46 protein-coding genes are annotated in these 44153 nt (G+C 32.7%); 16 read left to right on the top strand and 30 right to left on the bottom strand.

The window, feature by feature from the left end:
* The 3 genes from ACTCAF_RS06120 to corA all read left to right on the top strand — a co-directional run.
* Window positions 1–852: helicase-related protein (locus tag ACTCAF_RS06120; RefSeq protein ID WP_463062411.1), on the top strand; the 852-nt coding region annotated here is incomplete at its 5' end.
* Complete coding sequence (locus ACTCAF_RS06115) at window positions 852–1991, top strand: THUMP domain-containing class I SAM-dependent RNA methyltransferase (RefSeq protein ID WP_463062410.1); 1140 nt, start codon at window positions 852–854, stop codon at window positions 1989–1991. The genes ACTCAF_RS06120 and ACTCAF_RS06115, both read left to right, overlap by 1 nt.
* Before the next feature lie 70 nt (window positions 1992–2061).
* The gene (gene corA / locus ACTCAF_RS06110) at window positions 2062–3012 is read left to right on the top strand and encodes a magnesium/cobalt transporter CorA (protein ID WP_463062409.1); all 951 of its coding nucleotides are present in this window, start codon (window positions 2062–2064) and stop codon (window positions 3010–3012) included.
* A 24-nt stretch (window positions 3013–3036) separates the two neighbouring features.
* On the opposite strand, the gene hflC is transcribed toward corA, so the two are convergent.
* Together hflC and hflK are read right to left on the bottom strand one after the other, a co-directional pair.
* Window positions 3037–3903 carry a protease modulator HflC gene (gene hflC, locus ACTCAF_RS06105; protein WP_463062408.1) on the bottom strand — a complete coding sequence of 289 codons (867 nt, stop codon included), beginning with the start codon at window positions 3901–3903 and terminating at the stop codon, window positions 3037–3039.
* Entirely contained in the window at window positions 3900–4877 is a 978-nt protein-coding gene (gene hflK / locus ACTCAF_RS06100) for an FtsH protease activity modulator HflK (protein ID WP_463062407.1), read from the bottom strand. The genes hflC and hflK overlap by 4 nt, the downstream gene beginning before the upstream one ends.
* A 161-nt stretch (window positions 4878–5038) precedes the next feature.
* Here hflK and fusA point away from each other — a divergent pair, with 161 nt between their 5' ends.
* Genes fusA through ACTCAF_RS06080 form a run of 4 tightly spaced genes read left to right on the top strand, consistent with a single transcriptional unit; the run spans window position 5039 to window position 8670 of the window.
* Window positions 5039–7120, top strand: coding sequence for an elongation factor G (gene fusA / locus ACTCAF_RS06095; RefSeq protein ID WP_463062406.1), 2082 nt, complete (start codon window positions 5039–5041; stop codon window positions 7118–7120).
* Between the two features lie 35 nt (window positions 7121–7155).
* A complete protein-coding gene (locus ACTCAF_RS06090; RefSeq protein WP_463062405.1) occupies window positions 7156–8025 on the top strand; it encodes a hypothetical protein in 870 nt (289 codons plus the stop codon).
* 56 nt (window positions 8026–8081) lie between these two features.
* Complete coding sequence (locus ACTCAF_RS06085) at window positions 8082–8357, top strand: integration host factor subunit alpha (RefSeq protein WP_463062404.1); 276 nt, start codon at window positions 8082–8084, stop codon at window positions 8355–8357.
* Complete coding sequence (locus tag ACTCAF_RS06080) at window positions 8350–8670, top strand: MerR family transcriptional regulator (RefSeq protein WP_463062403.1); 321 nt, start codon at window positions 8350–8352, stop codon at window positions 8668–8670. Before ACTCAF_RS06085 ends, ACTCAF_RS06080 begins: the two co-directional genes overlap by 8 nt.
* Here the strand turns inward: ACTCAF_RS06080 and ACTCAF_RS06075 are convergent.
* The 27 genes from ACTCAF_RS06075 to hfq form a co-directional block, all read right to left on the bottom strand.
* Window positions 8659–9942: a two-component system sensor histidine kinase NtrB gene (locus ACTCAF_RS06075; protein WP_463062402.1), complete on the bottom strand. Its 1284-nt coding sequence runs from the start codon at window positions 9940–9942 to the stop codon at window positions 8659–8661. The two genes, ACTCAF_RS06080 and ACTCAF_RS06075, sit on opposite strands and share 12 nt — an antisense overlap.
* Window positions 9943–10182: 240 nt before the next feature.
* Window positions 10183–11391, bottom strand: a complete 1209-nt coding sequence (locus ACTCAF_RS06070; protein WP_463062401.1) for a type II secretion system F family protein — start codon at window positions 11389–11391, stop codon at window positions 10183–10185.
* Window positions 11391–12479, bottom strand: a complete 1089-nt coding sequence (locus tag ACTCAF_RS06065) for a type IV pilus twitching motility protein PilT (RefSeq protein WP_463062400.1) — start codon at window positions 12477–12479, stop codon at window positions 11391–11393. The genes ACTCAF_RS06070 and ACTCAF_RS06065 overlap by 1 nt, the downstream gene beginning before the upstream one ends.
* A 12-nt stretch (window positions 12480–12491) precedes the next feature.
* The gene (pilB, locus tag ACTCAF_RS06060; RefSeq protein WP_463062399.1) at window positions 12492–14186 is read right to left on the bottom strand and encodes a type IV-A pilus assembly ATPase PilB; all 1695 of its coding nucleotides are present in this window, start codon (window positions 14184–14186) and stop codon (window positions 12492–12494) included.
* On the bottom strand, window positions 14183–15007 hold the full coding sequence (gene aroE / locus ACTCAF_RS06055) for a shikimate dehydrogenase (protein WP_463062398.1): 825 nt from the start codon (window positions 15005–15007) through the stop codon (window positions 14183–14185). Before aroE ends, pilB begins: the two co-directional genes overlap by 4 nt.
* A gap of 2 nt (window positions 15008–15009) precedes the next feature.
* On the bottom strand, window positions 15010–15666 hold the full coding sequence (locus ACTCAF_RS06050; RefSeq protein ID WP_463062397.1) for a DUF502 domain-containing protein: 657 nt from the start codon (window positions 15664–15666) through the stop codon (window positions 15010–15012).
* Window positions 15667–15671: 5 nt separating this feature from the next.
* The gene (gene upp, locus ACTCAF_RS06045) at window positions 15672–16310 is read right to left on the bottom strand and encodes a uracil phosphoribosyltransferase (RefSeq protein ID WP_463062396.1); all 639 of its coding nucleotides are present in this window, start codon (window positions 16308–16310) and stop codon (window positions 15672–15674) included.
* Window positions 16307–17542, bottom strand: coding sequence for a uracil-xanthine permease family protein (locus tag ACTCAF_RS06040; RefSeq protein WP_463062395.1), 1236 nt, complete (start codon window positions 17540–17542; stop codon window positions 16307–16309). The genes upp and ACTCAF_RS06040 overlap by 4 nt, the downstream gene beginning before the upstream one ends.
* A 21-nt stretch (window positions 17543–17563) precedes the next feature.
* On the bottom strand, window positions 17564–18481 hold the full coding sequence (locus ACTCAF_RS06035) for a 3'-5' exoribonuclease YhaM family protein (protein ID WP_463062394.1): 918 nt from the start codon (window positions 18479–18481) through the stop codon (window positions 17564–17566).
* Window positions 18482–18490: 9 nt separating this feature from the next.
* The gene (locus ACTCAF_RS06030; protein ID WP_463062393.1) at window positions 18491–18742 is read right to left on the bottom strand and encodes a DUF4911 domain-containing protein; all 252 of its coding nucleotides are present in this window, start codon (window positions 18740–18742) and stop codon (window positions 18491–18493) included.
* Complete coding sequence (locus ACTCAF_RS06025) at window positions 18742–19128, bottom strand: hypothetical protein (protein WP_463062392.1); 387 nt, start codon at window positions 19126–19128, stop codon at window positions 18742–18744. Before ACTCAF_RS06025 ends, ACTCAF_RS06030 begins: the two co-directional genes overlap by 1 nt.
* Window positions 19125–19550, bottom strand: a complete 426-nt coding sequence (locus ACTCAF_RS06020) for a transcription antitermination factor NusB (protein ID WP_463062391.1) — start codon at window positions 19548–19550, stop codon at window positions 19125–19127. The genes ACTCAF_RS06025 and ACTCAF_RS06020 overlap by 4 nt, the downstream gene beginning before the upstream one ends.
* A 3-nt stretch (window positions 19551–19553) precedes the next feature.
* Window positions 19554–20027 carry a 6,7-dimethyl-8-ribityllumazine synthase gene (ribH, locus tag ACTCAF_RS06015; RefSeq protein ID WP_463062390.1) on the bottom strand — a complete coding sequence of 158 codons (474 nt, stop codon included), beginning with the start codon at window positions 20025–20027 and terminating at the stop codon, window positions 19554–19556.
* An 11-nt stretch (window positions 20028–20038) separates the two neighbouring features.
* On the bottom strand, window positions 20039–21253 hold the full coding sequence (locus ACTCAF_RS06010) for a bifunctional 3,4-dihydroxy-2-butanone-4-phosphate synthase/GTP cyclohydrolase II (RefSeq protein WP_463062389.1): 1215 nt from the start codon (window positions 21251–21253) through the stop codon (window positions 20039–20041).
* A gap of 78 nt (window positions 21254–21331) precedes the next feature.
* On the bottom strand, window positions 21332–21967 hold the full coding sequence (locus ACTCAF_RS06005; RefSeq protein WP_463062388.1) for a riboflavin synthase: 636 nt from the start codon (window positions 21965–21967) through the stop codon (window positions 21332–21334).
* On the bottom strand, window positions 21949–23100 hold the full coding sequence (gene ribD / locus ACTCAF_RS06000) for a bifunctional diaminohydroxyphosphoribosylaminopyrimidine deaminase/5-amino-6-(5-phosphoribosylamino)uracil reductase RibD (protein ID WP_463062387.1): 1152 nt from the start codon (window positions 23098–23100) through the stop codon (window positions 21949–21951). Before ribD ends, ACTCAF_RS06005 begins: the two co-directional genes overlap by 19 nt.
* Window positions 23093–23683, bottom strand: coding sequence for a glycerol-3-phosphate 1-O-acyltransferase PlsY (plsY, locus tag ACTCAF_RS05995; protein ID WP_463062386.1), 591 nt, complete (start codon window positions 23681–23683; stop codon window positions 23093–23095). The genes ribD and plsY overlap by 8 nt, the downstream gene beginning before the upstream one ends.
* Window positions 23676–24761, bottom strand: a complete 1086-nt coding sequence (locus tag ACTCAF_RS05990) for a DUF362 domain-containing protein (RefSeq protein ID WP_463062385.1) — start codon at window positions 24759–24761, stop codon at window positions 23676–23678. The genes plsY and ACTCAF_RS05990 overlap by 8 nt, the downstream gene beginning before the upstream one ends.
* Window positions 24758–25309, bottom strand: coding sequence for a CDP-diacylglycerol--glycerol-3-phosphate 3-phosphatidyltransferase (gene pgsA / locus ACTCAF_RS05985; RefSeq protein WP_463062384.1), 552 nt, complete (start codon window positions 25307–25309; stop codon window positions 24758–24760). The genes ACTCAF_RS05990 and pgsA overlap by 4 nt, the downstream gene beginning before the upstream one ends.
* Window positions 25299–26648, bottom strand: a complete 1350-nt coding sequence (locus ACTCAF_RS05980; RefSeq protein WP_463062383.1) for a sigma-54-dependent transcriptional regulator — start codon at window positions 26646–26648, stop codon at window positions 25299–25301. The genes pgsA and ACTCAF_RS05980 overlap by 11 nt, the downstream gene beginning before the upstream one ends.
* Complete coding sequence (gene greA / locus ACTCAF_RS05975) at window positions 26641–27117, bottom strand: transcription elongation factor GreA (protein ID WP_463062382.1); 477 nt, start codon at window positions 27115–27117, stop codon at window positions 26641–26643. The genes ACTCAF_RS05980 and greA overlap by 8 nt, the downstream gene beginning before the upstream one ends.
* A gap of 18 nt (window positions 27118–27135) precedes the next feature.
* Entirely contained in the window at window positions 27136–28473 is a 1338-nt protein-coding gene (gene xseA / locus ACTCAF_RS05970) for an exodeoxyribonuclease VII large subunit (protein WP_463062381.1), read from the bottom strand.
* Window positions 28433–28735 carry an FtsB family cell division protein gene (locus ACTCAF_RS05965; protein ID WP_463062380.1) on the bottom strand — a complete coding sequence of 101 codons (303 nt, stop codon included), beginning with the start codon at window positions 28733–28735 and terminating at the stop codon, window positions 28433–28435. The genes xseA and ACTCAF_RS05965 overlap by 41 nt, the downstream gene beginning before the upstream one ends.
* Entirely contained in the window at window positions 28732–29901 is a 1170-nt protein-coding gene (locus ACTCAF_RS05960) for a hypothetical protein (RefSeq protein ID WP_463062379.1), read from the bottom strand. Before ACTCAF_RS05960 ends, ACTCAF_RS05965 begins: the two co-directional genes overlap by 4 nt.
* A complete protein-coding gene (locus ACTCAF_RS05955) occupies window positions 29891–31102 on the bottom strand; it encodes a GGDEF domain-containing protein (protein WP_463062378.1) in 1212 nt (403 codons plus the stop codon). Before ACTCAF_RS05955 ends, ACTCAF_RS05960 begins: the two co-directional genes overlap by 11 nt.
* A complete protein-coding gene (locus tag ACTCAF_RS05950; RefSeq protein ID WP_463062377.1) occupies window positions 31095–31625 on the bottom strand; it encodes a DUF4416 family protein in 531 nt (176 codons plus the stop codon). Before ACTCAF_RS05950 ends, ACTCAF_RS05955 begins: the two co-directional genes overlap by 8 nt.
* A gap of 4 nt (window positions 31626–31629) precedes the next feature.
* On the bottom strand, window positions 31630–31854 hold the full coding sequence (gene hfq / locus ACTCAF_RS05945) for an RNA chaperone Hfq (protein WP_242819792.1): 225 nt from the start codon (window positions 31852–31854) through the stop codon (window positions 31630–31632).
* Between the two features lie 231 nt (window positions 31855–32085).
* Between hfq and ACTCAF_RS05940 the strand changes: the two genes are divergently transcribed.
* Both ACTCAF_RS05940 and ACTCAF_RS05935 read left to right on the top strand, forming a co-directional pair.
* Window positions 32086–32559 (top strand): hypothetical protein, encoded by a 474-nt coding sequence (locus ACTCAF_RS05940; protein ID WP_463062376.1) that lies wholly within the window; start codon window positions 32086–32088, stop codon window positions 32557–32559.
* Window positions 32556–33827 (top strand): hypothetical protein, encoded by a 1272-nt coding sequence (locus ACTCAF_RS05935; RefSeq protein WP_463062375.1) that lies wholly within the window; start codon window positions 32556–32558, stop codon window positions 33825–33827. The genes ACTCAF_RS05940 and ACTCAF_RS05935 overlap by 4 nt, the downstream gene beginning before the upstream one ends.
* Before the next feature lie 87 nt (window positions 33828–33914).
* On the opposite strand, the gene ACTCAF_RS05930 is transcribed toward ACTCAF_RS05935, so the two are convergent.
* Entirely contained in the window at window positions 33915–34079 is a 165-nt protein-coding gene (locus ACTCAF_RS05930) for a hypothetical protein (RefSeq protein ID WP_463062374.1), read from the bottom strand.
* A 7-nt stretch (window positions 34080–34086) separates the two neighbouring features.
* On the opposite strand from ACTCAF_RS05930, the gene ACTCAF_RS05925 reads away from it, so the two are divergent.
* The 7 genes from ACTCAF_RS05925 to ACTCAF_RS05895 are packed head-to-tail and all read left to right on the top strand — an operon-like array spanning window position 34087 to window position 44094.
* Window positions 34087–34806: a tetratricopeptide repeat protein gene (locus ACTCAF_RS05925; protein WP_463062373.1), complete on the top strand. Its 720-nt coding sequence runs from the start codon at window positions 34087–34089 to the stop codon at window positions 34804–34806.
* Window positions 34799–36289, top strand: a complete 1491-nt coding sequence (gene pelF, locus ACTCAF_RS05920) for a GT4 family glycosyltransferase PelF (protein ID WP_463062372.1) — start codon at window positions 34799–34801, stop codon at window positions 36287–36289. The genes ACTCAF_RS05925 and pelF overlap by 8 nt, the downstream gene beginning before the upstream one ends.
* Window positions 36277–37647, top strand: a complete 1371-nt coding sequence (gene pelG / locus ACTCAF_RS05915) for an exopolysaccharide Pel transporter PelG (RefSeq protein WP_463062371.1) — start codon at window positions 36277–36279, stop codon at window positions 37645–37647. The genes pelF and pelG overlap by 13 nt, the downstream gene beginning before the upstream one ends.
* The gene (locus ACTCAF_RS05910) at window positions 37625–40324 is read left to right on the top strand and encodes an endo alpha-1,4 polygalactosaminidase (RefSeq protein WP_463062370.1); all 2700 of its coding nucleotides are present in this window, start codon (window positions 37625–37627) and stop codon (window positions 40322–40324) included. The genes pelG and ACTCAF_RS05910 overlap by 23 nt, the downstream gene beginning before the upstream one ends.
* 1 nt (window position 40325) lies before the next feature.
* Complete coding sequence (locus ACTCAF_RS05905; protein ID WP_463062369.1) at window positions 40326–41264, top strand: tetratricopeptide repeat protein; 939 nt, start codon at window positions 40326–40328, stop codon at window positions 41262–41264.
* Window positions 41261–42847, top strand: coding sequence for a tetratricopeptide repeat protein (locus ACTCAF_RS05900; RefSeq protein WP_463062368.1), 1587 nt, complete (start codon window positions 41261–41263; stop codon window positions 42845–42847). Before ACTCAF_RS05905 ends, ACTCAF_RS05900 begins: the two co-directional genes overlap by 4 nt.
* Complete coding sequence (locus ACTCAF_RS05895) at window positions 42847–44094, top strand: hypothetical protein (protein WP_463062367.1); 1248 nt, start codon at window positions 42847–42849, stop codon at window positions 44092–44094. The genes ACTCAF_RS05900 and ACTCAF_RS05895 overlap by 1 nt, the downstream gene beginning before the upstream one ends.
* Window positions 44095–44153 lie beyond the last annotated feature (59 nt).

Raw genomic sequence — 44153 nt, 5'->3', positions numbered from 1 at the left:
GTCTTTTGCAGAACAAAAATTGATGTGGATAATGTGACCAACAAGCTTCTTGATAGAGGATACAGCGCTGATGCACTTCATGGTGATATTTCACAATACCAGAGGGAAAGAATTTTAAAAAAATTCAAGGAAAAAAAGATTAATATACTTGTTGCAACCGATGTTGCTGCAAGAGGAATAGATATTTCCGATTTAACTCATGTAATAAATTACTCCCTTCCTCAAGACCCTGAATCTTATGTACACAGAATAGGTAGAACAGGAAGAGCAGGTAAAGAGGGGACTGCAATTACATTTGTGACACCTGAAGAGTACAGAAGACTTGTTTATATCATGAGAATTGCTAAAGCAAAAATAAAAAAGGGTGATTTGCCAAAAATTTCAGATATCATTGAAACTAAAAAATCAAAAATAATAGAGGAGATAAAAAGCACTGCTGAAAACCTTGATTATTATGGAAACAAACATATTGACGATGTTGCAAGTGAACTATTGGACAGCATTTCCCCTGAAAAGATAATCAAAGCCCTTTTATCAATAAACTATAATGACGAATTTGATGAATCCACATACTCTGAAATCGCAGATGTCAAATCTATAAACAAAAAAGGGAAAGCAAGGCTATTTGTTTCACTTGGTAAAGAAAATGACTTTTCGCCAAAGACACTTGTAGATTTTATTTATGAAAAGACAGGAGTTGAACAAAATAAGTTAAGAGAGGTAAAGGTCTTTGACAAATTCTCTTTCGTAACTGCGCCTTACGAGGAAGCAGAAGTAATTCTTTCATACTTTAAAAAGCATAAAAAAGGTAAAAGGCCAATTGTGGAAATCGCAAAGGAGAAAAGAAGTTAATGTACCAATACCTAAAAACAGGGAAATATTTTGCTGTAGTACTCGACAATCTTGAAAAAATAGCTGCTGAAGAACTTGAAGAGCTTGGTGCGTTTGAACTAAATACAAAATACAGAGGAGTTTCTTTTAGTGCATCAAAAGAAACTCTATATAAAATTGTCTATTCAGCAAAAATACCTACAAGAATCTTAGCACCCTTGATTACTTTTGATTGCCACAGCACCAAATATCTTTACAAAACTGCAAGGCAAATAAAGTGGGAAGACTTTTTGAGTCTGGAAAAAACATTTGCAATATTTGCCTCTACATCCAACAGCTTGATTACACACTCTCAATATGCATCATTATGCCTCAAAGATGCAATAGCAGACTACTTTAGAGATAAATATGCAAAAAGACCAGATGTTCAACCCAAGACTCCTGATATATGGTTTAATCTCTATATCAATAACAATAAGGCCACAATCAGCCTTGAACTGACCGGAGGCTCCCTTCACAGAAGAGGCTACCGTAAACAAAGCAAAGAAGCTCCAATGATGGAGAATCTTGCTGCAGCCATCGTCCGCATTTCAGGCTGGGATGGGGATACAAAACTGTATGACCCTTTTTGCGGCTCAGGCACTATTCTTGCTGAAGCATTGCTTAAATATTGCAATATACCTTCTTGTTATAACAGAGAAAATTTGGGTTTATACTATATGCCTGATTTTGATAAAAGCCTTTTTGAAAAAACTAAAAATAACCTAATAAAAGGGATAAAACAACTCCCAAAAGGGCTTATTCATGGCAGTGACATTGATAAAGAAGCGATAAGCATTGCCAGAAACAACTTAAAGCTTATTCCCGGTGGAAATAATGTATCGCTCAACATCAGTGATTTTGCAAAGATTAACAGTATCGACGATTCAACAATTATCACAAACCCACCTTACGGTAAGAGGCTTGGTGAAAAAAGTGAAATTCAAAAGCTAATAAAAAATTTTGGAGATTTTTTAAAAAACAGGTGCAAAGGCAGCAAGGCATACGTATATTTTGGAAATAGAGAGTTGATAAAAAGTGTTGGTCTAAAAACATCCATGAAATTTCCATTAAAAAATGGTGGTCTTGATGGAAGACTAACATACTATTCAATATATTAATTTTAATAATTTTAATTGAAATTTATACAAAAAAAGAATAGTTTTAATAAACTTTAAAGGGAGGTAAAATATGATTAAAATTTACTCCAGAGATAAAAATGGCGTGATAAAAACATGTCAGGATATCAATACCTCTCTTCCAGATTTTGGAGAACTGCTCTGGATTGATATGATTAACCCGCTCCCTGAAGAGTTTAAGATAATTGCTTCAAGATATAATGTTGATTTCCCCACAAAACAGGAAACAGAAGAGATTGAAGTTTCTTCACGCTATTGGGAAACTTCCAAGGATATCACCGTAAACACCTACTTCTTCACAATAGTCGACAATACACCCCACAATGAAACTGTTTCATTTATTTTACAGGATAATTTTCTTGTCACAATAAGATACAGAGAACTTCGTACATTTGAAGAATGTATAAAAAAGATTATTTCCCTTCCAAATCTATTTAATTCAGGTTTTCATATATTTAGCAACATCCTTGAAATGAGGATAGATATGGACGCAGATATACTTGAGAATATTGCAAAAGGGATATCAAATTTAAGAAAAAACCTTTTGAATGAAGATATGGACAGTGAAGACTTGCTGGAGTCAATATCGATAAATGAAGACCACAACACAAGGTTGAGGGAAAGTTTAATCGATAAACAAAGACTCCTTTCTGCAATTTTAAAATCTCCAAAACTGCCTATGAGTCTTCAAAACAATTTTAAAATAATGATTAAGGACGTTAATTCTCTGATTGATTATACGAGATTTAATTTTGACAGACTTGACTACATTCAGAATATATTCCTTGGTCAACTGGGAATTGAGCAAAACAATATCATTAAAATATTTACCATTGTCAATGTAATATTCCTTCCACCTACACTTGTGGCAAGCATTTATGGGATGAACTTTAAGTTTTTTCCGGAGCTTAACTGGCCTTTTGGATACCCTTTGTCCCTGGTAATTATGCTGATATCTTCGATACTTCCCATTGTTATATTTAAGAAAAAAGGATGGATGTAAAACAAGCCCTCAAAAGAGGGCTTGTTATTGAATATCACCTTTATTGAGCAATCTCAAAAGCTTTGAATTAGTTGAAAGGAAATATTTGCTATTGTCAGTAAATACTTCTGAATAAACTTCCAGCGTCTTTATAAATTCATAGAAATTTGGGTCTTGTTTAAAGGCATCTGCATATATTTTCACAACTTTGGCATCAGTTTCCCCTTTTATCTCCTGAACTTTTTTATAGGCTTCGGCCAGAATGATTTTCTTCTCTTTTTCAGTTTTTGCTTTTATCTTCTGAGCTTCTTCAAGCCCTTCCGAGCGGTACTGTTTGGCAATTCTTATCCTTTCGGCGCGCATCCTTTCATATACCGCCCTTTCATTCTCAGGTGGCAGGTCAGCCCTTTTAATCCTTATATCCTGTATATAAATTCCATATACTTTTGCTTTTTCCCGTGCGGCTTTCGTGACATTTGCCATTATCTCATTTCGTGTCACACTCACCACTTCTGTCAAAGTATGCTGCCCCAATTCTATTCTCATTTCGGAATAAATAATATCGTCTATTCGAGACATTGCTCCATAAACATCTCTGACACTGAGATAAAATTTTAATGGGTCATCTATTTTCCACCTGCAGTAATTATCAAGCACAAGATTTTTCTTATCTTTTGTCAATATTTCCGAAACAGGTGCATCATACTCGAGAAGCATCTTGCTCAAATATGAAACACTGTAAATAAAAGGGATTTTAAAATATAGTCCAGGCTCCTTAATTACCCTTACTACTTTACCAAGATACGTGACAATGGCCTGCTCATTTACCTTTACAACAAAAAATGCCCCGGTAAAAGGTGCTGCAACTAACAAAACTACTACTATAATTATTCCTGCCAATAATTTTTTCATTTTTCTCCCCCCTTCCCTCTGATTTCCTCAAGACCCATAAAAGGATTTACATTTTCTATATTCTCATCAAATATGAATATCTGATTGTCTCTCAAAACCTCCGCCATTTTTTCAAGATATAGTCGCTTTTTAGTGATTTCAGGAGCTTTTTTATAGCTTTCATATATATTTAAAAATCTCACTGTTTCGCCTTTAGCCCTTTCTATTTTTTCAACCTCGTATGCTTCTGCATCAAGAATCATTGCTGCAGCTTCAGCTCTTGCTTTTGGTATTATCTCATTTCGGTATGCCTCTGCCTCATTAATAAACCTGTTTTTGTCCTCCTTTGCACTTGCAACATCCTTAAAAGCAGCAACTACAGCCTTTGGTGGCTCAACATCCTGCAATTGGACAGCAACAATATCAATACCGGAATTATAAAAATTGAGTATCTCCTGAAGTATATCCTGTGTTTCAATTTGAATCCTGTTTTTTTCTGTTGTCAGAATATCGTCAATTTTCTCCTTACCTGCTACTTCCCTTATTGCTGATTCTGCTGCATCTTTAATAGTTTTTTCTACATTTAAAACATTGTATAGATATTTCACTATATCCCCTATTTTATATTGCACAATTAAATCAATACTGACAATATTTTCATCTCCTGTAAGCATAAGCGCTTCTTTAGGTACTGACGTTATTTGTCCATTCTTGGAAGTTCTAAATCCAATTTCAATTCGATGTATCTTGGTAACTTCTGCCTTGTCAATCCTTTCAACAGGAAAAGGAATATGAAAATGAGGACCTGCGCCTACAACTTTGACAATTTTACCAAACCTTACAACTACAGCTTGCTCATTGGCTTTAACAATATAAAACCCGCTCAATAGCCATACAACAAGCACAATAATCAAAATAACAATACCGGAAATATTGAATTTTAATTTTGGCAATTTTATATTGAGCTTTTGGTCGCCCCAAGGGTTATTTTCCATCTTATCCTCCTAATTTATATATTTGTTAAATATTAAACCATAAGCTTATTTATTTAAAATATTATACAGGTTAAAGAAAAAAAATAAACATTTTTCTACAAATTATTGAAAATGATAATTTAATTTGTTAGAATTATTTAAATCAATGATGGAGGGCGTCTATGAATGTAAGTGATATTAACAAAATACGAAATGTTGCATTTATTTCACATGGTGGTGCGGGTAAAACAAGCCTTATTGAAGCAATACTTTACAATGCAAAAGTAACCAAAAAAATTGGCAGTGTTGACAATGGATCAAGTGTTATGGATTTTGATCCAGTGGAAATTGAAAGAAAAATATCAATAAACAGCAAAGTGTGTTCAATTGAATGGGAAAAGAATTTAATCAATATAGTTGATACTCCCGGATATTCAAATTTTTTACATGAAACAAAAGCTGCTCTTTCTGCCGTTGGTGGAGCAGTAGTAATAGCAAGTGCAATTACCGGTGTAAAAGCTGAAACAGAAAGGGTGTGGAAATTTGCCGACCAGTATGATCTTGCAAAACTCATATTTGTAAACAAAATGGACAAAGAGAGAGCGGACTTTTTCAGATCTCTTTCTGATATTGAAAAATCTTTTGGTATAAACCCCGTACCTCTTTTCCTGCCTATTGGTGCGGAAGATACTTTTAAAGGGATTATTGATCTTGTTAAAATGAAAGCATATATATACCCGGACGAGCCAACCGCTGAATATAAAATCGAAGAAATCCCATCAGACTTACTTCCCGAGGCAGAAGAATATAGAAATAAACTTATTGAAGCAATCAGCGAAACAGATGATGCATTGATTGAGAAATTTCTTGATGGAGAAGAGTTTACTGAAGAAGAAATCTTCAAAGGGATAAGGGAAGGGACTATATCAAAAAGATTCATTCCTGTAATTTGCGGTTCAGCCACAAAAAATATAGGTTCAAAACTTCTGTTAGAGGCTGTAATAAATTATCTTCCATCCCCTCTTCAAAGAGAAAGAAGGGAGGCAATCGATAAAAAAACCGGTGAGACAATATTTATCGATCCCCAGGACAAGACACTGGTAGGATTTGTTTTTAAAACATTTATAGACCCATTTGCCGGAAAGTTATCGCTCATAAGACTTTATTCTGGTGAACTCAAAAATGACAGCGAAATTTACAATGTAAATAAAGATGAAACTGAAAAAATAAACCAATTATACCTATTGCAAGGAAAAAATTTTGTAAAAACTGATAAATTGATAGCTGGTCAAATAGGCATGGTAAATAAATTAAAATATACAGAATCCTTTGATACTTTCACGGACAATAAGAAAAATCAAATAGAAATTACGCCTGTTGAATTACCTGAGCCTGTTCTTGCTTTTTCGCTTGTGCCAAAATCTAAAGACGATGAAGACAAAGTAAGTAGCGGATTGCACAGATTAATGGAAGAAGATCCGGGGATAAGAGTTAATAGGGATGAGCAGACCGGTGAGCTACTCTTAAATGGTATGGGACAAATGCACATTGAAGTCATTGTTGAAAAGTTAAAGAAAAAATTTAATGTAGAAGTTGATCTTAAGACACCAAAAGTACCATACAAAGAAACAATTAAAGGTAAAGCCAGCGGACAGGGAAAATATAAAAAGCAATCTGGCGGTAGAGGGCAATACGGAGACGTATGGATTACTATCGAGCCTCTTTCAAGAGGACAAGGATTTGAATTTGTAGATCAAATTGTGGGTGGTGCCATACCAAAACAGTACATACCTGCTGTAGAAAAAGGGATTAGAGAGGCTGCACAGGAAGGTGTTATAGCAGGTTATCCTATGGTAGATTTTAAAGTTACTCTTTATGACGGTTCATACCACTCTGTTGATTCTTCTGAGATGGCATTCAAAATCGCCGCATCCATGGCTTACAAAAAAGTGGCTATGGAAGCAAAGCCAGTGCTTCTTGAACCTATTATGAATATAGACATTTTTGTTCCAGAAGATGCAGTCGGAGCTGTCATAGGTGATTTAAACTCAAGAAGAGGTAGAATCCTTAATGTAGAACCACAAATCAATGGGCAACATGTTTCAGCACAGGTTCCTATGGCTGAGATATTAAAATATGCGCCAGATTTAAGGAGCATGACAGGCGGTAGAGGTATGTTTACAATGGAATTTAGCCATTACGAAGAATTGCCAAGCCACCTTTCTGAAAAGGTAATTCAGGCTAGTAAAAAGAGTGAAGATTAATTTAAAGGGGTGATTTCACCCCTTTTTAGATTAAAATGATTGAAATAAATCTTCTAAAATATCTTGATAAAAGCTTTTCGGAAATTTATGAAATTGAGCACTCAGTACAGGAGCAACCTCAAAAAAAGAAAAAGATTAGTTTTTTAAAACTCTACATAGTCACAGGTAGTGTCTTGCTTTTGCTTGCCATTATAGTGACTTTTTATCTTATAATCCATGAAAAACCATCACAAGAAGCAAACAATATTTCAATCCAAAAATTACCAATGTCAGATAATTACTCCAATACTATAAACAAAAAAGAAGAATACAAAATCATAGGGACCATAAATGTTTCAGATAATGAAAAATCAAATAACTTAGCATCAAAAAATAATGATAATAGCAAAACAGATACTAAAAAGATTGAGAAACTTAACGATACAAAGAATAAGGATATTGTTGCCACAGAAAAAACAGAGCCAATTTTACCCCAAAAAACCGACAGCAGTAACAATCAAAAAATCAAAAATATTTCCAGTTCAATATACGTAATACTGATAGACAACATTTCAGATAATGAGCTCAGGATATTAAAAAGCAGCATCAAGGATAAAAAAATCAGTATCATAAACAGTCTGAAAAAGAATGAAAAAATATGGGAATTATATATCCCTGCTTCAGGAACAAAAACATTTATCGGGCAACATGAGGTTAAAAAAATAGAAGAGTTTAGAACAAAAGATGATGCAATAAAATATGCAAAAAAACTAAATGAAAAGGTATTTATCAAGAGTAAAGAAAATATAATCAGATACCATACAGTGCAAATTTCTGATTTCCAAAACATAAATGAGGCTAAAAAATATACCGAAAAAATAACATTAAAGGGTAAAGTATTAAAAATACTAAAAAAAAGTAATTAAAATGTTGACTATAAAAAAAAATTGCTTTAAAACTTACGATAATACGGGGGTGCAATATGACAAAAGCTGAAATAGTAGAAAAAATTTACGAAGGTTTAGGTATTACCAAAAAAGATATCGCTGATGTTGTTGACAGAGTCTTTGAAATAATGAGAGAAGAAATTTTATCTAAAAATAACGTTAAAATTTCCGGCTTTGGCAACTTTGATGTGAAAGTCAGGGGAAGAAGAATTGGAAGAAACCCCAAGACAGGTGAAGAAAAGGTTATTGAACCAAGAACTGTTGTAGTCTTCAGACCAAGCCAACTTTTTAAAGAAGAGGTAAATGCATAATAACAAGATATATTATAAAATTAGTGAAGTTTGCTCTATAACCGATTTAAAGCCTTCTGTTTTGAGGTTTTGGGAAAAAGAGTTTAAGGAAATCAGACCTTTTAAAACAACTTCAAAGAGAAGGCTTTACACTCAGAAAAATATTGAAACTATCAATAAGATCAAAGATCTTTTGTATAACAAGCGCATGACTATAGAAGGTGCAAAAAAGGCTTTAAAAGACAGCAGTATAGCAACCGAGACTCAATCAAAAATAAACATTAACCAGATTAAAGAAGAATTAAGCAATATTTTAAAAATTTTAAGAAATTAGAGGAAATTTAAATTCTATTGCAAAACCACCTAAAGTTTCAGTATTATCAAATACATCGGCTTTTATTCCATATTTGTCACAGATTATTTTAATAACATATAGGCCAAGCCCGCTGCCAGTTTTTTTGGTAGTAAAGAAAGGTTTAAAAACCATGTTTTTAATTTCCTTGTTCATTCCGGGACCATCATCTTTATAATGCATTACCACATTATCACCTGTCTTCGTTATTGTGATAAAAATATTCACATTATTTTTTATTTGAAAGCTGTTTAAAACAAGATTCCAAACAACTTGTTTAATCTCACCTGCAGAGATATTTACCCTGAAATCATCTCCGGCTAATTCTATCACAATATTAATATCTTCAAATAGTTCATAATATTTGAGTTCATTGACAAAATTCTTTACAATGATATCCAGTGAAATGACCTCGTTTGTAAGCCTTTTGTCTTTAACAACCAGAAGAAGGTTATTTAATGTATTATCAAGCCTGCTGATTTCACGCTCGACTATGTTAAACAATTTTAAATTTTCAATTTTATTTTTTTTAAGAATTTGTAAACTCCCTTTAATCGCTCCCAAAGGATTTTTTATTTCATGAGCGATAATCGTTGAAAACTGTCCTAATATTGCAAGCTTCTCCTGTTCATGAAGCTGTGAGCGCAAATTTTCTTTTTCTGTAACATCCTGAAAGATAAATAATTCTCCCGAAAGCAAATTATCATAGTAAAAGGGTTGCAATTTATAGCCGATGAATTTGTTATTGTACTTTACAATTTCATCATCAGATTTAACATCCAGGATATCCGTCAATTTCTTTCCAACTATTGTTCCATTTACACTCAAAATTTTGTTTCCTGCATTATTGCAAGAAATAATGATGCCATTTTTGCTCAACAAAATTATTCCTATATCTATATTATCAAGAATGCTTTTATATAGATTTTCAATATATTTTAACTTTTCTTCAATATCCGCCTTTTCTTTATTTTTAATTGAATATACTTTATGCAAATACGATGTTAAGAGCATTATTATAACAAAGGACAATCCGTACTGAAAACCCCTTGCAACATATTCATTAACAATATTACTTTTTGTATGCAAATAAACACTTGCAGTAAAATAACTTATAATAATTATAAAACCTAAAATTGAAAATAAGCCGGCTTTTATACCTTCAAAAAAACACATGTAAATTATAATAATTGAATAAAATACAATATATGGGCTATCAAAAAAACCTGTACTTTTAACAAAATACGAAACCATCAACAGATCAAATAACCCTTGAACATAAAATAAAATAGTCTGACTGATAAAGTTTTGACCAATAAAAATAATTAATGAAAATATAGTTATAATAATAAAAAAATCCAATGAAAAAGGTGATGAAGCACCTGAATTAAAACCCGATATCAAATTAACCAAAACTATTGTAAAAAAAAGAAACAACCTTATGAGCAATATAAGGTTGTTAGTTTTGTTATTAATCATTCAAAAACTCAATTATTACTGTATTACATCACCTAGTTTAAATATAGGCAGATACATTGCAATAATAATAAAACCTACTGAGCCACCAACAATCAACATCAGCATAGGCTCTATCATCTTTGTAAGCCCTTCAACAGCTCTATCAACTTCATCATCATAAAAATCTGCTATTTTGGAAAGCATCTGGTCAAGTGCTCCGGTTTCCTCTCCAACAGATATCATTTGTGTAACCATAGGTGGGAAAACACCTGCTTTTTCAAGAGGATATACAATATTTTTACCCTGCTCGATATCGGCTTTGCTCTTGATAAGATGTTTTTCAATATATTTGTTGCCGCTTGTTTTAGCAACAATATCAAGTGCATCAAGTATCGGGACACCGCTATTTAAAAGAGTCCCAAATGTTCTTGAAAATTTTGCCACAGAAACTTTTTTCAACAAATCTCCAATTTTGGGAATTTTCAACATCATTCTGTCAATTACAAATTTACCTTTTTCTGTCCTTTTATACAATGTACTTACTGTTATCGAAGTAATCACTATTACACCTAATATAACTCCACCTCCATACCAGCTACCCAGAAACTCACTCAAATTTATCGTAAATTGGGTAAGAGCAGGAAGTGAGCCACCAAACCCTTCATACATCTCCTTGAATTTAGGAATAATAAAAACAAGAAGCCCCCAAACAACTGCAACAGCTACAATAAGAACAATAGAAGGATACATCATAGCTGCTTTGACTTTCCTTTTTAAAGATATCGCTTTCTCCATATAAATGGCTAATCTGTCAAGCACATTATCAAGCAAACCGCCTGCTTCACCTGCAGCAACCATATTAATATACAAATCTCCAAAAATAAGTTTGTACTTTTGCAAAGCCTTGTTGAATTGTGCCCCCTGCTCTATCTGATTTTTTATATCAGTAAACATTTTTCTCATTTTCTTCTTCGATGCCTGAGAAGCAAGTATGTCAAGAGATTTAACAAGTGAAAGACCTGCACTAATCATCGTGGCAAGCTGCCTTGTTGCAATTACGATATCTTCATCGGTAATTTTTTCGCCAAAGGAAAGTTCAAGATTTTTCCAGTCATATTTTAATTCTTCTACGTTTATTCTTCTGTTTTTAAGAGAGCTGAGAGCTTCATTTTTGTTATCAGCCACAATAACGCCATCAACAAAATTACCTTTGTCATCTTTCCCTCTATAAATAAACTTGGCCATCAAATCCTCCTGCCTCTGTTTACTCCTGCCCTATCTATCATCTGCCTTACCTCATCAGGATAAACTGCCTTGTTAACAGCATCATCATAAGAAATAAGCCCTTTTGAATATAAATTGAATAATGACTGACTCATTGTTATCATGCCGTGCTCACTTTGACCTGATTGCATCATTGAATAAATCTGGTGTAATTTATCCTCTCTTATAAGGTTTCTTATAGCAGAATTTGGAATCATTACTTCACAGGCGACAACCCTACCCTGATTATCAGCTCGCTGTAAAAGCTGCTGACATACAATCCCTTCCAGTACAAATGATAATTGAGCTCTTATTTGGGACTGCTGGTGAGGAGGAAAAACGTCAACAATCCTATTTATGGTTTGTATCGCACTATTTGTGTGAAGTGTACCTAAAGTAAGGTGACCTGTTTCAGATACAGTCAAAGCAGCTTCAATAGTCTCAAGGTCTCTCATTTCACCAATCAAGACTACATCAGGATCCTGTCTTAAAATATATTTTAGTGCTGTAGTGAATGTCTTTGTGTCGGCTTTTACTTCCCTTTGGTTTACCATAGCCATTTTATGAGGGTGCAGATATTCAATGGGATCTTCTATAGTAATAATGTGCACTTTCTTTTCACGATTTATCTTATCAATCATAGCTGCCAGTGTGGTAGATTTACCGCTACCGGTAGGCCCGGTAACTAGAACAAGCCCTCTTGGCTTTTCACAGAGAGTTGAAATAATTTGAGGCAAACCAAGCTCATCAAAACCTAACACTTCGTAAGGGATTTTTCTGAAAGCTGCTGCCACGGCACCCCTTTGCATAAAAAAGTTTGCCCTGAATCTACTTAATCCCTTTATACCGAAAGAAGAATCAAGCTCCATTTCCTCTTCAAATCTTTTCTTTTGTGCTTCGCTCATTATGCTGTAACACATTTGCTTGATAATGTTTGGTGTAAGTTTCTCTCCTTCCAATTTAACAAGCTCACCGTTAATTCTGTAAACCGGTGTAGAGCCAACAGTCAGGTGAAGGTCGCTTGCATTAAGTTCTATCATTTTTTGCAATAAATCCTGCAATGAATACATACTGCCCCCTTTTTAGTCAGCAAAAGTTACTCTTACTACCTCTTCTATTGAAGTTAAACCTTTTTTTACCTTTTCAAGACCACTTCTGCGAAGTGTAAGCATCCCTTCTTTCACGGCCTGTTCTTTAAGCTCTGTAGCAGTAGCACCTCGTAAAATTAACTCCTTAATTGAGTCAGAAATACCCATAACTTCATATAAGGCAACTCTTCCCTTATAGCCAGTGTTATTACACGCATCACACCCTTTCCCCCTATATGGTGTAAACTCACTTAACTCCTCTTTTCTAAAACCAACTGAAAGTAATGCTTCCTGAGGGAGTTTTATCTTTTCAGCGCAGTTTTTACAAATCTTCCTCGCAAGTCTCTGAGCTAAAATAACAACTGTGGATGATGCAACCAGAAACGGTTCTATACCCATATTCAAAAGCCTATTTACAGTACTTGGAGCATCGTTTGTATGCAAAGTAGAAAGAACAAGGTGTCCGGTCAGTGCAGCTTTGATTGCTATTTCAGCAGTCTCGTAATCTCGAATTTCACCTACCATAATTATATCAGGGTCTTGCCTCAAAAAGCTTCTTAGGGCTGCAGCAAAATTAAGTCCTATCTCATCTTTCATTTGTACCTGATTAATGCCAAAAATATTGTATTCTACCGGGTCTTCTGCAGTCATAATGTTAGTATCTTCCTTATTAAGTCTGCTAAGAGCTGAATATAGAGTAGTAGATTTACCACTACCAGTGGGACCAGTTACCAAAACCATACCATACGGACTTTCTATCCCCTTTAAGAAAACTTTTAGAGACTCCGGCTCAAAACCTAACTTTTCAAGGTCAAGTTGCAAGTTAGACTTGTCAAGAATCCTTAAAACAACCTTTTCACCATAAAGCACCGGGAGGGTAGAAACCCTCATATCTATAGCCTTGTTAGATATTTTTATTTTTATCCTGCCATCCTGCGGCAATCTTCTTTCGGCAATGTCAAGTTCTGCCAATATTTTGAGTCTTGAAGTAAGGGCATCCTTTATATTTTTGGGTGGCCTTATAAACTCGTGCATTACCCCATCAATCCTGAACCTTATCCTGAAATCCTTTTCATAAGGTTCCACATGTATATCCGATGCCCCCCTTTTCACAGCCTCAGTCAAAATATAATTAACCAATTTTACTATAGGGGCATCTTCCACTTCTTTTTTAAGCTCTGTAAGGTCAACTTCCTCTTCACTCTCCTCAAACTGAAGGTCAGCAATATCAAGATTATCAAACTCTGCCAAAACTTGCTCTTCGGCATCAGCCTGTTTATCCAGAAATTCCCTGATGGTAGATTCTACTGCCACAAAGGGTCGCACATTGAAGCCGGACACAAATCTCAACTCTTCAAGAGCATACACATTTGAAGGGTCTGCTATTGCCACTTTTATTGTTTGTCCTTCCCTGTCAAAAGGTATTACAAGAAACTTTCTACAAAGGTCTTTTGGAATCAGGTTCAATATTTTAGGCTCAATATGAACTGCAGACAAATCAACATACGGCACACTATACTGCTTGCTCAAAAACTCGGCTATCTTCTTCTCATCTACAAAACCAAGTTTTATAAGAATTGATCCTAACCTTCCCCCTTCTTTTTTCTGTACTTCAAGTGCTTTCTCAAGTTGCTCCTGAGTAATTAAATTTTCGCTGAGTAAAATAGCTCCTATCTTAGAAGAAATCATTTTCCCACCCGTTTATTATAAATAAATTTTGCAAGTTTATCCAAACTAACATCAATTTCAATATCATGAAAATAACTAAATGCCTTAACAGCCTGATATATTAACATATAAATTCCATCAGCTCTTTTTTCTACAAGAGAGTTATAAATAGATAAGAATGGCGTTTGAGAACTTACAGAATATTGAAAATCAAACGCAAACTCTCCGCAATTAATATTCTTCATATCAAAAAACTCTCCATTTTGAATCCCAACAGATGTGGTATTTATAATTATATCATAATAATTATTTTTTTTCAAAAAAAGTAAGTCATGTATATTAAATTTTTCAATTTTCATTTCTTTCAATAGGTTTTCAGTGTTTATAACCGTTCTGTTTACCACATCTACATGGCACCTTTTATCTTTTAAAAAGTAAAATAAAGCCCTTGATGCTCCTCCTGAACCAAGAACCAGTATCTTTTTGTTTTGAGGGCTTACAGAAAAAAGTTCAAAGGTTTTGATTATTCCATAAAGATCGGTATTATAACCGTATAATTTATTATTACTTATTTTAACTGTATTTACAGCACCAATTTCTTGTGCTTCTGTACTTAGCTCATTTAGGAATTTTATAACATCAATTTTATAAGGCAAGGTTACATTAAAGCCTTTAAATTTGAATCTTTTAAATTGATTAATTGTATCTTCCAACTCATTTCTATTTATTTCAAAACAACAGTAACCACCATTTATTAAAGACTTATAATAAAGATATGTATGAATTTTGGGTGATAAGGAATGCTCCAATGGGTATCCTATAAGTCCTGTATTACTATACATTTTCACTCTATCTTATTTTTTTGTCTTAACTCTTCCCTTATCTTTTCAGGAGAGAGAAGTCCTGCTGAGATAACAAATTTTACCCCCTCTTCAATCGTCATATCCAGCTCAATAATGGAATCATTTGGTATGATAAGTATAAATCCTGATGTGGGATTGGGAGTAGTTGGTATAAAAACATTGGAACATTTTTTCCCAATCCTGGAATTATAGTAATTTGACGACTCCTTTGTTACAAACCCCACTGAATATACCCCTTCTTTTGGATATTCAACCAAAACAACCTTTTTAAAATTTGAACCTGTTGGTGACTGAAAAGTATCTATAATCTGCCTTGTAGCGGAGTATATCCCTCTTATTAAGGGGATTTTAGAAAGAATTCTCTCAAAAAAGCCAATTACCTTCTTTCCAAAATAATTTTTTGCAAAAAGCCCTATGAAGAAAATTGCAATTATAAGAAATGACAAAGATAAAATGGCCTTTTGGGCATCTGTAAAATGAATATTAAAATAATTAGCCACTGTTTCAAGATATGGAATGAGAAAACCGGAAAGCTTTTTAAATATAAAACTTAAAAAGAAGTAAGTAACAATGACAGGCAATACAGTAAGTATGCCTGCCAGAAAAACATTTCTTAAATACGCCCTGAATCTCTTCATAAACCTTATTTAGTACCAAATAGTCTGTCCCCGGCATCACCAAGACCTGGGACAATATAACCTTTTTCATTAAGTTTTTCATCCAGTGCAGCAGCATAAACTTTTATATCAGGATGGGATTCACAAAACTTTTTAACCCCTTCAGGTGCTGCTATCAGACACATAAATTTTATGCTCTTTGCTCCTGCATCCTTCAGCATATTGGCAGCATAAACAGCTGAGCCTCCTGTTGCAAGCATAGGATCAATAAGTATAAAATCCCTGTCCTCACAGTTGGAAGGAATTTTAAAATAATAAGATACAGGTTTTAGTGTTTCCTCATCTCTGTAAAGCCCGATATGCCCAACTCTTGCAGATGGTACTAACTTCAATATTCCATCTACCATACCTATACCAGCTCTTAAAATAGGTACCAACACCAGTTTTTTACCTGCCAGTACCTTCGCTTTGGTTTTACAAATTGGTGTTTCTATTTCTACTTCTTCCAGAGGCATATCCTTTGTAATTTCATAAGCCATAAGCATAGCAACTTCATTTACAAGCTCTTTAAATTCTTTTTTACTTGTCTTTATATCTCTTATATATGTCAGTTTATGCTCAATTAAGGGGTGGGTAACAACAGTAAAATTTTTAGGCAAACTCATTTTTCAACTCCAGGTAAAATTATGTTCAATATTATTCCGACAAGCCCCGCAAGACCTATCCCACCAAGTGTAACTTTCCAAATAGATATTACCATATCACCTATGCCTATTACAAGTACAACGGAAGCTATAACAAGATTCCTTGATTTTGCCATATCAACCTTGTTTCTAACCAGTGAGCCAATTCCAATTGCAGCGATCATACCAAAAAGTAAAATTAAAATTCCACCCATAACAGGCACAGGTATAGTTTTCAAAATAGCGCCCAATTTGCCAAAAAAGGCAAGAACAATTGCAGTAATAGCTGCTATCCTCATATATACAACATCAGTTGCCTTTGTCAAAGCAACTGCACCTGTTACCTCAGAGTATGTCGTATTAGGTGGTCCACCCAATATACCTGCTACTGAAGTAGCAATACCGTCGCCAAGAAGTGTCCTGTGAAGCCCTGGATCCTGAATATAATTTTTACCGGTTACAGAAGAAATTGCAAGAACATCCCCTACATGCTCAATGGCTGGTGCAATGGCAACAGGTAAAATAAACATAATCGCTGCAAGGTCAAAAGTTGGCATGGCAAAACTTCCAGACTTCATGGCTTCAATCCATGGAATCATAAACCATTTTGCCTGGGAAACCGGTTCAAACGAAACAACTCCAAGTATCAGCGAAAGTATATAACCAACAACAATTCCGCTTAAAATGGGAATAAGACTTAAAACTCTTTTGCCATACATTACAACAAGAATTGCAGTAATCAGTGACACCAGTGAAATGATGACCGCCTTACCATCCATATTTCCTGAGCCATCAAAGCTCTTTGCCATATTGACAGCAACTGGCGCAAGTTTTAAACCAATCACCATTATAACCGGTCCTGTCACTATAGGTGGTAAATATTTTTCAATAGCTTTTACCCCACCCTTTTTAACAAGAAGACTGAATATAACATATGCAAAACCGGTAAAAAATAATGCACCAAGTGTCTTGGAAACACCAAAATTTTTCATTCCGTACTGAATCGGTGCAATAAATGCAAAAGAGCTTGCAAGAAAAACTGGAACCTTTGATTTAGTAATAAATTGAAAAACAAGGGTACCAAGCCCGGCAGTAAAAAGTGCAATAGATGGGTCAAGCCCTGTTAAAAGAGGAACAAGAACAAGAGCACCAAATGCTACAAAAAGCATCTGTACCCCTAAAATTAACTTTTTAAAACCCGCCACTTCCGTCATACATTCACCTCATCTTCATTATTAATCTTTATGTTTAAAAATCTGTCTCTCCAGCAACCTATCGTAACTGCTCCAGCCACTTTGCACCTTTTCTTTATCAAAGAGCATAGTAAAATTGTTTATTTTTGCATCAAGGTCATCAATATGATGAAGAATAAGCGCTTCATAAGTCTTCGGTTTTTTAATAGCCCCAAACTCAATGTATCCATGATGACTTGCGATAAGGTGTAAAATCAAGTTTGCTTTATTTGCAGGAAAATTCTCGATATTATCTATGTACCTCTTTACTAAGTCAATTCCAAGAAGCAGATGCCCTAAAAGTTTACCGGAGTCAGTGTAGTCAAACCCTTTAGCTATATCCAGCTCAAAAACTTTTCCTATGTCGTGAAAAACCGCTCCAGCTATCAAAATATTTTTATCAATATATTCACTGTAATAGTCCGATAGCAATACACCAAGTCTCACTACTGAAAGCGTGTGCTCAAGAAGACCACCAACATAAGCATGATGCACGTTTTTTGCTGCAGGATGTCTTGAAAATTGCTCTATCGTTTTAGTATCTTTAAAAAACTCATCCATAAGCTTTTTAACAAAATCACAATCAATATTATCATAAACAATTCTTTTTAGTTCATTCAACATACTTTTGGTATCAAACTTTGACTTTGGAAGAAAATCATATAAGTCATCGATCGAGCCTTTTATCATGTTATTGATTTTAATTTGAAGTTGGCCGTTGTAATTTTGCAGGCTTCCATTTATTTCGACAATATCCCCCTTCTCCGGTTCAAATTCCAACTTATTGCTATCAAACATAATGCCACTGTATTGTTCCCCCTGGGAATCAAGAAGCACCACTCTTATATAAGGTCTATCGTCCTTTGTAAAACTTTTAACCAATTCAAAAATCATATATTTTTTATTTAAACTAAGTTCCATCTTATCTCCTTACCAATTATCTACACTTTCTGTTTTCTCTTCACTTATATTATCAATCTTATACCCTTCACCCTTCAAAGCATCAATAACTTCATAAAGATATTTTTTCATAAAATCATTTGTATAAACAGCCACAAGCCCTTCTTTAGGATCAATAGTTCTTACTATGCCAATCCCCTCATAAGAATCTATTATACTGTTTATATACACTATATCTTTGATATTAATAACAAACTTAATCTTTATAGTCTCAAATTTCATTAAACAAACTCCACCAGTACTATTTTTTTACCGATATCATTAAACAAGTCCATATTAAAATGTCTGCTATTTTCTATAAATATGGTATCAAACTCAGAGGATTTTATGAAATCAAATAATTTGTGATCAGCTGTCAAATTCTTAAAGTCAGCTAAAAAAAAACCTTCAGTCAAAAAAAAACTGTTTTTCCTTATAAAAAAAGGCTCTATAATTTTTTTAAAATTATTTACAGTTTCATATATAAAATTGTTAAAAATAATATCCATCAAAATTGAAACCCCTCTTGGAATCTTATTTTCAAAATCATAATCTATAATCAAGGGGTAAATGTCAGATGAAAGCAAAGGCTGAAAATTTATTTTAACTTTATCAAACTGTAATGTCATCTCTGCCTATCACCTATTTCCTGCTCTACACTTGCCACTATACCTCTGACAAAAGACGCAATCTTCTCATCTGCATATTCCTTTGCAAGCTCACCATAGTCATTGTTTATTACATAAATAGGTGTGCCGGTATTTAATAGCTCGTGTAAAGCAGCTCTTAAGATACACTTTTCAATAGTGCCAAGCCTGTCAAAAGTCCAGCCATCTTTCAGCTTATTTTTGTACAAATTATCAAGGAAGTCTTTATTTTTTGCAATATTCAAAAACATTTCATTTGCTTGTGAAATAATATTTTTATTTTTAACATTCTCACTAAGCCAGTATATTTCTGGTATTTTTGCAAAATCATCATCCATTATTTCAAACTGATAAATCATTTTAAAAACATGGTGTCTTATTGTAGTCCTAAACTGTTTCTTCACTTTCTATAAGCTCTCTTTTCTCAAAAGATTTACAAATTCAAGAGCCGACATGGCAGCTTCAGCTCCTTTGTTACCTGCCTTTGTCCCTGCCCTTTCAACAGCCTGCTCTATAGTATCAGTGGTAAGCACTCCAAATATTACTGGCACACCGGTATCATATCCTGCTTTTGCAACACCTTTTGCAACTTCCGATGAAACATATTCAAAATGAGGCGTAGAGCCTCTTATAACAGCACCCACAGCGATAACGGCATCATACTTTTTTGTATCAGCAAGTTTTTTACACATCAAGGGAATCTCAAATGCTCCAGGTACTTTAAAAACCTCTATATCTTCCTGACTTACCTCATGTCTTAAAAGAGCATCAACCGTACCAGCCACAAGGCTTTTCACAATAAAATCATTAAACCTTGAACATACAATTGCAAATTTAAACCCTTTGCCATTATAATTTCCTTCTTTTATTACGTAATTCATACTTTACCTCACTATCTATTTATGTCATGCCCCATTTTTTCTATTTTTGTTTTTATATAATTTTCATTTTCAGGCCTAATACCGCAAACAACCGGCACCCTTTCAACAATTTCGAGACCATACCCTGAAAGACAGTGTATCTTTTTGGGGTTGTTGGTAAGAAGCCTGATTTTCCTGACTCCAAGAAACTTTAGTATCTGAGCGCCAAAGCCGTAGTCTCTCAAGTCAGCACCAAAACCAAGATGCAGATTAGCATCTACTGTGTCAAAACCTTCCTCCTGGAGTTTGTAAGCCTTTATTTTATTCAAAATACCAATTCCTCTTCCTTCTTGAAACATATAAAGTACGATTCCACACCCCTCTTTTTCAATCATTTCCATAGATGCCTGAAGCTGATCGCGGCAATCGCATCTGAGTGACCCGAAAACATCCCCTGTCAAGCACTGGGAATGTACCCTTACAAGCACTTTATCAGCAGCACTTATATCCCCTTTTATTAAAGCTACCGCCTCTTGTCCATCCACCTTGCTTTTAAAACCTTTGATTATAAAATCTCCAAACAGTGTCGGCATTTTAGCTACAGCTGCTTCCTCAATAATTGTCTCATGGTCAGTCCTGTAAGCTATAAGATCTGCAATTGTAAGAATTTTTATACCATGCTTTTTTGCAAATTCTTCCAATTGAGGCATTCTTGCCATTGAACCATCATCATTCATTATCTCGCAAATTACTGCTGCAGGAGTAAGACCTGCCATCCTTGCCAGATCAACGGAGCCCTCTGTTTGCCCGGCCCTCACAAGTACTCCTCCATTCCTGGCTCTCAGAGGAAAAATATGGCCTGGTCTTGCAAGGTCTTCTGGCTTTGTAGCCGGATTTATAGCAACTTTTATAGTATGTGCCCTGTCATAAGCCGATATACCGGTAGTAACCCCTTCCCTTGCCTCAATAGATACGGTAAATGCAGTCCCAAATCTTGCCGAATTGCTTCTATTGTCAACCATCAAAGGCAATTCAAGTCTGTCACACATCTCTTCTGACATACTCAAACAGATAAGTCCCCTGCCATACTTTGCCATAAAATTAATGGATTCAGCCGACACAAAGTCAGCAGCTATCATCAAATCACCTTCATTTTCCCTATCTTCATCATCCACAAGGATAATCATTTTACCTTTCTTTATATCTTCAATAGCTTCTTCAACAGTGTACCTTACGCTTTGGTCCATAAAAACTCCCGTATATTAGTTAACCTTATTAAACTATCTCTAATATTCAAAACTATCAAGAAAAAAATTAACAAATTTTCAGCCAAGCAAATTATAAATCCCTGATTTCAGGGAATTTTCATTTGTCCCTTTTTCCACAAGCCTGGCAATATATCTTGCAATTATATCAACCTCAATGTTTACTGGAGCTCCAGCTCTCTTGAATTTTAGATTTGTATTTTCAAAAGTGTGAGGAATAACTGCAACACTAAGTATATTGTTTTTTATATCAGCAACTGTAAGGCTTATCCCGTCCAGTGTTACAGAGCCTTTTACGGCGATAAACTTATCAACACTACTATCGTACATAACCCCAATTTCATAAGAGCTACCCTTTTTTGCAATATTGACAATACTCCCAACACAGTCAACATGCCCGGATACAAGGTGTCCGCCAAGCCTTGAGCTTAAAGTAAGCGCCCTTTCAAGATTCACAAAATCATTGGTTTTAAGATTTTTTAAAGAGCTTTTCAACAATGTCTCGTAGCTTAAGTCAGCCCCAAAAGTCTCATTCTCAATTTTTGTTGCAGTGAGACAAACACCGTTTACTGCAATTGAATCCCCTGGTAAAGTTCCATCCAGTACTTTTTTGGCTTCAATAGATATTACGGCGTCTTTCCCTCTTATACTAATATTTTTTATTCTACCAAGCTCTTCTACAATCCCTGTAAACACCTGTTTCTCACCTTTTCTGTCAATTCAAGCACATATTTTTTATAATCAGTCAAGCTTGCGGATATAAGCAAATCTTTTTCAATAAATTTATATTCATAATCATAAAATTTTATACACTCATCAATACTGTTAAATTTAATACCGCCAAAAGATGCAACACCATCCCCAAGTATTTTAGGTGCAATAAAGATATTCAATTTATCAACCTTTTTCATCTTTAGAAAGCTGCCAAAAATGCGGGAGCCTCCTTCTACAAGAACATTCATAATATTCATTTTAAGTAATTCTTTTGATACAAAGTCCAAATCAAGTCCAAAATCGCCCCTTTTGCAAGGGATAAGTGTCACACCAATATCTTTTAACATTTTCCACTTATCAGAGTCTTCATTCTCACCGGAAGTAAAAACTATCAAATACTCCGCAAAGTTTTTGACAAGCTTAAACTCCGGACTAATTCTCAAATCAGTATCAAGCACAACTTTAAATGGCTCTCTATAACTTTTTATAAGCCTTACATTTAACTCCGGGTCATCTTTTAGTACGGTATCTGTCCCCACCAATACGGCATCACTTATGCTTCTGAGATAATGAGCATAAGTTCTGGAAGATTTATTTGTTATCCATTTAGAGTGCCCATTTTCAAGAGCTATTTTACCATCAATACTTTGAGCTACTTTTAAGGTATAATAAGGTTCTTTCTTATAAATAGTTTTTGCAAAATCTTCTATCAAAGATGCGCAAATTTTCTCAGCAAAACCTATATAAACTTCGATACCATTTTTCAAAAGTTCATTAATTCCATTACCCGCATTCACCGGATTAGGGTCAACTACCCCCACAAAAACACGTTTAATCCCTGACTCTATAATTTTTTTTGTACATGGTGGGGTTTTGCCAAAATGAGAGCAAGGTTCAAGGGTTACATACAAATCAGCTCCCTGCACATTTACAGGTGAATTATCAATAGCCTCCACCTCTGCGTGGGGATTTCCAAATCCTGTATGATATCCTCTTGATACTATCTTTGAACCCTTCACCACACATGCGCCTACTATCGGGTTTGTTTTGTTATCCCCCTTACCAAGAAGTGCAAGCTGAGCAGCTTCTTCCATGACTTTATGAGGATTAATCAACTTTTTCTCCTATTTTTTTCTCAGTACCATTTATTATTCTTTTGATATTATCTTTATGCTTATAAATCACAAACAACGCTACGAAAAAAGTAAATATTATAAAATTTGAGTTTTTCTCGGTAAACAACACGGTAATCAGCAATGTTATTGCAGCCAAAACAGAGCCAAGAGATACCATCTTAAAAATACCAACAGCAACAACAAACACCAAAAGAGCAAAAACTACACTTTTCGGACTTAATGCCAAAAAGACTCCAAGACCTGTGGCAACCCCCTTTCCCCCTTTAAAGTTAAGAAAAATGGTGTAAGTATGACCTAAAATAAGAAACAAAGCACATAATAGAAGAAAATCAGTGCTGTAACTTTGCTTAAGAATCAACAATGGGACATAAGACTTCAGCATATCAAGCAAAAATGATGAAATAAATCCCCATTTCCCCAGTACTCGCCCGGCATTTGTTGCACCCACATTTTTACTTCCAACAGTCCTTAAATCAACCCCTTTGAAAATTTTTACAATAATATAAGAAAAAGGGATAGAGCCGATAAAATAACACAATACAAGCAGCAATACACTAATCATTTACAATCACCCTATGAAAAAATGACCTTTTAAGATCTATTGCACCAGACTCACATACTTCATGACAACAAAAACATTCTATACAGGCTTTTTTATCAATAATCACTTTGCCGTCATCGCTTTTCTTAATAGCATACACAGGACAACTGTTCAAGCACAATAAACATCCAATGCATTTTTTATTTACTTCAGGTTTCACATATATATTGTTTGCCACAAATTTCTTTAAAAAGTTTGGAACTTTCAACGATTTCCTTGATAGCGGTATCTTTATTTTTCTGGAAATTTTATCACCGGTAATAGTAAATTTATATACGTCATCATTTTTCAAAGCCGATTTATTTGTAAGGCAAAATCCTCTTCCAAGCCCCAGTATATCACACACTGCCATATCAAGACAGACGGCGTTATCTGAAGCAGCTACAAAGTTAAGTGCCACGGGACTCCCTCTTGAAGGCCCATCCCCTTCATGGGCAATAATACCATCAAGAATATGAATACATTTATTTTTGACAATATCATACACTTTAAAAATTGCATCCGCAAGTTTCTCATCTACAGGGTTTTTACGATGAAAATTTACTTTATTTGTTCCTGGAACAAGTCCAAAAAGGTTTTTAACTGCAAGGGTCAGGCCTGTAAGTGAATGAGTTTTTAATTTCGGAAGATTTATAATCAAATCAACATCATTAATAATTGAAGATATAATGGTATCATCAATCAATAAAGGTTTAAAATTCTCAATTTTTACAATTTTAACCCTTTCATCCTCACATACCTTCTTTATGCCAGTTATTTTTAACACTTTATCATAATTTTTAAAGTTTGCTCCGGGGCTATCTCCAAGCAGTATTTCAAAATTACCAATTTCTCTTAATGCCTTGATAACCACCCTGATAAAGTCTGGATGTGTTGTAACACCTCTTTCCGGAATGCTTGCCTGCAATATATTTGGTTTTAAGAGGATTTTCCTGACATTTTTAAAAGCATCAAAATATTCAAGAAAAAAATTTTTTATAAATATTTCGAGGTCAGCGTGAGCATAAGAATTAATTTCCCTAATGTATACCTTATTCATTTACTCTGTGAGAAAAATTTTAAATAGTATTCAACTGCGGAATAAATGGAAAGCACTACAGACAAATATATAAGTATCTTGCCAATCAGTAAAATATCAATGCCAAAAAGTGAATTTTTATAAGTAAGAAATCCAACAGCAAGCATTTGAAATGTAGTTTTTAGTTTACCTGAAAATCCTGCAGCAATAATTTTACCTTTACTTGCTGAAAAATCCCTCAAGGCACCCACCGCAAAATCTCTCGAAAGAAGGATAATAACAATAAGCCCTTCAACTCTGCCAAGCTCCATCAGTACTATAAGAGATGAAGCAACAAGAATTTTATCAGCAACAGGGTCCAATATTTTACCAAGGTCAGTTACTATATTATATTTTCTCGCAACATAACCGTCGATAAAATCCGTAAGTGAAGCAACAGTAAATACAATTGTCGCCATAATATTCGTAAAGGGCCTGTCAAAGTATAAAAAAATTATATATATAGGGATTAAAATTACCCTTAACATGGTAAGCTGATTTGGGAGATTAAAGTTGCTTTTATTTAACATCGTACTTTTCCATTTTATATCTGAATGTCCTCAGAGTAAGTCCTAACAATTTTGCCGCCTTGCTCTGATTATTTTTAGTAACTTCCAGTGCCTTTCTTATATACTTTTCTTCAATTTTTTCAACCAAACTTTCAAGATTTACAGGAAGTTTTAACTCAGAATTCACATCAACATTCAGACTGTCGTCAAAAATATGCTCTGAAATACTCGAAGGCAAGAGTTTATTTGACTTTTCAACCACAACTGCTCTTTCAATGATATTTTCAAGCTCTCTGACATTACCGGGATAATCATACTTTTTAAGCATCTCCATAACTGCAAATGAAATATCGCCTATCTCTTTATTTAAAAGCCTTGCATATTTGTTTAAAAAATGTTTTGCAAGATATGGGATATCAACCTTTCTCTCCCTTAAAGGCGGGATATAAATATTTACAACGTTAAGTCTGTAGAAAAGATCTTTTCTGAAATTGTTTTTTTCAATTTCTTCCAATAAATCCTTGTTTGAAGCAGCAATAACCCTCACATCAATATCTATAAAAGTTGTGCTGCCAATAGGTAAAATCTTTCTCTCCTGCAAAACCCTCAAAAGTTTAACCTGCAAAAAAAGGGGCATATCCCCTATTTCATCCAGGAATATTGTGCCATGATTTGCAATCTCAAATAGACCTTTTTTTTCCGATACAGCGCCTGTGAACGCACCTTTTTTATAACCAAAGAGCTCTGCCTCAAGCAAATCTGACGGTATTGCACCACAGTTGATAGCTACGAATTCCCTATCCTTTCTTTTGCTCAACTTATGGATAGCCCTTGCCACAACCTCTTTACCTGTCCCGCTCTCACCGGAAATTAACACAGTCGAATCGGTAGCCGCCACATCGAGTATATTTTTTTTGACCTTTAAAATACAATCACTTACCCCTACAATCTCTTTCAAATCCTCACAACACTCACTTTCGTCCCCTTTAACATTAAATTCATTTAAAATATTCTTAATTATATCGATTAATTTTGCCGTATCAAATGGTTTTGTAATATAGTCCACAACTCCAAGTTTTATGGATTCAAGAGCGGTTTCCGTATTCGCATATGCAGTCATTAAGATAAAAGGGATCCTAATCCCGATTTCCGAGGCAAGGCGAGGAATCTGCAGCCCATCCTCGTTGCCAAGCATAAGGTCAAATAAAACCAAATCAACCTTCTCACTTTTTAGAATTTCTATCGCAGAGTTTATAGATTTTGCAGTAAAGACGCCAAAACCTTCATCTTTAAAAAGTATTTCAAGAAATTCTCTAAAAGACTTTTCGTCATCTACTACAAGAATGTTATATTTAAGCATCCTTTGATATTTTTATAATTTCATATTCAATTTCACCGCCAGGAGCATTAACCACCACTTCATCTCCAACCCTTTTCCCTATAAGAGCTCTTGCAATAGGCGAAAAAACAGATATATAACCTTTTGAAATATCACTTTCGTCAGGACCAACTATTCTATATTTTTTTATCTCGTCACTTTCAATATTTTCTATTTCCACATACACGCCAAAAACAACCTTGTCGGTACTTAAATTATCCGTATCTATAATTTCAAATTTACCCATTTTGCTTTCAAGTTCAGCAATTTTCGCTTCAATCATCCCCTGCCTTTCTTTTGCCGCATCATACTCAGCGTTTTCACTCAAATCGCCGTGCCCTCTGGCCTCCTTTATGGCTTCAACAACAGCACGCCTTTCAACAGTTTTAAGCCTTTCAAGCTCAGCTTTTATTTTCTGAAAACCTTCTCTGGTAATTGGTATCCTGTCCATCTATTCCTCCATAAAACCTTAAATCTTTTTCATTTTTTTACCCGTTACAAAGGCGTTAGTATAACCGTCTTTAAAATGAATTTCAAGAGAATCTTCAAGATTAATATCGCTGGCACTTCCAACCGGTAGCTTCCCTTTGTAAACTATTGCATAACCTCTTTCAAGGATATTTTCGGGATTAAGCAGTTTCATTTTTTCCATAAGAAAACTATGCCTGTATTTATTTGCCTCCAATTTCCTCAATATATTTCCATTAATATTTACCTGGAGCAGATTCAGGTAGTTTTTATATTCCCCTATTTTAACTTCCGGATTTTTTGTCAATATTCTGTACATCAAATCGTTATTTAGCATACTATTATCCATAACTTTTATATTAATACTTGAAATAATATTGCTTATATATTTATGAAGCATATTCTTTTTAAACTTTATAATATTTGAAGGATTTTTAAAGGAAATTAAACTCAAAAACTTATCAAACAACTGATAGTGCTTGTCTATTTTGTTTTCAATACTTCTTTTCAAATTTTTAATATTTTCACTTACCTCTCTTCTTAAATCAATATACGGTCTGCTTAACGTTTCAGCAGCAGCTGTTGGAGTCGAAACTCTTAAGTCAGCTACAAAATCACAAATAGAAAAGTCTCTTTCATGTCCGATTGCAGAAATTGTGGGTATCTTTAACGAGAAAAATTCCCTTGCCAGAGCTTCCTCATTAAATATAATCAAATCCTCAAGCGAGCCGCCTCCGCGCATAAGTATGGCAACATCATAATTGTCACAATATCTGTTCAGCGCCCTTAAACTTAAAATTATATCCTTTATTGCCTGACTGCCCTGCACTTGAACCGGCCAGATATCAACACTAAGCCCCACATAATTATTTCTCAATGTTTGCAAAAAATCCCTTATTGCTGCGCCCCCAGGCGAAGTCAAAACAGCAACATTTTTTATAATTTTAGGGATAGGTTTCTTTTTATCTTTATCAAAAAGTCCCTCTTTTTCCAAAACTCTTTTAGTCTCTTCAAATTTCTTATAAAAATCACCTGCTGAATCATAAACAACTTTTCTTGCAATGATTTGATATACACCATCATTCTCATATACGCTCAAGTTACCGATTACTTCAACCTTGTCACCCTGCTTCAACTTGTAATTATTTGCCAGATTGTATCTTTTGAAAAATACCACCTTTATCTGGGCACTATCATCTTTCAATGTAAAGTAAATGTGCCCGGTTGGTGAAAAAGAAAGGTTTGAAATCTCACCCACCACACAAATGTGACTGCTGAAATTACTTTCAAGCAGAAATTTAATCTGTTGAGTTATCTCTGTTACTGTCAGTTTGTTCATCGATTATTATATACAGATCCTCATTTGGTTTTGCCATATTTAATTCTTTTTTTATTTCTGTTTCCAGATACTCTTTATCTTTTTTCAAAAGTTCAATCCTTTTTTCAAGCTCACTGATTTTAATTTCAAGTTCATTGATTTGCTGCTCGTAAGATACTTTAATATCAAGAAGTTCATTATATTTCAAAAGACCGTTGCTTCCAAAAACAAAATAAAAAACCAAAAGTATAATAATTGCAATATAAATTATATTCCCTTTCATTTTCTGTTTGCCTTCACCTGATACAACCTCTGAGCCTGATTTTTGAGACTCGAAGGGACATCTCTTGATTTTGACAATCTTTCAAGATCCTGAACAAAAAGTCTGTTAATGAAATTCATACTGATATTTATAGGTGTTTTGGGATGAAATACAAGTTCTCGCATAATATTGTAATCTTTTATAAAGGCATTTGTCCTTGCTATTTCCCGAATGAGATGCTCGCCTGTCGCTTTATTTTTAAGTATAAATTCTATCTCCTGCTCTGTTATTTTTGGATTTTTTAACACATTAAGTGAAACCTGTTTGTTTGGGTCCCGCACAAGGAGCATTCTTGCTGTTTTATTACCTTTCAAGGCAAGCTTTATTTTTTCAGCCATATTCATCTTGTTTATCTTGTTGTACAAATTTTCACTAATCTCTTTCTCAATCTGGTCATTTAGAATAGTCAGGCTACTTTCCGCCTCTTTTGTATTTTCATTATTAATCTCTGTTTCAGATTTTTCCTCTTTTGAATCTTCACAGACTTGCCCGAATACCTCAGCAGCTTTTTTGTCAATAATAATCTGTTTCATCAAGGTAATCGTTTCATCAGGAGAAAACGGGTTAAACATAATTTTCTTTATCAGCTCATCGCTATCTGAAACAATATGTCTTATATTCCCAATCCTAAAAAGGACTTCTGGCTCTTTACTCTCTGCAAATACAGACAATGTTTCCTCATTATATTTCTTTAATTCAATTACAAAACTTACAAACCTCACATCATTTTTCATCAGCCTGCATAAATAAATAAAATATTTACTATCAAATAGGACATCATTTAGAATTAGTTTCAGACCGCGATCTGAAATTTTTATAAGAAAAGCATAAAGTTCCTTTACCAAACTCCTGTAATTTTTAAGCACACAAAAAACTATCAAAGGGTAAACAGATTCCTTAATCGGAAGATTTAAAGATAATATATTTTTTACCTGCAAATCTGTTGCTTTTTTTAAAAGGAGGTCAGATGTAATTGCATCAAGAATGCCAAATTTAAAATAAACATCGAAATATTTTTCAAAATCAATATCGAGTATCAGGGTTCTTTTTAAAACAATTGACTTTTCTAAATCAATACTCTCAGCATTCCTCAAATCTGATAGAAAAATTTCCAGATTAGAGCTCACTTACCACCCTGTTCTTTCCGGAAGATTTAGCCTTTAGCATCCTTTTGTCTGCTTCTTCAACAATTTGTGAAGCATTATAACCTTTTTTCATCTCTTGAAGTCCTATACTTGCCGTAAGTTTTATATCGATATTTTTATATTTAAAAACAGTTTTCCTCAAATCGTTTAATATCCTGTCAGCCACTTTAGCAGCGCTTTCCAGATTTGTATTGGGCATGACCACCACAAATTCTTCTCCGCCATACCTGAAAGCCAGATCCACCTTCCGTATGCTTCTTTTTATTATATTTGACACATACTTAAGAACAAAATCACCTACCACATGCCCATAATTATCATTCACTGCCTTAAAATCATCTATATCGATAAAAAGTAGGCTGAATTTTTTACCATACCTGTCAAATTCCTCTATCGAACGTTCAATAATTTCATCAAAATATTGCCTGTTGTACAAGCCTGTCAAAAAATCTCTGATTACCTGTGCCTTATAATTTTCAAGCTCACTTTTAATTTTCTCAAGTGAATCTTTATTTATTGCAAAGGAAGAACTCATATTTTGAATTTCGCTCTTTTTATTCTTTATATCGATTAAAAATTTCTCCTTTTTCTCAGCCTTGTTTTTGATAGAGTCACTTATAAGTTTAAGTTTATCAGCCAATTTGGTTAAAACCCCTTCCAGAGAATCCTCATCCAGAATAAGTTGAGTCGTGCTATTTATTTCATCTATCAGTTTTTTATCTGATTCAATGTCACTTTCCAGCATTTTATAGTTTTCATCCTCAGAGTCCGAAAGCAAACTTACCGTTTTGTTAATACCTGTCATTATATCACTTATAACTGATTTGATTCTGTCAAACGAGCCTAAACTTTTCTCAAGTCTCTCAACAACGGTAGTAACCAATTCAAAGATTATCTGCTTTTTCTGCAAAACTGACCCTGTCTTTAAAATCTCGTCATAATAAAGAATCAGATTGTTTGGAATTATCCCATTGAGTCTTGTAAGAATCTGGTTCATGTTTCCCACAAACTCATCGATACAACTACTGCACTCGAGATTTTTAAGCAGGTCATCAAACCTCTTGTTTTTATTCAAAAATTCTTTAAAAATTTCTTTTGAAAGGGTTTTTCCTGACTGCCTTATCTGCCTCAGAATTTCAATTACTATTTCACCAAGCTCAACAAGAAAGTTTTCCCTATCCATCGAGTTTCACCTTTAAAATCCTTCTCATCTCCTCAAAAAATTTCAAAACAGGCTCAAGAGTATAGTCATAAAACGTCCACGGCAACTTTTCATAAGAATTGCTTTTTCTCATTAATTGTACATCACCATAAATGGAGTTTGCAATATAAATTCTATGAGTAAAATTTTTTGTACTTGCTGCAACCACCTTTTCAAGAGCAACATACCCAGGGTCAATATTGATAACCCTTTTCCCATCTTTCAGCATGCTGTCTTCTATCTCAACCGCTTTTAGTTTAAATTCAACTATTTTGTCCGGAATAAAAAAACAATCAAACCCCACAAAATATTTATACAGATGCTCCCCCATTTCCGGCACATAATAAGAAGTATGTGAAAATGGGAAAATATCGGATTTAGCTGATATCTTCCCAAAATTTTTTTCTATTATCTCATCAGGGGTTTTAATCTCTTTGGCGTTATAAAGGACAGCACAAAATAAGACCACCTCAAGGGGCTTTCTGACCCCTCCGCCAAAAACCATAAAACTATTCTACTTCTATTTCTGGTATCTCTTCAGAAGGCTCTATAGTAGAAATTGCATGCTTATAAATCATTTTCTGATTTTCATCCTTCAATACTATAACAAAATTATCAAAGCCCTTTACAAGCCCCTCCAACTTCACTCCATTCATCAAATAGACAGTAACAGGTATCCTTTTTCTCCTTACATGATTTAAAAACAGGTCTTGAATATTAAGCTTTTTACTCATACCGTTTATCCCCTCGCTATATTTATTTAAAACAACCACTTATTCATTGTATAATATACTTGTGATTATTTCAAGATTATTTGCAAGTCAAGAAAAATTAGTTACAATTATATAAATCAGAGCCACTGGTAGTTAAAGTAAAGTTAAAATGATTTTAAATAACAATCAATAATTTGCTTGATTTTAATTATTTTAGATATTATAAATAATTATTATTTCAGGAGGTGTTTTGTGTATAAAAAGGTTTTTATATTATTAGCTGCCGTATTACTTTTATCTTGCTCTACAACAGTAAAAAATACTACTAAAAATAATTTTCCAAAAAGTGGCACACTACTTATATTGCCCTTTGAAAATCTTTCACAGACTCCATATGCAGGTTTTAAAGCAGCATCAGTTACTGAGGGCGTTTTGAGAAGTTATGGTTTCAAAACTATGAAAGGTTACAAAGAGTTAGACGGTGAATTTAAAGAAACAAATGTTACAGATAATTCATTTGAATACATACTCAAAGGGAGAGTTGTCGAATGGAGGTATAAAACAGGGATTGATGGTGAGCCTGCTGTAAGTTTACTCATAATTTTGGAAGATAAAAATGGGAATTTATTGTGGTCAGCTGTTGGTGGTAAATCTCAATGGGGGCACAGATCAATTGCAATAACCGCTCAACAACTTATAAATGATATTTTTGACGATATTAAATGATGGTTAAGCTGCTTAAGAATCATCTTGCTATTGATAAACTTAAAAGTATCACTGTTTTTTCTGAGGTTGTTTTATTTACTTTAATTGCTATTTTTATTGGCTATATAATGAACAAACAAAATCCTTTGTTTGTAGATACCTCATATATAAATTATTTTTTTATTATCATACTGATACTTGCTCTTTTTCACGGACTGGGTGCAGGCCTTATTTCTTTGCTTATAATAGCAGGGTTTTTGCATTTTTACTATAGTAGTGAAAATTCACTGAATTTTTTTCTGGACGGTTTGCTGCTGACTTTAATAGCTGGGGAATTTCACTACTATTGGACTAGAAAAATTAGTATGCTAAATATTAAAAATGATTACTTACATTCTAAAATCAGGGAGCTTGGAATATCTGCACTTACAACTAAACTATCTCATGACCAGATAGAAAAAAGTTATTTATCAAAACCTTATACAATCAGATCAATATTAAAAGAATTGTTGTCACAAAACATAGTTGAATATGACAAGTTACTTAAATTTTTATCTACCCACTTTAGGATGGAGAAATTGTCTTTGGTATTATTCGACCACGAAAAAGAAATTATAAAAGAAATATTCCCGCACAATATGGATAAAGGAGAAATTAGTCTTAAAAATCCAATAATTGTCAAAATGATTGAAAAGAAAGAGCCTGTTTTGTTAAAAGACATGGTAGTTAAGGAAGAAACTAACCTGCTTGCTGCAATACCTGTACTTGACAATAGTGATGATATAGTTGCTTTTTTAGTGATAAAAGAGATGCCATTTTTACATTATAATGTAGAAAATTTGGTTTCTGCTCAATTGATACTTATGAATTTCTTTTATAACTTAAACAAATTAGCACTTATGGAGAGAGCAAAAGAAGATGAGTTATTTAGTAGTTTCCCTATAGACTTCAAATTTGAAGTTTTAAAACTAAGTGATTTGTATAAAACAATAAAAATAAGCAGCAGCATGGTAATATTTGAAATTAGCAAAAGTCATTCGGAAGTAATGGAAAACTTTCTTACACTAAACCTAAGAGTTTTAGATTTCTATTATAAGAAGGAGTTGTTGAATAAGAATTTATTCATTGTTGTTTTACCTTTAGTAAGTAAAGAAGGTACATTTGGTTTTGTAGAGCGTGCTAAAAATAATTTAAAATTTTTATCAAATAAAGACTTATACAATGTTTTTGATATAAATAATGTTTATAATATTGATAAATTTATTAAAGAATTGGAGGAAAATGTTTAGTATATTTTGCCTTGCCGTTGCAAGTATTTTGGAGTTTTTTGGTTTATATATCAATATATTTTCCAATACACTCTCAAACGTATATTTTTACTTATTTTTGCACTTAATTGCCAGTTTTTTGGTATCACTTGCAATTGCACCACTATTTTCCATAAAAAAAGTTGAAAATAAAATACCTATTATAGTGACTTCAACAATACTGTTTTTTTTGACAACATTTATCGGTTTTATCTTTTCGCTTATTATCTTCATATATCTTATGAAAAGGCAGCGGCATAATATCGATATATATTTGGATTCTCTTGACTCAAAGAATATCGAAATTCTCTCTAAGTCAAAGAGACAGTTTGGGGAAGGAACTATTAGCACCTACAATACCGATTTACCGGCATCTTCAAAATACGGTATCTTGAGCCTTGTATCTAACCTGCGATTTCCAAATATGGGCAATGTTATTAAAAGGAGTCTTGAAGATGACAATGATGAGATACGGCTTTTTGCATTCAATATTTTATCTAAAGAAGAGAATTTTATAAATAATGAGCTTAAAAAAAGGCTGGAGAAGTTGGAAAACAATAATGACAATAAGAGCGAAAAAAGCATAATCCTTAAAGAGATAGGGATTCTTTATTGGGAGCTTTTATATTTAGATTTGGTTGATAATGAGTTAAATAATTATTACCTATCACTTTCAGAAAAATATCTGAAAGAAGCTCTTTTGAGTAACCAAAACGATTATGAAACATTCTTACACTTGGGAAGAATTTGTTTAAAGAGAAAAGAATATGATTTTGCTCTTGATTACTTACAAAAAGTTATAGAATTAAATGAGAAAGAGAAAGCTATGCCTTATATGGCAGAAATATATTTTAATTTAAAAAAATACAAAGAAGCAAAATCTCTCTTGTCTTCCTTAAGCAAAACTGAAATTCACCCAAACTTTTATTCCAACTATTGTGCATGGGTAAACAATGAATAAAACAGTAGATATTCTTATTATTGGAGAAGGGACTTATCCTTACATTCAAGGCGGAGTTTCTACTTGGATACACCAACTCATTGAGGGTAATCCTGAAATTAATTTCGGACTTATTTTTATTGGTGGGCAAAAAGACCAGTACAAAAAGCAAATGTATGCGTTCCCCAAAAATATAGTTTACTTTGAAGAAGTATTTATTTTCGAAGAGAAAAAATTTCCAAAGCCAAAAAGTATAAAACAAAATCTTGAAGTTATTAATCAAATAGATGAAATTCATAATCTTTTTAGAATGATGCATTCATCTAAAGATAAACTTTACTTTCTTTCAAATTTAATCAGTAAATTTAAACTAAAAGATTTTTTATATTCAGATAAGTCATGGGAATATACAAAAGATACATATTTCAATAAATATGAGAATGAATCCTTTATAGATTACTTTTGGACGATAAGAAATATACACATACCTATTTCGAATCTTTTTGATATGATAAACAGGTTGCCAGAAATAAAGGTAGTCCATTCACCGTCTACGGGTTATGCCGGGTTTTTAGCTGGACTAATAAAAATATCTAAAAATATCCCATATATATTAACTGAACATGGCATCTACACTAAGGAACGTAAAATAGATTTAATGACTTCAGATTGGTTTACAATGCGAACACCTTTTATAACCTACTCAGAAACAAAGGGGAATCTTGTCCGTGATATTTGGAATAACTTTTTTTCCGGTTTGGGTTTGTTTAGCTATTTTACTGCAGATAAGATTTTGTCACTTTACAGAAAGGCTGCTGAAGTCCAAATATCTTATGGTGCACCACCTGAAAAAACTGATGTAATACCGAACGGAGTTGATATAAAAAAACTAACTCCGCTCATTGAAAAAAGAAAGGAGCATTATCAAAGAATATGCCTAATAGGAAGAGTTGTGCCGATAAAGGATATAAAGACTTTTTTAAAGGCTATGCGAATAGTGGTCAATAAGCTACCAAATGCCGAAGGGTGGATAGTTGGTCCCACTAATGAAGATGAAAGTTACTATGAAGAGTGTCAAAATCTTACTAAGACTTTAGGGCTAAATGAAAATGTTAGATTTATGGGATTTCAAAATATTTTAGATATATTTGACAAAATTTCCGTTAATACGCTGACTTCCATCAGTGAAGGGATGCCACTGACTATATTAGAAGGTTTCGCAGCAGGAATACCTGCTGTAACTACGGATGTGGGCTCATGCAAAGATTTAATTTTTGGAAGTATTGATGAAGAAGATATACAAATAGGTCAAGCAGGTTTTGTATGCAAAGTGGCAGATGCAAATTGTTTGGCTCAGGCGTATATTAATTTACTTACTGATGAAACCCTTTGGAAAAAGCAACAACAAGCTGCAATAAGACGTGTTTCAAAATATTATACCTATGAGAAACTAATAAGTAACTACAAAAAAATATATTATAAGGCATTAAATTGGCAGGAATAGGTTTTGAGCTTAAAAAAATATTGAAAAAAGAGAGCTTAACTGCACTTTTTGTAGCTTACAGTTACGCTACTATTTTGTCAGCAGGCGGATGGGTGGCGTCCATACTTTCTATTTTAACAGTTGGTTTTATAAACATATTATTATATGACAATTCTGTTGATATTATAAGATTTCAGGTAAGTGTTACTCATTTGATTGCTTTAAGCCTTATTGTTTCGGGTGTTCATCAGTTAGTATTCACAAGATTTATTGCAGATAAAATCTATATTAAAGAAGAAAAAGCGATAATACCAAATCTCATTGGTATTATAATATTAAATACAGCTATTTCAGGGATATTTATTATCATATATTCACTATTTGCGTTAAAAGGGATAGATAGTTTTTATTTCAATATTTTCTTTATAATGACATTTCTACTGCTCTCTAATATATGGATTTTAAATATCATTGCGGTAAGTATAAAGAAATATAAGCATACCATCATAGCTTATTTTTTATCCTATTTGCTTGTGTTAATATTTGCATCTGTTTTTGGTAAATATGGCCTGGATTATCTTATAGGGTCATTCTTTCTAAGTAATATTTTTCTTTTTCTGACTCTTCTTTTTCTGGTAATTAAGTCTTACTTTTTTTCTAAATTCATATCATTTGAATTTATAAAGTATTATAAAAAATATTTCTCTTTAATGCTTGCCGGATTCTTTTTTAATTTAGGAATATGGTCAGATGAATTTATGTTTTGGTATTCATCTACAGGCACTGGTATAATTGGTAAAATTAATGCGTCAATCGTCTACGACCTCCCCCTATTTCTTGCATATCTCACGATAATACCTGGCCTTGCAATTTTTTTCATACGCCTGGAGGCAGACTTTGCTGAGCTATACGACAAATATTTTAAAGGGGTAGTCAATGGAGCTACATTATACAAGCTATTAAATTATAAAAATAGCATGATAGACCTTATAAGGATTTCTACAAAGGAAGCTATTATTATACAGGGGATATTTAATATTATTTTCTATCTTACAGCTCCAAAAATTATTAATTTATTAAACCTTCCTTTGCTGATTGTTCCACTTTTTTACATAGATATGGTTGCTATACAGCTTCAATTAATTGTAATGATAACATTGGCATTTTTGTTCTATATGAACAAAAGAAAAGAAGCAGCAATAGTTACTTTTATAATGGCAACTTTAAATATTATCTTACCAATTATATCTATCAACTTAGGGCCATATTTTTATGGATATGGCTCAGCGATAGCAATGTTAATTGCTTCAATAGCAGGTTTACTGTTTTTAAACAAGTCTATGATAAGGTTGGAATATGAGACATTTATGCTTCAATAAAATTATTACATTACTTTTTATACTCTTTGCCTCAAACAGTTTTGCATTAAATGTAGCCTTTTATTATGAAAGCAAAGTTCCTGAAGAAATGTTACAACTCTATGACTGGATAGTAGTGCAGTCAGATAATATTGATAATCTTACAGTAAAAAAATATGGTGATAAACTTTTTGCATATATAAGTGTCAATGAAATACATAACGAAGAAATTAACGATATTACAAAAAGATGGGTAATAGGTGTCAATAAATCTTGGAATACTCCAATTGCAGACATTAGAAATAAAAATTATAGAGAATACTTATTATCAAAGATAACGACTCTTTACAAGAAAGGTTATCATAACTTTTTTCTCGACACATTAGATTCCTATAAAATAATTGCCAAACAATCCCAATGGAAAGAATACGAATCCAGCCTAACAGATTTTATTATTTCAATTAAAACAAAATTTCCAAATTCAAAAATTTTATTAAATAGGGGTTTTGAAATTATAGATGATGTCCACAGCTACATAGATGGTGTGGCTGCAGAGTCGCTATTTTTTGGCTATGACGGACAAAAATATTTTTCTATTTCCCAAGCAGATAGAAATTATCTGATAGATAAACTAAATAAAGTAAAATCTTATAATAAGCCTGTAATTGTTATCGATTACTTAAAACCGGAAAATTTTAACATAGCTAAGAATATTGCAAAAGATATCAGCTCACTTGGTTTTATTCCGTATATTACCGATAATGACTTATCAATAATAGGAATATCAAATATAGAAATATATAAACGAAAAATACTTATTGTCTACAAAAGTAAAAATGATATTGCATTAAGTGATGCTCACCGACTTATTCAAATGCCACTAGAATATCTGGGCTACACTGCAGAATTTAAAACTCCTGAGGAAGCTGTAAATGAAAAATATACTTTTGATAAATATGCAGGGATAATTGTATTTCCAGAGTTATATCTTATTGAAGATTATGAGAAATTTTATAAATGGTTATTGGGCCAGATTAAAACAAACAGTAAAATACTTTTTTTACAATATTTTGGTTTTCCATTTGAAAGAAAATACCTTTCACCATTTGGAATTGATGTACAAGAAAATTTGTCCCCTGCTTTTGAAAATTTGCAATATTCATATACCGACCCAATAACTAACTATGAAGCTGAACTGCCTGAAATAATTTCATCTTCACAAATGGTTAGTATTAAAACAGGAATTCCATTAATAGAACTTAAAAATTCACATAAACAAATACATCAGCCAATAGCAATTACAGATTGGGGAGGTTACGCTTTAGAAGGTTTTCTAATTGAAGAATTTGCAAATAATATAAAGTGGTTAGTAAATCCTTTTGAGTTGCTCAAAAAATCATTGCGGTTGAGTGAATTTCCTGCACCTGACTTTACTACTGAAAACGGTAAAAGAGTTTTGATTTCTCACATAGATGGAGATGGCTCCGTTTCACTTTCTGAAATCTATCCTGATAAATTTGCAAGTGAAGTTATACGTGATGAAATATTGAAAAAATATGAAATACCAATTGGTGTATCTTTTGTTGAAGGGGAAATAATGCCTTATGGTGCATACCCTCAATACTCTACAAAAGCTTTAAAGGTAGCTAAATCTATTTATTCACTACCAAATGTTGAACCGGCTTCCCATTCATTTTCTCACCCTTTTAGATGGTTAAAGTCTTACTCTCTTTCAATTCAACATGCAAATATTCCAGATGAATACTCTATTGATATTCCCAACTATACATTTAATATTGAACGAGAAATAGTTGGTTCTATAAAAAATCTTACAAAATTATCTCCCATTAACAAGCCATTAAATGTTTTTTATTGGACAGGTGACTGCTTACCGCCTGAAGAAGGGCTTAAATTAATTTACGAGAATAATTATTTAAATATTAATAACGGGGACACAACGATTACAAAAGCAAGTCCTTTTTTATCATTAGTAGCACCGGCTGGCTTAAAAAGGGGTAATTTTTACCAAATCTATACCGGAGCGCAAAACGAAAATGTATATACTAACGGATTTAGCGAAAATTACTGGCGTTATAAAAAGGTCATAGAAACTTTTGAGCTAACTGATAAGCCATATAGGCTAAAGCCGATAGATATATATTATCACTTTTATTCAGGGGTAAAACTTGCAAGCCTTAATGCAGTTAAAGATGTGTATAAATGGGCATTGAAACAAGATGTTATCCCTCTTAAAGTTTCGGAATATATCTTAAAGGTATTGGATTTTTATGAAACTGTTATTGCCAGAGAAAATAATACGTGGCTAATAAAAACAAACAAAAATCTCAGGACTCTCAGAGTAAGTACAAATTACGGCTATCCAGACCTAAAATTAAGTCAAGGGATATTGGGCTATTATGACTATAATGGACAGAGATATATCCATTTAAATGGTAGCGGGTTTTATAAGTTAGTTTTTACTGATGCCATTCCGGAAACTCACTATTTAGAGCAAGCAAACGGAAGGGTAATTTATTCAGATAATGGCAAATATAAAATTAAGGGGTATTTGCCAATAGATGCAAAATTAGTCAATATTTCAAATTGCATAATAAATTCTAATGATAAATATTTTATAAAAAACGATATGGTTCATTTTAAAAATAAAGAGGTAGAATTTCAAGTTGAATGCAAATGAGATGAAGATTAACGAAGGAAAAAAAGTTATTAATTGGTATGAAATAGTCGGTATTATATTAGTGTTTGCCATTTCCCTTTATATATTATTCCCTGAAAAGTCTATAAAATACTACATATCTAAAGATTCAAAAAATATTCAATTAACAATTCTTTACCTAGAACCTTTGGTCAAACTGAATCCTAAAAATAAAGATTTTAAAATGCTTTTGTTAGACTATTACGTAAAAAACAATATGTTTGATAAAGCGACAAACTTCATAAAAAACTTGGGTAAGGATGAAGCACTCCTGAATGATTATGCTTTTTTGTTATCATCATATCAAATTTATAAAAATCTTTATTTTGCCGATAAAAACATCTCATATAAAGATTTGTCAAAGTCCTTCCTAATAAAATTATTATCAGCATCAAAAACTATAGACGAAATTGATTTTATTTACCAAGAAACCATAAATATGGACTTTCAAGATTTGCGTTTTGAAGCATTAAAATTGTTGATGCATCTTACAAAAGACAAAAAATATCTACCTGAATTTAAAGATCTGTACTTGCAATCCTTAAATCATAATGATTATGATTTAGCGCTTAAAACTTTAGATACATTATATGCTTTAACTAACAATACAGATTGGATAAATAAAAAGATAAATGTTTTATTAACTTATAAAAAAGATGTTGATACAGCATGTAATCTGTTGTTGGAATTATTTGAAAAAACCGGAAATAGTAGTTTTTTTGAAAAAGTCTTAAATATTTTGATATGGAATAAAAAAGTTGAAAAAGCAGAAGATTTAATAAGAAAGTACTCAGACTATTTTATAAAAGTAAATGATACAAATATGTTAACTTATTTCTTAAGATTTTATCTTTCTCAGGGAGATATTGAGTCTGCCAGAAAATTATCCCTTAAAATCATGAAGGGGATGAACGGAATATGAAAAAAGTTTGTTTTATCTTACTCATAATATTGATATCTGTCTCCTATCCTGCATTTTCTCAAGAAACTAAAAGTTTAGAAATGTATGATTTAATGTATAGAAGTTTTATGTACTCCAATGACAATGAAAATGCTTATAATATTGCAAAAAAGATGGTAAATTTAGAGCCTAAAAATATTAAATGGAGAAAGCGTCTTGCACAACTTTGCATGTGGCTTGGCAAACAAAGAGAAGCTTTTACAAACTATCTTTATATTTACAACAAGACAAAAGATAAAGATATTCAAGATATCCTTTTTACGTTTCCTTACAAAGAGATTACAAATTTAAAAATTAAAATATATGAAGATGAAATTTCGTCGGGGGATTATAAGCATTTAGATAAATTGATTGAGCTTTACAATTTATCGGGATATCCGGAAAAATCAATAAAATTGCTTGAAATGGCTTATGTAAACACTAAAGATAAAAAATATTTAATAACTCTTTTAAAGTATCATATAAATTTTGGTAATATGCCTGATATTAATTACTTCAAATTTGCTATGCCTTATTTAACAGAAAATGAAAAAATAAAACTTGCTACCCTATACATAAACAAAAGAAAATACAATGAGGCATATAAAGTCCTTACTATAGCAAATACTTTGCCAGCCAATGATTTATATTATAAATTGTTACTTAGTACAGCAATAAAGCTTAAAAAATACGAAAAGGCGGAAAAACTGTTAAACTATTTAAATGCTAAAGGGAAATTAACAATTAGTGAATTTTACTACTTACTTAATTATTATTTAAGAAATAATGATTACGATAGAGTAAAATTTTTACTTGAAAAAGGAATATTTGAGTATAAATCACAAGAGCTGTTATCTCTTTATATTACTTTACTGTTAAAGGACAATGATTTACAAAGTGCAATAAAAACGTTGAACAACAGTAAAAATATTTTTAAAAATCAAAAAGATTTTTTAATCCTGTATGCTCAATTATTAGCAAAGTTAAATGAATATGATAAATCAAAAAAAATAATAAACGAGCTGATTCAGCAACACTATGCTAAGCTAACTAATAATGACATAAAAGGTATCATATGGTTAATGATTGATAATAAAAATTATTTTACTGTTGATTTAGTTAAATACCTGCCACTTTTTCGCAAAAAGAGTGGATTAGAATTAGAGCTTATAAGCGGGTATTTAGCTATTCAACAAATTGACAATGCCGAAGTTATTGCCAAGAAAATATTAAAAAATTATATAAACGACTTAGAATTTCTGTTACTGTATTCAGATATTTTAAACATTCAGACGAGATTTGAAGAATCAAATTACTACAAGCAGTTAGCTCTAAATATTGTGAAGAAAAGAAACGGTAATATCAATATGGAGGACTTATATTTTAAAAATTATTTAAGATTGGTGTTTGAATATAAAAATCCTGAAGATTTTAATGAGTTACTAAATAAATACAAAAATTCCCTATCTGAAAAAGAATATGCGCAATTTATGGTGGATTATTATTTTTTTAGCAGGCAATATGATAAGCTATTTTATATATATAACTTTAAAAAGGTGTACTGATGTATAAAGTTTTATTTGCTGCTTACCTATTTCTGTTTGTCTGCTCCCCTGCCCTCGGTGACAGTTTTGATAATATTACATGTATAAAAATTCTTAGCGCTAATTATAAAATTGAACAAAGTGAGAATATTTATTTAGAAAAGGTCGATAATGTTACTACTGTCATAAAATCTTACAAACAAAATGAAATTAAGAGTTTGATAGATATTTTAATCAAAAATAACATTAAATTTGAACCATGTGAAAGTCAAAATTTATCTTCAACTGATATATTTGACCTGATTCCAACAGATTTTTACGGCAATATATCTGTTCTTGAAGGCAAGTTAAAGAATAAACTAATAACAGATGATAAAATTAATATTCAACCCTATGCAAAACTCTCTTTGGAAATTTTAAATTACGATAAGGAGAGTATTTCAAAAACACTAAATGAGTATAATCTGACTTTACCATATAGAGATAAGCTTGAAGCAGAAGTTGTCACAGGGCAAATATGGAAAGCGTACGATACTGCATACAATAACAGCATTTACAATGAATATGATTATCTTTCATACAAACAAAACCGTGATTTATACACTAATTATGCAAACAGGTTTTCATTTAACACAGAAATATTACATGTTGAAGATGTTTCAAGGACAACAAGCAAGATTGCCTTAAAAAAGTATCTTTACTCCTCCACCTATATGACTTTCACAACTACTTCCTATTACACATATGATTACCAAAAAGATACTTACACTATAAATAATTTTGATGAGTTGTTTACTATAGGTTTTTTACAGCAAAAAGAAGGACTGAATACAAGTGTTGATTTGGGTTTGAGAAAAAGTGTAAAAACATTTCCTTATATAAATTTATCTTTTAACAAAACAGGCAATCGTTATTTTGATTACTCTTTCTCTCTTGGGTTAAATACACTGGCTGAAGAAACAAACTATATTTTTTACGGCGGAGTGAAAGATTACATCAAAACAGATTTTAATTTTAAATTAAACAATAAAAATACGATTGCAGGAGAAATATCTTTAAATAAATACAGTTCTCAGGAAAGAAACAGTGTCGGCTTTGGCGAAAATACCTACATAAACTATACAAGAAAGCTGAGAATAACTTACCCCGATTACACATATTACATATACACTTCTCAAGGATTATATAATGAAAAAAACGATAAAAGTGGCAGTATCTTAAAAATAGCTGTAAATTTTCATGTAAAATTGACCCAGTTTTTTCATTAAAATTGACCCACCTGTGAATATAATAAGCCTCCAGAGAGTTAACTGTGGAGGTGAAAGGG

It is taken from the genome of Deferrivibrio sp. (genome assembly GCF_055117995.1).
This window is presented reverse-complemented; position numbering and strand designations above follow the sequence as displayed.

What these genes read in the sequence shown, in the direction of transcription:
- ACTCAF_RS06115 (WP_463062410.1), top strand. Translation starts at nt 852, where the DNA reads ATGTACCAATACCTAAAAACAGGGAAATATTTTGCTGTAGTACTCGAC.
- corA (WP_463062409.1), top strand. Translation starts at nt 2,062, where the DNA reads ATGATTAAAATTTACTCCAGAGATAAAAATGGCGTGATAAAAACATGT.
- hflC (WP_463062408.1), bottom strand. Translation starts at nt 3,903, where the DNA reads ATGAAAAAATTATTGGCAGGAATAATTATAGTAGTAGTTTTGTTAGTT.
- hflK (WP_463062407.1), bottom strand. Translation starts at nt 4,877, where the DNA reads ATGGAAAATAACCCTTGGGGCGACCAAAAGCTCAATATAAAATTGCCA.
- fusA (WP_463062406.1), top strand. Translation starts at nt 5,039, where the DNA reads ATGAATGTAAGTGATATTAACAAAATACGAAATGTTGCATTTATTTCA.
- ACTCAF_RS06090 (WP_463062405.1), top strand. Translation starts at nt 7,156, where the DNA reads ATGATTGAAATAAATCTTCTAAAATATCTTGATAAAAGCTTTTCGGAA.
- ACTCAF_RS06085 (WP_463062404.1), top strand. Translation starts at nt 8,082, where the DNA reads ATGACAAAAGCTGAAATAGTAGAAAAAATTTACGAAGGTTTAGGTATT.
- ACTCAF_RS06080 (WP_463062403.1), top strand. Translation starts at nt 8,350, where the DNA reads ATGCATAATAACAAGATATATTATAAAATTAGTGAAGTTTGCTCTATA.
- ACTCAF_RS06075 (WP_463062402.1), bottom strand. Translation starts at nt 9,942, where the DNA reads ATGGTTTCGTATTTTGTTAAAAGTACAGGTTTTTTTGATAGCCCATAT.
- ACTCAF_RS06070 (WP_463062401.1), bottom strand. Translation starts at nt 11,391, where the DNA reads ATGGCCAAGTTTATTTATAGAGGGAAAGATGACAAAGGTAATTTTGTT.
- ACTCAF_RS06065 (WP_463062400.1), bottom strand. Translation starts at nt 12,479, where the DNA reads ATGTATTCATTGCAGGATTTATTGCAAAAAATGATAGAACTTAATGCA.
- pilB (WP_463062399.1), bottom strand. Translation starts at nt 14,186, where the DNA reads ATGATTTCTTCTAAGATAGGAGCTATTTTACTCAGCGAAAATTTAATT.
- aroE (WP_463062398.1), bottom strand. Translation starts at nt 15,007, where the DNA reads ATGTATAGTAATACAGGACTTATAGGATACCCATTGGAGCATTCCTTA.
- ACTCAF_RS06050 (WP_463062397.1), bottom strand. Translation starts at nt 15,666, where the DNA reads ATGAAGAGATTCAGGGCGTATTTAAGAAATGTTTTTCTGGCAGGCATA.
- upp (WP_463062396.1), bottom strand. Translation starts at nt 16,310, where the DNA reads ATGAGTTTGCCTAAAAATTTTACTGTTGTTACCCACCCCTTAATTGAG.
- ACTCAF_RS06040 (WP_463062395.1), bottom strand. Translation starts at nt 17,542, where the DNA reads ATGACGGAAGTGGCGGGTTTTAAAAAGTTAATTTTAGGGGTACAGATG.
- ACTCAF_RS06035 (WP_463062394.1), bottom strand. Translation starts at nt 18,481, where the DNA reads ATGGAACTTAGTTTAAATAAAAAATATATGATTTTTGAATTGGTTAAA.
- ACTCAF_RS06030 (WP_463062393.1), bottom strand. Translation starts at nt 18,742, where the DNA reads ATGAAATTTGAGACTATAAAGATTAAGTTTGTTATTAATATCAAAGAT.
- ACTCAF_RS06025 (WP_463062392.1), bottom strand. Translation starts at nt 19,128, where the DNA reads ATGACATTACAGTTTGATAAAGTTAAAATAAATTTTCAGCCTTTGCTT.
- ribH (WP_463062390.1), bottom strand. Translation starts at nt 20,027, where the DNA reads ATGAATTACGTAATAAAAGAAGGAAATTATAATGGCAAAGGGTTTAAA.
- ACTCAF_RS06010 (WP_463062389.1), bottom strand. Translation starts at nt 21,253, where the DNA reads ATGGACCAAAGCGTAAGGTACACTGTTGAAGAAGCTATTGAAGATATA.
- plsY (WP_463062386.1), bottom strand. Translation starts at nt 23,683, where the DNA reads ATGATTAGTGTATTGCTGCTTGTATTGTGTTATTTTATCGGCTCTATC.
- ACTCAF_RS05990 (WP_463062385.1), bottom strand. Translation starts at nt 24,761, where the DNA reads ATGAATAAGGTATACATTAGGGAAATTAATTCTTATGCTCACGCTGAC.
- pgsA (WP_463062384.1), bottom strand. Translation starts at nt 25,309, where the DNA reads ATGTTAAATAAAAGCAACTTTAATCTCCCAAATCAGCTTACCATGTTA.
- ACTCAF_RS05980 (WP_463062383.1), bottom strand. Translation starts at nt 26,648, where the DNA reads ATGCTTAAATATAACATTCTTGTAGTAGATGACGAAAAGTCTTTTAGA.
- greA (WP_463062382.1), bottom strand. Translation starts at nt 27,117, where the DNA reads ATGGACAGGATACCAATTACCAGAGAAGGTTTTCAGAAAATAAAAGCT.
- xseA (WP_463062381.1), bottom strand. Translation starts at nt 28,473, where the DNA reads ATGAACAAACTGACAGTAACAGAGATAACTCAACAGATTAAATTTCTG.
- ACTCAF_RS05965 (WP_463062380.1), bottom strand. Translation starts at nt 28,735, where the DNA reads ATGAAAGGGAATATAATTTATATTGCAATTATTATACTTTTGGTTTTT.
- ACTCAF_RS05955 (WP_463062378.1), bottom strand. Translation starts at nt 31,102, where the DNA reads ATGGATAGGGAAAACTTTCTTGTTGAGCTTGGTGAAATAGTAATTGAA.
- ACTCAF_RS05950 (WP_463062377.1), bottom strand. Translation starts at nt 31,625, where the DNA reads ATGGTTTTTGGCGGAGGGGTCAGAAAGCCCCTTGAGGTGGTCTTATTT.
- hfq (WP_242819792.1), bottom strand. Translation starts at nt 31,854, where the DNA reads ATGAGTAAAAAGCTTAATATTCAAGACCTGTTTTTAAATCATGTAAGG.
- ACTCAF_RS05935 (WP_463062375.1), top strand. Translation starts at nt 32,556, where the DNA reads ATGATGGTTAAGCTGCTTAAGAATCATCTTGCTATTGATAAACTTAAA.
- ACTCAF_RS05930 (WP_463062374.1), bottom strand. Translation starts at nt 34,079, where the DNA reads ATGAAGATAATAAGCGAAAAGATAAAACCGATAAATGTTGTCAAAAAA.
- ACTCAF_RS05925 (WP_463062373.1), top strand. Translation starts at nt 34,087, where the DNA reads ATGAAAAGGCAGCGGCATAATATCGATATATATTTGGATTCTCTTGAC.
- pelF (WP_463062372.1), top strand. Translation starts at nt 34,799, where the DNA reads ATGAATAAAACAGTAGATATTCTTATTATTGGAGAAGGGACTTATCCT.
- ACTCAF_RS05910 (WP_463062370.1), top strand. Translation starts at nt 37,625, where the DNA reads ATGAGACATTTATGCTTCAATAAAATTATTACATTACTTTTTATACTC.
- ACTCAF_RS05905 (WP_463062369.1), top strand. Translation starts at nt 40,326, where the DNA reads ATGAAGATTAACGAAGGAAAAAAAGTTATTAATTGGTATGAAATAGTC.
- ACTCAF_RS05900 (WP_463062368.1), top strand. Translation starts at nt 41,261, where the DNA reads ATGAAAAAAGTTTGTTTTATCTTACTCATAATATTGATATCTGTCTCC.
- ACTCAF_RS05895 (WP_463062367.1), top strand. Translation starts at nt 42,847, where the DNA reads ATGTATAAAGTTTTATTTGCTGCTTACCTATTTCTGTTTGTCTGCTCC.